Annotated in this window: 64 protein-coding genes and 2 tRNA genes (2 of these 66 cut by a window edge); 19 read left to right on the forward strand and 47 right to left on the reverse strand. The window is 61.1% G+C overall.

Translation table 11 applies throughout. The features are described from left to right. Window positions 1-237: the 5' portion of a hypothetical protein gene (locus M8997_RS06040; RefSeq protein ID WP_250018624.1), read on the reverse strand. The gene continues 120 nt to the left of window position 1, outside the view; only the first 237 of its 357 coding nucleotides appear in the window; it begins with the start codon at window positions 235-237; the stop codon falls past the left edge of the window. A gap of 117 nt (window positions 238-354) precedes the next feature. On the opposite strand from M8997_RS06040, the gene phaC reads away from it, so the two are divergent. The 8 genes from phaC to M8997_RS06080 all read left to right on the forward strand — a co-directional run bounded on the left by phaC (window position 355) and on the right by M8997_RS06080 (window position 8,837). Then, window positions 355-2,175 (forward strand): class I poly(R)-hydroxyalkanoic acid synthase, encoded by a 1,821-nt coding sequence (gene phaC / locus M8997_RS06045; RefSeq protein WP_250018623.1) that lies wholly within the window; start codon window positions 355-357, stop codon window positions 2,173-2,175. 302 nt (window positions 2,176-2,477) lie between these two features. Continuing rightward, complete coding sequence (locus tag M8997_RS06050) at window positions 2,478-3,791, forward strand: YcbK family protein (RefSeq protein ID WP_250018622.1); 1,314 nt, start codon at window positions 2,478-2,480, stop codon at window positions 3,789-3,791. A 122-nt stretch (window positions 3,792-3,913) separates the two neighbouring features. Then, window positions 3,914-3,989: transfer RNA gene (locus M8997_RS06055), tRNA-Glu, on the forward strand. A 606-nt stretch (window positions 3,990-4,595) separates the two neighbouring features. After that, on the forward strand, window positions 4,596-4,748 hold the full coding sequence (locus tag M8997_RS06060; protein WP_250018621.1) for a hypothetical protein: 153 nt from the start codon (window positions 4,596-4,598) through the stop codon (window positions 4,746-4,748). Window positions 4,749-5,656: 908 nt separating this feature from the next. Then, window positions 5,657-6,358, forward strand: a complete 702-nt coding sequence (sfsA, locus tag M8997_RS06065) for a DNA/RNA nuclease SfsA (protein WP_250018620.1) — start codon at window positions 5,657-5,659, stop codon at window positions 6,356-6,358. 15 nt (window positions 6,359-6,373) lie between these two features. After that, the gene (gene map / locus M8997_RS06070; RefSeq protein ID WP_250018619.1) at window positions 6,374-7,204 is read left to right on the forward strand and encodes a type I methionyl aminopeptidase; all 831 of its coding nucleotides are present in this window, start codon (window positions 6,374-6,376) and stop codon (window positions 7,202-7,204) included. A gap of 12 nt (window positions 7,205-7,216) precedes the next feature. Next, the gene (radC, locus tag M8997_RS06075) at window positions 7,217-8,023 is read left to right on the forward strand and encodes a DNA repair protein RadC (RefSeq protein WP_371929497.1); all 807 of its coding nucleotides are present in this window, start codon (window positions 7,217-7,219) and stop codon (window positions 8,021-8,023) included. A gap of 91 nt (window positions 8,024-8,114) precedes the next feature. Beyond that, window positions 8,115-8,837, forward strand: coding sequence for a 3-keto-5-aminohexanoate cleavage protein (locus M8997_RS06080; protein ID WP_250018617.1), 723 nt, complete (start codon window positions 8,115-8,117; stop codon window positions 8,835-8,837). 46 nt (window positions 8,838-8,883) lie between these two features. Here the strand turns inward: M8997_RS06080 and tig are convergent, their stop codons facing one another. Next, window positions 8,884-10,305, reverse strand: a complete 1,422-nt coding sequence (gene tig / locus M8997_RS06085) for a trigger factor (protein ID WP_250018616.1) — start codon at window positions 10,303-10,305, stop codon at window positions 8,884-8,886. 565 nt (window positions 10,306-10,870) lie between these two features. On the opposite strand from tig, the gene M8997_RS06090 reads away from it, so the two are divergent. The 4 genes from M8997_RS06090 to M8997_RS06105 all read left to right on the forward strand — a co-directional run bounded on the left by M8997_RS06090 (window position 10,871) and on the right by M8997_RS06105 (window position 15,733). After that, a complete protein-coding gene (locus M8997_RS06090; protein WP_371929498.1) occupies window positions 10,871-12,076 on the forward strand; it encodes an efflux RND transporter periplasmic adaptor subunit in 1,206 nt (401 codons plus the stop codon). Next, window positions 12,073-15,237, forward strand: coding sequence for an efflux RND transporter permease subunit (locus M8997_RS06095; protein WP_250018615.1), 3,165 nt, complete (start codon window positions 12,073-12,075; stop codon window positions 15,235-15,237). The genes M8997_RS06090 and M8997_RS06095 overlap by 4 nt, the downstream gene beginning before the upstream one ends. Before the next feature lie 178 nt (window positions 15,238-15,415). Beyond that, the gene (locus M8997_RS06100; protein ID WP_250018614.1) at window positions 15,416-15,553 is read left to right on the forward strand and encodes a hypothetical protein; all 138 of its coding nucleotides are present in this window, start codon (window positions 15,416-15,418) and stop codon (window positions 15,551-15,553) included. A gap of 36 nt (window positions 15,554-15,589) precedes the next feature. Next, on the forward strand, window positions 15,590-15,733 hold the full coding sequence (locus tag M8997_RS06105) for a hypothetical protein (RefSeq protein ID WP_250018613.1): 144 nt from the start codon (window positions 15,590-15,592) through the stop codon (window positions 15,731-15,733). Window positions 15,734-15,752: 19 nt separating this feature from the next. Here the strand turns inward: M8997_RS06105 and M8997_RS06110 are convergent, their stop codons facing one another. From M8997_RS06110 to M8997_RS06140, 7 genes are all read right to left on the reverse strand, one after another. Next, window positions 15,753-16,082, reverse strand: a complete 330-nt coding sequence (locus tag M8997_RS06110; RefSeq protein WP_250018612.1) for a GCG_CRPN prefix-to-repeats domain-containing protein — start codon at window positions 16,080-16,082, stop codon at window positions 15,753-15,755. Window positions 16,083-16,192: 110 nt separating this feature from the next. After that, a complete protein-coding gene (locus M8997_RS06115; RefSeq protein WP_250018611.1) occupies window positions 16,193-16,831 on the reverse strand; it encodes a glutamine cyclotransferase in 639 nt (212 codons plus the stop codon). Window positions 16,832-16,871: 40 nt separating this feature from the next. Continuing rightward, window positions 16,872-18,092 (reverse strand): helix-turn-helix domain-containing protein, encoded by a 1,221-nt coding sequence (locus M8997_RS06120; RefSeq protein ID WP_250018610.1) that lies wholly within the window; start codon window positions 18,090-18,092, stop codon window positions 16,872-16,874. A 123-nt stretch (window positions 18,093-18,215) separates the two neighbouring features. Further along, a complete protein-coding gene (locus M8997_RS22235) occupies window positions 18,216-18,665 on the reverse strand; it encodes a hypothetical protein (protein ID WP_371929499.1) in 450 nt (149 codons plus the stop codon). A gap of 29 nt (window positions 18,666-18,694) precedes the next feature. After that, a tRNA-Leu gene (locus tag M8997_RS06130) sits at window positions 18,695-18,777 on the reverse strand. A gap of 131 nt (window positions 18,778-18,908) precedes the next feature. Further along, window positions 18,909-19,478, reverse strand: coding sequence for a GDYXXLXY domain-containing protein (locus M8997_RS06135; protein WP_250018608.1), 570 nt, complete (start codon window positions 19,476-19,478; stop codon window positions 18,909-18,911). Then, the gene (locus M8997_RS06140) at window positions 19,475-20,581 is read right to left on the reverse strand and encodes a DUF2157 domain-containing protein (RefSeq protein WP_250018607.1); all 1,107 of its coding nucleotides are present in this window, start codon (window positions 20,579-20,581) and stop codon (window positions 19,475-19,477) included. The genes M8997_RS06135 and M8997_RS06140 overlap by 4 nt, the downstream gene beginning before the upstream one ends. A gap of 218 nt (window positions 20,582-20,799) precedes the next feature. Here M8997_RS06140 and M8997_RS06145 point away from each other — a divergent pair, with 218 nt between their 5' ends. Then, entirely contained in the window at window positions 20,800-20,946 is a 147-nt protein-coding gene (locus tag M8997_RS06145; protein ID WP_250018606.1) for a DUF1127 domain-containing protein, read from the forward strand. Between the two features lie 258 nt (window positions 20,947-21,204). Beyond that, on the forward strand, window positions 21,205-22,614 hold the full coding sequence (trmFO, locus tag M8997_RS06150) for a methylenetetrahydrofolate--tRNA-(uracil(54)-C(5))-methyltransferase (FADH(2)-oxidizing) TrmFO (RefSeq protein ID WP_250018605.1): 1,410 nt from the start codon (window positions 21,205-21,207) through the stop codon (window positions 22,612-22,614). 55 nt (window positions 22,615-22,669) lie between these two features. Here trmFO and lpdA read toward each other — a convergent pair whose 3' ends face one another. Genes lpdA through M8997_RS06170 form a run of 4 tightly spaced genes read right to left on the reverse strand, consistent with a single transcriptional unit; the run spans window position 22,670 to window position 27,647 of the window. After that, window positions 22,670-24,061 (reverse strand): dihydrolipoyl dehydrogenase, encoded by a 1,392-nt coding sequence (gene lpdA / locus M8997_RS06155; protein ID WP_250018604.1) that lies wholly within the window; start codon window positions 24,059-24,061, stop codon window positions 22,670-22,672. Between the two features lie 5 nt (window positions 24,062-24,066). Further along, the gene (locus tag M8997_RS06160) at window positions 24,067-25,371 is read right to left on the reverse strand and encodes a dihydrolipoamide acetyltransferase family protein (protein ID WP_250018603.1); all 1,305 of its coding nucleotides are present in this window, start codon (window positions 25,369-25,371) and stop codon (window positions 24,067-24,069) included. An 11-nt stretch (window positions 25,372-25,382) separates the two neighbouring features. Then, window positions 25,383-26,396, reverse strand: a complete 1,014-nt coding sequence (locus tag M8997_RS06165) for an alpha-ketoacid dehydrogenase subunit beta (protein ID WP_250018602.1) — start codon at window positions 26,394-26,396, stop codon at window positions 25,383-25,385. Window positions 26,397-26,399: 3 nt separating this feature from the next. Beyond that, a complete protein-coding gene (locus M8997_RS06170; RefSeq protein ID WP_250018601.1) occupies window positions 26,400-27,647 on the reverse strand; it encodes a 3-methyl-2-oxobutanoate dehydrogenase (2-methylpropanoyl-transferring) subunit alpha in 1,248 nt (415 codons plus the stop codon). A 381-nt stretch (window positions 27,648-28,028) separates the two neighbouring features. Between M8997_RS06170 and M8997_RS06175 the strand changes: the two genes are divergently transcribed. After that, a complete protein-coding gene (locus M8997_RS06175; protein WP_250018600.1) occupies window positions 28,029-28,484 on the forward strand; it encodes a MaoC family dehydratase in 456 nt (151 codons plus the stop codon). After that, a complete protein-coding gene (locus M8997_RS06180) occupies window positions 28,484-29,347 on the forward strand; it encodes a CoA ester lyase (RefSeq protein WP_250018599.1) in 864 nt (287 codons plus the stop codon). Before M8997_RS06175 ends, M8997_RS06180 begins: the two co-directional genes overlap by 1 nt. A 16-nt stretch (window positions 29,348-29,363) precedes the next feature. Here the strand turns inward: M8997_RS06180 and M8997_RS06185 are convergent, their stop codons facing one another. Beyond that, the gene (locus M8997_RS06185; RefSeq protein WP_250018765.1) at window positions 29,364-29,951 is read right to left on the reverse strand and encodes a nitroreductase; all 588 of its coding nucleotides are present in this window, start codon (window positions 29,949-29,951) and stop codon (window positions 29,364-29,366) included. Between the two features lie 147 nt (window positions 29,952-30,098). Between M8997_RS06185 and M8997_RS06190 the strand changes: the two genes are divergently transcribed. Then, window positions 30,099-31,115 (forward strand): hypothetical protein, encoded by a 1,017-nt coding sequence (locus M8997_RS06190; RefSeq protein WP_250018598.1) that lies wholly within the window; start codon window positions 30,099-30,101, stop codon window positions 31,113-31,115. A gap of 15 nt (window positions 31,116-31,130) precedes the next feature. On the opposite strand, the gene M8997_RS06195 is transcribed toward M8997_RS06190, so the two are convergent. From M8997_RS06195 to M8997_RS06210, 4 genes are all read right to left on the reverse strand, one after another. Beyond that, window positions 31,131-31,991: a lysophospholipid acyltransferase family protein gene (locus M8997_RS06195; RefSeq protein WP_252597183.1), complete on the reverse strand. Its 861-nt coding sequence runs from the start codon at window positions 31,989-31,991 to the stop codon at window positions 31,131-31,133. Between the two features lie 19 nt (window positions 31,992-32,010). Beyond that, the gene (gene thrS, locus M8997_RS06200) at window positions 32,011-34,005 is read right to left on the reverse strand and encodes a threonine--tRNA ligase (RefSeq protein WP_250018596.1); all 1,995 of its coding nucleotides are present in this window, start codon (window positions 34,003-34,005) and stop codon (window positions 32,011-32,013) included. Between the two features lie 136 nt (window positions 34,006-34,141). Then, entirely contained in the window at window positions 34,142-35,452 is a 1,311-nt protein-coding gene (locus M8997_RS06205; protein ID WP_250018595.1) for a replication-associated recombination protein A, read from the reverse strand. 1 nt (window position 35,453) lies between these two features. Beyond that, window positions 35,454-36,878 (reverse strand): DegQ family serine endoprotease, encoded by a 1,425-nt coding sequence (locus M8997_RS06210; protein WP_371929511.1) that lies wholly within the window; start codon window positions 36,876-36,878, stop codon window positions 35,454-35,456. Window positions 36,879-37,061: 183 nt separating this feature from the next. On the opposite strand from M8997_RS06210, the gene M8997_RS06215 reads away from it, so the two are divergent. Both M8997_RS06215 and M8997_RS06220 read left to right on the forward strand, forming a co-directional pair. After that, window positions 37,062-37,844, forward strand: coding sequence for an AraC family transcriptional regulator (locus M8997_RS06215; protein ID WP_250018764.1), 783 nt, complete (start codon window positions 37,062-37,064; stop codon window positions 37,842-37,844). A gap of 72 nt (window positions 37,845-37,916) precedes the next feature. Continuing rightward, window positions 37,917-38,531: a LysE family translocator gene (locus M8997_RS06220; RefSeq protein ID WP_250018593.1), complete on the forward strand. Its 615-nt coding sequence runs from the start codon at window positions 37,917-37,919 to the stop codon at window positions 38,529-38,531. Window positions 38,532-38,629: 98 nt separating this feature from the next. Here M8997_RS06220 and rplQ read toward each other — a convergent pair whose 3' ends face one another. The 29 genes from rplQ to fusA form a co-directional block, all read right to left on the reverse strand. Further along, window positions 38,630-39,058: a 50S ribosomal protein L17 gene (gene rplQ / locus M8997_RS06225; RefSeq protein ID WP_250018592.1), complete on the reverse strand. Its 429-nt coding sequence runs from the start codon at window positions 39,056-39,058 to the stop codon at window positions 38,630-38,632. Window positions 39,059-39,126: 68 nt separating this feature from the next. Beyond that, window positions 39,127-40,140, reverse strand: coding sequence for a DNA-directed RNA polymerase subunit alpha (locus M8997_RS06230; protein WP_250018591.1), 1,014 nt, complete (start codon window positions 40,138-40,140; stop codon window positions 39,127-39,129). A 109-nt stretch (window positions 40,141-40,249) separates the two neighbouring features. Continuing rightward, the gene (gene rpsK, locus M8997_RS06235; RefSeq protein WP_008124952.1) at window positions 40,250-40,639 is read right to left on the reverse strand and encodes a 30S ribosomal protein S11; all 390 of its coding nucleotides are present in this window, start codon (window positions 40,637-40,639) and stop codon (window positions 40,250-40,252) included. 129 nt (window positions 40,640-40,768) lie between these two features. Next, entirely contained in the window at window positions 40,769-41,137 is a 369-nt protein-coding gene (rpsM, locus tag M8997_RS06240; protein WP_250018590.1) for a 30S ribosomal protein S13, read from the reverse strand. A gap of 207 nt (window positions 41,138-41,344) precedes the next feature. Continuing rightward, window positions 41,345-41,995: an adenylate kinase gene (locus tag M8997_RS06245; protein WP_250018589.1), complete on the reverse strand. Its 651-nt coding sequence runs from the start codon at window positions 41,993-41,995 to the stop codon at window positions 41,345-41,347. Continuing rightward, a complete protein-coding gene (gene secY, locus M8997_RS06250; RefSeq protein ID WP_250018588.1) occupies window positions 41,992-43,332 on the reverse strand; it encodes a preprotein translocase subunit SecY in 1,341 nt (446 codons plus the stop codon). Before secY ends, M8997_RS06245 begins: the two co-directional genes overlap by 4 nt. Window positions 43,333-43,466: 134 nt before the next feature. Continuing rightward, window positions 43,467-43,943, reverse strand: a complete 477-nt coding sequence (rplO, locus tag M8997_RS06255; protein ID WP_250018587.1) for a 50S ribosomal protein L15 — start codon at window positions 43,941-43,943, stop codon at window positions 43,467-43,469. Between the two features lie 16 nt (window positions 43,944-43,959). Further along, complete coding sequence (gene rpmD / locus M8997_RS06260) at window positions 43,960-44,160, reverse strand: 50S ribosomal protein L30 (RefSeq protein WP_250018586.1); 201 nt, start codon at window positions 44,158-44,160, stop codon at window positions 43,960-43,962. 66 nt (window positions 44,161-44,226) lie between these two features. Then, a complete protein-coding gene (rpsE, locus tag M8997_RS06265; protein WP_091922984.1) occupies window positions 44,227-44,790 on the reverse strand; it encodes a 30S ribosomal protein S5 in 564 nt (187 codons plus the stop codon). Window positions 44,791-44,867: 77 nt separating this feature from the next. Then, window positions 44,868-45,230, reverse strand: a complete 363-nt coding sequence (gene rplR / locus M8997_RS06270) for a 50S ribosomal protein L18 (protein WP_250018585.1) — start codon at window positions 45,228-45,230, stop codon at window positions 44,868-44,870. Window positions 45,231-45,242: 12 nt separating this feature from the next. Then, window positions 45,243-45,776 (reverse strand): 50S ribosomal protein L6, encoded by a 534-nt coding sequence (rplF, locus tag M8997_RS06275; protein WP_250018584.1) that lies wholly within the window; start codon window positions 45,774-45,776, stop codon window positions 45,243-45,245. Window positions 45,777-45,814: 38 nt separating this feature from the next. Continuing rightward, window positions 45,815-46,213, reverse strand: a complete 399-nt coding sequence (gene rpsH, locus M8997_RS06280) for a 30S ribosomal protein S8 (RefSeq protein ID WP_250018583.1) — start codon at window positions 46,211-46,213, stop codon at window positions 45,815-45,817. A gap of 12 nt (window positions 46,214-46,225) precedes the next feature. Further along, the gene (rpsN, locus tag M8997_RS06285; RefSeq protein ID WP_099999155.1) at window positions 46,226-46,531 is read right to left on the reverse strand and encodes a 30S ribosomal protein S14; all 306 of its coding nucleotides are present in this window, start codon (window positions 46,529-46,531) and stop codon (window positions 46,226-46,228) included. A 25-nt stretch (window positions 46,532-46,556) separates the two neighbouring features. Next, entirely contained in the window at window positions 46,557-47,114 is a 558-nt protein-coding gene (gene rplE / locus M8997_RS06290) for a 50S ribosomal protein L5 (protein WP_250018582.1), read from the reverse strand. After that, the gene (rplX, locus tag M8997_RS06295) at window positions 47,107-47,418 is read right to left on the reverse strand and encodes a 50S ribosomal protein L24 (protein WP_250018581.1); all 312 of its coding nucleotides are present in this window, start codon (window positions 47,416-47,418) and stop codon (window positions 47,107-47,109) included. Before rplX ends, rplE begins: the two co-directional genes overlap by 8 nt. Before the next feature lie 10 nt (window positions 47,419-47,428). Beyond that, entirely contained in the window at window positions 47,429-47,797 is a 369-nt protein-coding gene (gene rplN, locus M8997_RS06300; RefSeq protein ID WP_008124924.1) for a 50S ribosomal protein L14, read from the reverse strand. A 79-nt stretch (window positions 47,798-47,876) separates the two neighbouring features. Next, window positions 47,877-48,119: a 30S ribosomal protein S17 gene (rpsQ, locus tag M8997_RS06305; RefSeq protein WP_250018580.1), complete on the reverse strand. Its 243-nt coding sequence runs from the start codon at window positions 48,117-48,119 to the stop codon at window positions 47,877-47,879. A gap of 11 nt (window positions 48,120-48,130) precedes the next feature. Further along, entirely contained in the window at window positions 48,131-48,331 is a 201-nt protein-coding gene (gene rpmC, locus M8997_RS06310) for a 50S ribosomal protein L29 (protein WP_250018763.1), read from the reverse strand. 11 nt (window positions 48,332-48,342) lie between these two features. After that, window positions 48,343-48,756, reverse strand: a complete 414-nt coding sequence (gene rplP, locus M8997_RS06315) for a 50S ribosomal protein L16 (protein WP_099999160.1) — start codon at window positions 48,754-48,756, stop codon at window positions 48,343-48,345. 41 nt (window positions 48,757-48,797) lie between these two features. Beyond that, entirely contained in the window at window positions 48,798-49,505 is a 708-nt protein-coding gene (gene rpsC / locus M8997_RS06320; protein ID WP_250018579.1) for a 30S ribosomal protein S3, read from the reverse strand. Beyond that, complete coding sequence (rplV, locus tag M8997_RS06325; RefSeq protein WP_250018578.1) at window positions 49,505-49,894, reverse strand: 50S ribosomal protein L22; 390 nt, start codon at window positions 49,892-49,894, stop codon at window positions 49,505-49,507. The genes rpsC and rplV overlap by 1 nt, the downstream gene beginning before the upstream one ends. A 2-nt stretch (window positions 49,895-49,896) precedes the next feature. After that, complete coding sequence (gene rpsS / locus M8997_RS06330) at window positions 49,897-50,175, reverse strand: 30S ribosomal protein S19 (protein WP_008124912.1); 279 nt, start codon at window positions 50,173-50,175, stop codon at window positions 49,897-49,899. A 15-nt stretch (window positions 50,176-50,190) separates the two neighbouring features. Beyond that, entirely contained in the window at window positions 50,191-51,024 is an 834-nt protein-coding gene (gene rplB / locus M8997_RS06335; RefSeq protein WP_250018577.1) for a 50S ribosomal protein L2, read from the reverse strand. Between the two features lie 20 nt (window positions 51,025-51,044). Further along, window positions 51,045-51,338: a 50S ribosomal protein L23 gene (locus M8997_RS06340; RefSeq protein WP_250018576.1), complete on the reverse strand. Its 294-nt coding sequence runs from the start codon at window positions 51,336-51,338 to the stop codon at window positions 51,045-51,047. Next, on the reverse strand, window positions 51,335-51,955 hold the full coding sequence (rplD, locus tag M8997_RS06345) for a 50S ribosomal protein L4 (RefSeq protein WP_250018575.1): 621 nt from the start codon (window positions 51,953-51,955) through the stop codon (window positions 51,335-51,337). The genes M8997_RS06340 and rplD overlap by 4 nt, the downstream gene beginning before the upstream one ends. Continuing rightward, on the reverse strand, window positions 51,955-52,701 hold the full coding sequence (gene rplC / locus M8997_RS06350) for a 50S ribosomal protein L3 (RefSeq protein ID WP_250018574.1): 747 nt from the start codon (window positions 52,699-52,701) through the stop codon (window positions 51,955-51,957). The genes rplD and rplC overlap by 1 nt, the downstream gene beginning before the upstream one ends. A 25-nt stretch (window positions 52,702-52,726) precedes the next feature. Next, complete coding sequence (gene rpsJ, locus M8997_RS06355; RefSeq protein ID WP_008124902.1) at window positions 52,727-53,035, reverse strand: 30S ribosomal protein S10; 309 nt, start codon at window positions 53,033-53,035, stop codon at window positions 52,727-52,729. Window positions 53,036-53,095: 60 nt separating this feature from the next. Beyond that, entirely contained in the window at window positions 53,096-54,271 is a 1,176-nt protein-coding gene (gene tuf, locus M8997_RS06360; protein ID WP_252597184.1) for an elongation factor Tu, read from the reverse strand. A gap of 62 nt (window positions 54,272-54,333) precedes the next feature. Continuing rightward, window positions 54,334-54,446 carry the final stretch of an elongation factor G gene (gene fusA, locus M8997_RS06365; protein ID WP_250020289.1) on the reverse strand. The gene runs 1,975 nt beyond the window's last position, so the window shows 113 of its 2,088 coding nt (coding positions 1,976-2,088); the start codon falls outside the window, past its right edge — the gene reads right to left on this strand; the stop codon is at window positions 54,334-54,336.

Genomic DNA, 54,446 nt, shown 5'->3' on the forward strand with positions numbered 1-54,446 from the left:
CTGCCTGCCCTTGGCGGCGGCGAGGCGCTGTTGCAGCGCAGTCTTCTCCTCGGGCGTGAATTGAGTCGTCTCGCCCTTCGGGTCCGGAGTGAAGTGCGGATAGGTGCCGGTATTGACCGGGCCGACCAGCGGCGAGCTGGCACCCGGCGCCGGAGGCGTATTGGCGCAGGCGCTCAAGGCCGCAATCAGGGATGCAACTGCCAAGCCACGGGCAAGCGGTTCAAGCGTCATAATCATCGTTTATCCTGACTGCTGTATCGATATTTCTCATGGCTACACCAATTGCGCCTTGGAGGGATAGCACCATCTTATGTTATCATGTCAAGAATGCTGTGACCGGGAGGAAGCGACTGCATGGATAATCAGGGCGGCAAGGGAGGCAAGTTCCCGAACCTCGACAGCTACGTCGTCAAGGATCCGGATGCTTTCGCGCGCAACGTCGCCCATATGATCGAGCAGGCCGGCAAGGCTGCCTCTGCCTGGGTCGAGCCCCGCGAAAAAGGCATGAAGCGCGACACGCTCGCCGATCCCGTCGCCGATGTGGTGAAAACCTTCTCCAAGGTCACCGAATACTGGCTGGCGGAGCCATCGCGCGCGGTCGAGGCGCAGACGAAGCTCTTCGCCAGCTATATGCAGATATGGGCCAATTCCATCAGGCGTCTCGGCGGCGAGGAGGTCGAGGCCGTCGCCGAACCGGACAGGAACGACAAGCGCTTCAACGATGAAGACTGGGGCCGCAATGCGTTCTTCGATTTCCTGAAACAGGCCTATCTCGTCACCTCGCGCTGGGCCATCGACCTGGTGGAAAACGCCGAGGGGCTCGACGAACATACGCGCCACAAGGCCTCGTTCTACGTCAAGCAGCTGACGGCGGCGGCGTCGCCGAGCAACTTCCTCCTGACCAATCCGGAACTCTACAAGGAGACGGTTGCCAGCAATGGCGAGAATCTCGTCAGGGGCATGAAGATGCTCGCCGAGGACATTGCGGCCGGCGGCGGCGATCTGCGCCTGCGCCAGTCCGACCTGACCAAGTTCGCGCTCGGCGAAAATATTGCGACGACGCCCGGCAAGGTCGTGGCGAGAAGCGAAGTCGCGGAAATCATCCAATACGAACCGACCACGAAAGAGGTGTTGAAGCGCCCTCTCCTGATCTGCCCGCCATGGATCAACAAATTCTACATACTCGATCTCAACCCGGAAAAGTCGTTCATCAAATGGGCGGTCGATCATGGCCACACGGTATTCGTGATTTCCTGGGTCAATCCCGACCAGCGCCATGCGCAGAAGGACTGGACGGCCTATGTCAATGAGGGATTGCGCTACGCCCTCGACACGGTGGAGAAGATCACCGGCGAAACGGACATCAACGCCATCGGCTATTGCGTCGGCGGGACGCTGCTGAGCGCCGCGCTCGCCCTCTTCGCCAAGGAAGGCGAGGACCGGATAAAAAGCGCCACTCTCTTCACCACCCAGGTCGATTTCACCCATGCGGGCGACCTGAAGGTCTTTGTCGACGAGGACCAGATCCGGGCATTGGAGAATGCCATGTCGGCGGAAGGCTTCCTCGAAGGCACGCGGATGGCGACGGCGTTCAACATGCTGCGCTCCGGCGACCTGATCTGGCCCTATGTGGTCAATAATTACATGCGCGGCCGCGAGCCCGTGCCGTTCGACCTGCTCTACTGGAATGCCGACGCCACGCGCATGAGCGCCGCCAACCACTCCTACTATCTGCGCAATTGCTATCTCGACAACAATCTGGTGCGCGGGATGATGCGGCTGGCGGGCGAGCAACTCTCGCTGAAGGACGTGAAGATACCGATCTACAATCTGGCGGCGAAGGAAGATCACATCGCGCCGGCGCTGTCGGTTTTCACCGGCTGCCATCATTTCGGCGGCGACGTCACCTATGTCCTCTCCGGTTCCGGCCACATTGCCGGGGTGGTCAATCCGCCAGGCAAGAACAAGTATCAGTACTGGACCGGCGGCGCGCCAGAGGGGTCGTTCGAGGACTGGCTGGCGCGCACCGAGGAACATCCCGGCTCGTGGTGGAATCACTGGCACGATTGGATCACGGCGCTGGACGATGCGCGCGTCGCCGCGCGCCAACCCGGCGCGAATCACGTCGAAGTGCTGGCCGATGCACCCGGCACCTATGTGCGCGTCCGGGTCTGATATCGTATCGGCCCAAGCAAGATCGCCTGTATATCAAGGTTAACAACAAAGGCAGGAAAGTGTCGTATCACGCTTTTGCCTCATTCTGGTTATAGTTCGTGTCTTGTGCAGCCGAGCAAAAACAACTAGTTCTTTTTGCTCTCTATGGGTGTATTACGCACCTCGACAGGACTTCGCGAGCTTACTGCTCTTATAGAAGCGTTCTGACCAGGCATCGGCCGGTATAGAATGCCAGGACGGGGGAATCGTTGAAAATACTGCGGCGCTCAATCTCTGCCCTTCGGGCAAGCACAATCGCATGTATGGTCGGGCTCGCTTCCCTCGCCGCCACATCCTGTACGTCGACTGTCTCCAATCCAAACCTCACCGCCGGCCTCGCCCCGACTGCGACGTCCACCGCGACACCGGCCGCATCCGCACCTGACGGCGAGCAGGAAAAGGCGGCGCAAACCGGCGCAATGGCCTCCGGCGGCACGCAGGAAGTCGGGCCGCGCGCCCTGGCATTGGCCGGCAGCACCGAGACCAACGCGCTCCAGGCGCTGAATGCCGCCGCCAAGCCTGCCGAGGCTGCCAAGGCTCAGGATGGCGCCAAGGCCGAGACGGCCACCGCCGCTGCGGAACCGGCTGCGGCCGCGCCCGCCCCGCAGGAGACGAAGACGTCGCTGTTCGGATCGAGCAAGGCCAAGGACACGCCGGTTCAGACCGCAAGCGCGGCGCAGGGCGCCGAACAGCCTGTCCGCACCTCGCTCTTCGGCAGCTCGACGGCAAGTGCTTCCACCGGCGCGTCCACTGGCGCCTCCACCGGGGCACCGGCTGCTGCTGGAGCCGACGCAGCGACCGACGCTGGTACCGAGGCCCGCGCCGAGGGTGATGTAAGCGCCGACGACGCCAGCACGAAGACGGAAGCGGCCTATGCCGCGCCGGCACAGGCGAAGGCGACGCCGCCGAAATCCAACGGCGCGTTGCTGAGGCTCTTCTCCAACAACAATTCCCGGCCGGCTTCAAAACGCCTCGTCGCGGTCATCGATCCGCAGTCGAAGCCGGAGCTGCGCGCCACGAAAGCCGCATCGGGCGATGATTCTGCATTGCCGTCGGCTGAATCCTACGAGGGCAAGAGCGAACGTCTGGCGTCCCTGCCCGGCGTCCGCCCGAATGCCGGCATCCAGATCATGCAGCGCGACAGCCTCTATGACGATGACGATGTCGAGGCAGCGGGCACTCCGGTGATTCTCGCATCCGCGGCCGGTCTGGCGCGCCTCGCGCCCAACGGGCTCAAGGTCCAGCGCGAATCGGTCGATGTCGCCTGCCTGAAGCCGCAGCTCGTCGGCATGCTGAAGGCGATCGAACGCAAATACGGCAAGAACGTCATCGTCACCTCCGGCTATCGCAGCCCGCCCTACAATCGCAAGGTGAACGGCGCGAAGGCATCGCTGCACATGTCCTGTGCCGCCGCCGACATCCAGGTGCCCGGCGTTTCGAAGTGGGAACTGGCGAATTTCGCCCGCAACATGTCCGGCCGTGGCGGCGTCGGAACCTATTGCCATACCGAATCAGTGCACGTCGATATCGGCCCGCGCCGCGACTGGAACTGGCGCTGCTCGCGCCGACGCGGCTGAGATCGGCGATGCCGGATCGCGCGCCCGACAAAATTCTGCACAAAATCGACTTTTTCAAAAAAAGAATGACTTATGGGGTTGCGGCGGAAAAACTGTTTCACTATAAGCCGCTTACCTGCGGGGCGCCCATCGTCTAGCGGTCTAGGACGCCGCCCTTTCACGGCGGAAACAGGGGTTCGATTCCCCTTGGGCGTACCAGGTTCTTTCCCTGGATATTCAAGCATTTAGATGACCGAGCTCACAAGCGGGCTGGCCAATGAAAAATGGCCGACTGTCCAGCCGGCCATCTTTGAAACCTTTTGCGCGAGCGCCTAGTTGGCGGGCGCCGGCTGTGATGGTGCGGGTTCCGCAGGGGCCGGCGTGGCAGGCGTAGAGGGTTCGGTTGTGGTCGCCGGCGGCGTTGCAGTCCCTTCCGATGGCTTGTTGTCACATGCGGTCAAGGTAAAGGCGGCAAGTGCCACGATTGGGAGTAGGATCTTGTAATTCATGAGCGTCCTCCTTCAGGGTGATGTCCCTATCAATAAGATGTGATAGTCCCGCCCTTTAGAACAGCCCCACTTTTTCAAGCTTTGTCACGCCATGTTAGACAAAGTTATGAGGCTGAAATGATGAGGTGGCATATCATAAAATCACTGCCACGATTCCCATCGGGCAGCAGGGCTCGGTTAAACCTCCAAGCGGGCCCGATTCTCCCACCCCAGAGCAAATTTACCTGCCTTTTTTCGAAAGGCAGGTCTTTTGCCTGCCCCCGAAGCGGCCAGATTGCATCATAATCCTGGCTGTATTGGCGGCGATAACCGCTGCATGAGATTCACGAAAGACACCAGGACCACCATCATATTCCTCGCAGCCGGTCTCATGGCTGCAACACTCGTCATGCTGTCGGACGGGCCGCTGGCTCGAACCAACCTCCTGCACGCACCCCATGCACCGCATTCCGCGAGCCTGCAGAAATAGCGTTCTGCCAGCCGCCAACGCCAACTGCCACCCTGGGAAGCTACTCTCCCTCATGCTGGGAGCCCGTGCTGGCAGAACCACCACCCTGCAAACCCCTACCTCCCTCATCCTGAGCCTGGTGAGCCCGCCGAACCACGAAGGGCGCTGCAACGGTGATGCAGTCCCTTGTTTGGTTGCATCAAAATAGTGCGTGCTTCGACAAGCTCAGCATGAGGGAGGTTGGCTCATCATGGGGGGAGCTAACCTTCAGGGGATTTTGTGGTGGCAGCCAGAACAGGTGCCTGAATAGCCAAAATCCGCACCACGCCCGCAAAATCGCGTCTGGTCATTGAAAATGGGGGGAGACGGGCGGTCTTCAGCGCGTCAGTAGGTATCAGGGTCGAGGTCCGAAGACCGCCCGCGACGTCTTTGCCTGCCATTGTTGCGCTTGTCAGACGCAACAACCCGGAAAACGAAGCGCTACCTCCGTTTCCATCTGCAGTTTGCCGGCCAATCGGGGTTGTCACTTCCGATCTTCCGGCAACGCCACCCTTTCCCAGCAATCGAAACAGCACCGGAAGCTGCTCCCCCACTGGAAAGGATTTGTGCAGAATAACCCTGTTCCAAAGTGGTGGGATAAGTTCGTGTTATTTATTTTGGCAGCCGAGGGGAAGAATGAGCGAAATCAGTGGCTTGCAGGGCAAAATATTTTCTGAGGCCGAAAATCCATCCCACCGGGAGGGTCGTGCGGTGCATGAACAGAGCGCGTGCTTCCACCCGCCCCGGGATGAGGATGATTGATTTGATTGCAGAAAAAGCATGGAGCCCGCGCTGAAGGCTCGCAAATCCATCCCCCTTGCCGACCGCCACCCCGCAAAAGTCCCCGGCGGCGCTTTATTCGCAGCGGCGATTCGGCTAATCCTCCGGTCATGAACTTCATGGATCCCCTCGTCACCGGCAGGCTTGTGCAAAGATACAAGCGCTTCCTCGCCGATATCGTGCTCGATGATGGCCGCGCCATTACCAGTTCCGTCCCCAATACCGGATCGATGCTCGGATTGACCGATCCGGGCATCAGGGTATGGCTGTCGCATAGCGGCGATGCGAAGCGCAAATATCCGCATACGCTGCAAATCGTCGAGGTCGGCGGCGAAATGGTCGGCGTCAATACCGGCCTGCCGAACAGGATCGCGGAAGAGGCCATCCTTTCGGGGCTCATCCCGGAACTTTCGGGCTATGGCGGGCTGCGCCGCGAGCAAAGATACGGCGCCGGTTCCCGCATCGATCTTCTCTTGAGCGATCCCGTGCGCGGCGACGCCTATGTCGAAGTCAAGAATGTCCACTTCTCGCGCACCCCGGGTCTCGCGGAATTTCCCGATTCGCCGACGGCGCGCGGTGCAAAGCATCTGGACGAACTCGGCAACATGGTGGAAAATGGCCATCGTGGCGTGATGTTCTACGTCGTTCAGCGTGGCGACTGCGATTGCCTCGGCATTTGCGGCGACCTCGACCCGCTCTACCGGGCGGCGTTCGACAGAGCGATGTCGCGCGGGGTTGAAGCTTACGCCGTAAAATGCCACATCACTCCGGCAGGAATTGCTGCAATCGCCGCGATCCCTATCATTATCTAGCAATCGGACGACGCCATGGTCACCTATCTCGATGCACAACATGCGCCGCTGAAGAATACCGGACAGATCCGGCTTCACGGTCCGGAGGCCTTCGAGGCCATGCGCAAGGCGTGCCAGCTTACGGCTCGCTGCCTCGACGAGCTTGCCTCCATCGTCGCGCCGGGCGTTACCACCAATACGATCGACCGCTTCGTCTTCGAGTTCGGCGCCGACCATGGCGCCCTGCCCGCCACGCTGAATTATCGCGGCTACACCAAATCCAGCTGCACCTCGATCAACCATGTCGTCTGCCACGGCATCCCGGACGACAAGCCGCTGCGCGAGGGCGACATCGTCAATATCGACGTCACCTATATCGTCGATGGCTGGCATGGCGATTCGAGCCGCATGTATCCGGTCGGAACGATCAAGCGCGCCGCCGAACGCCTGCTGGAAGTCACCCATGAGAGCCTGATGCGCGGCATAGCGGCCGTGCGCCCCGGCGCACGCACCGGCGCGATCGGCGCGGCCATACAATCCTATGCGGAATCGGAACGCTGTTCCGTGGTCAGGGATTTCTGCGGTCATGGCGTCGGCCAGATCTTCCATGATGCGCCGAATATCCTTCATTACGGCACGCCGCATGAAGGCATCGAATTGCGGCAAGGCATGATCTTCACCATCGAGCCCATGATCAATCTCGGCAAGCCGCATGTGAAGGTGCTGGCCGATGGCTGGACGGCCGTCACGCGCGACCGTTCGCTCACCGCGCAGTACGAACACACGGTGGGCGTCACGGCGGATGGCTGCGAAGTATTCACATTGTCGCCCGCGGGCCTGTTCGCCCCGCGATTGAAACTCGAATAGAACTGGGTGGCCATGAGCGAAGAAGACAAGCAAAAACCTTTCTTCCTCAACGAAACAGCCGCCCCACCCCCTTCCAAACAACCAGCCGTTGAAGTCGGTAGCGATGTTCACAACGCGCAGCCGCATATGCCCTATGCCGCCGAGCCGACGCCGCACTATCTCGGACACCGCGAGCGCATGAAGGAGCGTTTTCAGCGCTCGGGCCATGCGGGTCTTGCCGACTACGAACTGCTGGAGATGCTGCTCTATCGCTCCATCCGCCAGGGCGATACCAAGCCGCTGGCGAAAGCGCTGCTGGCGCGGTTCGGCTCCCTCGGCGAGGTGCTCGGGGCGCCGGAAAATCTCCTGCGCGAGGTAAAGGGCTGCGGTCCCGCCACGGCATTCGACCTGAAATTCGCCGCCGCCCTCGCCCAGCGCATCATCCGCAGCGAGATACATGAAAAGACGGTGCTGAGTTCATGGAACAAGGTCATGGATTACTGCGTCGCCGCAATGGCATTCGAACTGCGCGAGCAATTCCGGATATTGTTCCTCGACAAGAAGAACGCCCTCATCGCCGATGAAATCCAGCAGACGGGAACGGTGGATCATACCCCGGTCTACCCGCGCGAGGTGATTGCGCGAGCGCTGCAACTATCGGCGAGCGCGCTGGTTTTAGTGCATAATCATCCATCCGGTGACCCGACCCCGTCCAAGGCCGATATCGAGATGACGAAGACGATTGCCGGCATCGGCGCGCAGATGGGAATCGCGGTCCATGACCACATCATCATCGGCAAGAAGGGCCATGCCAGCATGAAGGGGCTGAAGCTCTTCTGACATCGCCGCCCGTTCCTGCCCCTGATGTCAGGAATAGCGGCGACGTCGGGGCCATCGGGTGTAGACTTCGGGCTTCTTGAGGAGGAGTACCATGTTACAAGCCTGCCTGAACGGCGATCGCAACCCGGATTTCCACGCCAGGGTGCCCTGCACCGCGGCCGAGCTCGCCGCCGATGCGCGAGATTGCATTGCCGCCGGCGCGGACGAGTTGCACATCCATCCGAGGGACAGCCAGCGCCGCGAAACGCTCGATCCGAATGTGGTGGCGGAGACGATCGGCGTAATCCGCCAGGCGGTTCCGGGCGTGCCGATCGGCCTTTCCACCCATTGGCGCATCCCGCCGGGCGGCCTCGCGCGCCAGCGCTCCATCTCCGCCTGGAGCGTGCTGCCGGATTATGTCTCGATCAACCTCATCGAGCCCGACGCGGCCGACATGATCGCTCTCGTGCTGTCGAAAGGCATCGCCGTCGAGGCGGGACTATGGTCGGTGGCAGATGCAAGGCGGTTCGTCGCCCTGCGGCAGGCGCGATCCTGCCTGCGCGTGCTCATCGAGATCAACGAGCAGGATGTGGCGGAAGGACTGCAGGTGGCGACGGGAATTCTGGCCGTGCTCGAAGCCGGCGGCATGTCGCTGCCGATATTGCTGCATGGCGACCAGGCCAGCGCCTGGCCGATGTTCAGGCAGGCCATCATCATGGGGCATGATACGCGCATCGGGCTCGAGGACGACAATCGCCTGCCGGACGGCGAACCGGCTGCGGGCAATGCCGAACTGATCAAGGCCGCAGTCGAGCTTGCACACAGCCTGAAATGAAACGGGCCGCACAAGGCGGCCCGTTCGAGACATGGTCGAGACGAGATCAAGCCTCGTCGTCGGTCTTCTTCTTTGCAGCCTTCTTCGGCGCGGCCTTCTTGGCCGGCTTCTTGGCTTCCGCCTTGGTGTCGGTCTCGTCATCCGCCATCAGCTCTTCCTTGGTCACGGTCTTGTCCGTCACCTTGATGCTTTCGAGCAGGTGGTCGACGACCTTCTCTTCGAAGATCGGGGCGCGCAGGCCGTTGATCGCGTCCGGCGTGTTGCGGAAGAAGTCGTAAATCTGCTTCTCCTGGCCCGGATACTGGCGAACCTGATCGTAGACGGCGCGCTGCAGCTCTTCTTCCGTCACTTCGACGCCGGCCTTGTTGCCGATCTCGGAAAGGACGAGGCCGAGACGAACGCGACGTTCAGCAAGCTTGCGATATTCCTCGCGTGCCTCTTCCTCGGTCGTCTCTTCGTCTTCGAAAGTCTTGCCGGCGGTCTGCAGATCCTGCGTGATCTGCGACCAGATATTGTTGAACTCCGCATCGATGAGGCGCTGCGGTGACTCGAACTTGTACTCGCCGTCGAGAGCGTCGAGAATCTGGCGCTTCACCTTCTGGCGGGAGAACGACTTGTACTGGTTCTCGATCTGCTCGCGGATCAGCTGGCGCAGGCGCTCGGCATTCTCGAGGCCAAGCGACTGGGCGGTCTCGTCATTGATCACGATCTCGCCCGGCTTGCCCACTTCCTTGACCTTGATGTCGAAGGTGGCATCCTTGCCGGCGAGATGCGCGGCCTGGTACTGCTCGGGGAACGTGACCTTGATTTCCTTCTCGTCACCGGCCTTGACGCCGATCAGCTGGTCTTCGAAGCCCGGAATGAACTGGCCGGAACCAAGCACCAGCGTCGCATCCGTGTCGGCGCCGCCGTCGAAGGGAACGCCGTCGACCTTGCCGAGATAATCCATGGTGACGCGATCGCCGCTTTCGGCCTTGCCCTTCTTGGGCTCGAACGTCTGGGCGGAACTCGCGATGCGCTTGGCCTGCTCCTCGACTTCCTCATCGGTGACTTCGACGACTTCGCGGGTAACGCTGATCTTCGACGCGTCCTTGAGTTCGATTTCCGGCAGCACTTCGTAGTTGAGCGAGAATTCGAAATCGGCCTCGCCGTTCAATACTTTCTCGGCTTCCTTCTCGTCTTCCGTCATGACGACTTCAGGCTGGGTCGCCGACTTCTCGTTGCGGTCGGAGAGAATGGTGCGTGAGGAATCGCTGAGGATCTCGTTGACGACTTCCGCCATGAACGACTTGCCATATACCTTGCGCAGATGGCTTACAGGCACCTTCCCGGGACGAAATCCGTTGATGCGCGCCTTGGCGCTGGCACCCTGGAGGCGTTCGGAAAGCTTTGCTTCCAGATCCTTGGCCGGAACGACGACCTTGATCTCGCGCTTCAGTCCTTCATTGAGCGTTTCAGTAACCTGCATATCCAAACCTTCACTTCTAACATTTGCCCCGCCGTTACCGGCACTCTTGCCAAATTGCGGGAAGAAAACTGTTGCCTTCGTGGTTCCGGGAAGCGGATGGACGAGCTTCGCTCGTCTTCACATTGATTATATAATCCTGTTCCAACTCGACTTCCGATTTGTGCCCTCGCCGTAATACATGCCGCAGCACAAAACTGGGTTGGAAATCGCACCGTCACCGACTGGTCGCTCCCTTTACTCGGCTCGGTCGCAAAAATCAATGGTGGAGCCAGGCTGGCGCGCAAAATTGACAGGAGCGCACAATACCACTCCAGATTGCGAGGTGACAATCGTCGGGAACTGTGCAAATCTGCCCGCATGGGGATTTGAGACTAGTGTCAATCTAACTCGTGCAACCTTTCATGGCGCTGCCCTGCTATGTCCTATCTCCCCGCATGCACCTTAGCTTAATCCGAATTTGTACTACTCGACCTGATCGTTCGCGAAGTTCGTTCTAGCATTTTTATCTGTATCAGAATGATGTCGCCCAATCGTCGGGACGTTTCACTGTATGGAGACCTGTCCTTTGTCGTCCAGTTTGAATTCTACCCTGAAGGCCGGCATCGCCGCCCTTCTGTTTTCCTGCACTTCGGCCTTTGCCCAGGAAGCGGCATCTCCTCCCCCGCCCCCTCCGGTCACGGTCGCAAAGCCGGTCGTACGCGACGTCGTCGATAGCGACGAGTTCATCGGCCGTTTCGAGGCCGTCGACCAGGTCTCCATCCGGTCGCGCGTCGCCGGATATCTCGACAAGATCGAGTTCAAGGACGGCGCCCTGGTAAAGCAGGGCGATCCATTGTTCACGATCGACCAGCGGCCCTACATCACTGCGCTGTCGCAGGCCGAGGCCTCGCTGGAAGTCGCCAAGACCACCCTCATCTATGCCGAGGCGCAGTTCAAGCGCACGGAGTCGCTCGCCAGCAGCGGCACATTGTCGGCATCGCAGCTCGACGACCGGCGCCGGGACTTCATTTCGGCGCAGGCAAATGTCCGCGGCGCCGAAGCGGCCCTCGCCCGCGCCAGGCTCGACCTCGAATATACGAGGATCACGGCGCCGCTCAGCGGCCGGATCGACCGGCGGCTGATATCCGTCGGCAATCTCGTCCAGCCGGACCAGACCATCCTCACCACCATCGTCTCGCTCGATCCGATCGATTTCTATTTCGACGTGGACGAGAGGAACCTGCTCTCCTATGCCAAGACCGCCCGCGAGCGCGGCAGCAACCTGCAGGAAGGCGGCGGCGGCATCGAGGTCACCGTGCGGGTGGCCGACGCCAATGAAAAGCCGTTCAAGGGGACTGTCGACTTTGCCGAAAACCGGATCGACAGCGAGACCGGCACGGTCCGGGTCCGGGCGCGCTTCGCCAATCCGGATTTCGTCCTGCAGCCCGGCCTCTTCGGCCGTGTCGACGTAGCGGCATCCAACAGCTACCGGGGCATTCTCGTTCCCGACGAGGCCATCGGATCGGACCAGAACGAGCGGATCGTATTCACCGTCACCGAGGATGGCACCGTCACGCCGAAGCCCGTCCGCATCGGGCCGAAGCTCTATGGCTATCGCGTCATCCGCTCCGGGATGACGGGCGACGAGACCATCGTCGTCAACGGCCTCATGCGCATCCGGCCCGGCGTCAAGGTAAAGCCTGAAATGACGGAATTGCCGCCGGAGGCCGTCACCGCGGACAGTTCGTCCGCGGCGGCCGCCGATGCCCCTGTTCCGGAGACCGCGCAATGAGATTTGCACATTTCTTCGTGGACCGTCCCATCTTTGCGACGGTCCTTTCAATCGTTTTGCTGATCGTCGGCGGCATCGCCTATACCCAGCTGCCCGTGGCGCAGTATCCGGAAATCGCACCCCCGACGATCGTCATCCGCACCTCCTATCCCGGTGCCGATGCCGAGACGATCGCCAATACGGTGGCGACGCCCATCGAACAGGAAGTCAACGGCGTGGAGGGAATGCTCTACATGTCGTCCTATTCGACCGCCGATGGCTCCATGGCGCTGACCGTCACCTTCCGGCTCGGCACCGATCTCGACAAGGCCCAGGTCCTGGTGCAGAACCGCGTTTCGATCGCCGAACCGCGGCTGCCCGAGGAAGTGCGCCGCCTCGGCATCACGACGACCAAAAGCTCTCCGGACCTGATGATGGTGGTTCACATTCTCTCGCCCAACGGGAGATATGACCAGCTCTACGCCTCCAACTACGCGCGCAGCCGGGTGCGGGACGTGCTCCTGCGCCTCGATGGCGTCGGCGACCTGATCATCTTCGGCGAACGCGAATATTCGCTGCGCATCTGGCTCGACCCGGAAAAGCTTGCCGCCTATGGCATGACCTCGGACGATGTCGTCCAGTCTCTGCGCGACCAGAACGTGCAGGTTTCCGGCGGCTCGATCGGCGGACCACCGACTTCCGGCAACAATGCGTTCCAATATACCGTGACGACCGAGGGCCGCTTCAGCGACGCAAGGCAGTTCCGCTATGTCATCGTCAAGGCGAGCCAGTCCGGCCGTCTCGTGCAATTGCAGGATGTCGCCAGGATCGAGCTCGGCGCCAAGGACTATGTCACCAACAGCTATCTCAACGGCAGTCCGGCTGTTGCGCTCGGCATATTCAGCCGCCCGGGCACCAATGCCCTCGCCGCTGCTGCCTCCATCCGCAGCACCATGGAGGAACTCTCCAAGGATTTCCCCGATGGCCTGACCTATGACATCGTCTACAATCCGACGGAGTTCATCGCGGAATCCATCAACGAGGTCTACAAGACCATCATCGAGGCCGTCATATTGGTGGCGCTCGTCGTTCTCGTATTCCTGCAATCCTGGCGAACGGCCATCATCCCCATCGTGGCGATCCCGGTATCGCTGATCGGCACGCTCGCCATCCTGCTCGCCTTCGGCTTCTCGCTCAACATGCTGACGCTGTTCGGCCTGGTGCTCGCCATCGGCATCGTGGTCGACGACGCCATCGTGGTCGTGGAGAATGTCGAGCGAAACCTGGCGCGGGGGATGACACCGAAGGAAGCCTCGCATGTGACGATGGACGAAGTCGGCACCGCGGTCATCGCGATTTCGCTCGTCCTCATCGCCGTCTTCGTGCCAACCGCCTTCATACCGGGCATTACTGGCCAGTTCTATCTCCAGTTTGCCATCACGATCGCGGTTGCGACGGCCATTTCGGCGCTCAATTCGCTGACGCTGTCGCCTGCCCTGGCGGCAATCGTGTTGCGGCCGCATGGGCACAAGGAGTCGAACAATCCGCTGGCGAGGGTCGGCCGGTCGCTGGCCAACGGCTTCAACCGGGGCTTCGACAAGATGGCGTCGGGCTATTCCTGGGTGATCCGCCATCTGGTCAGTTCGGCGACAGGCATCGTCGCGTCGCTGCTGGTGTTCGTCGCCCTGCTCGGCGCCACCTGGTTCATGGCGACCTCCATCCCGCGCGGCTTCATACCGCTCATGGATCAAGGCTATGCCATCGTCGTCGTGCAATTGCCCGACGGCGCGTCGCTGTCGCGAACGGATGCCGCGATCCAGAAGGCGACCGAACTGGTGCGCAAGACACCGGGCGTGAAGAACGCCGTCGCCTTCTCGGGCTTCAGCGGCGCAACCTTCACCAATGCTTCCAATTCGGGCGTGGTGTTCGCGACCTTCGACGATTTCGAGAAACGGCTTGAACACGGCCAGGATGCGAATTCGATCATCGGCCAGCTCTACGGCACGCTGCAGAGCATACAGGAGGCATTCATCATCGCCGTGCCGCCGCCGCCCATCAACGGCATCGGCACGTCGGGCGGCTTCAAGATGCAGCTGCTCGATCGCGACAGTTCCGACATGCGCCGCGTGCTGGCGCTGGCCTACCAGATGATGGGCGAAGCCAACCAGACACCGGGCCTGACCGGCGTGTTCACCACCTTCTCTGCCTCCAGCCCGCAATATTTCCTTGAGATAGACCGCGACAAGGCGCGGGCGCTGAACGTTCCCATACCGAACATCTTCGAAAGTCTTGCCACCAATCTTGGCACGTCTTATGTGAACGATTTCAATGCCTTCGGACGAGTTTATCAAGTCCGGGCACAGGCGGACCAGCAGTTCCGCGTCGAGCGGGACGATATTCTCGCACTCAAGGTCAGATCGGCCAGCGGTGCGCTCGTTCCCCTTGGCACGCTGGTGGAAATCAGGGACACGACCGGCCCGTCGCTGGTCCAGCGCTACAATATGTACGTATCGGTGCCCTTGCAGGGCAGCGCTGCGCCGGGCGTCTCGACGGGTGCGGCGCTCGACTCGATGGAGGCGCTTGCGGCCAAGACTTTGCCGCAGGGCACGACGTTCAACTGGACGGAACTTGCCTTCCAGGAGCGCAATACGGGCAATACGGCAGTGTTCATCTTCGCGCTGTCGGTGGTGTTCGTGTTCCTTGCCCTGTCCGCCCAGTATGAAAGCTGGGTGCTGCCTCTGGCCATCATCCTGATCGTTCCGCTGGCGGTGCTCGCTGCCCTGATCGGCGTCTGGCTGCGCGGCATGGACAACAACATCCTGACGCAGATCGGCCTCGTGGTGCTGATCGGGCTGGCGGCGAAGAACGCCATTCTGATCGTGGAGTTCGCCCGCCAGCACGAGGAACAGGGCTCCGATCCGATCGAGGCGGCCATCGAGGCAAGCCGCCTGCGCCTGCGTCCGATCCTGATGACGGCCTTCGCATTCATCTTCGGCGTCGTGCCGCTGATGATCGCCACGGGCCCCGGCGCCGAAATGCGCCAGTCGCTGGGAACGGCGGTGTTTTCGGGCATGCTGGGCGTCACATTCTTCGGGTTGTTCCTCACACCCGTCTTCTATGTGGCCCTGCGCTCTTTCGGGCGAAGGCGAAAGCCGGCGGCCGAAGAAGCGGCAGCGCACTAGCAACGAAAGGCGTGGATCACCTCCACGCCTTTTTCTTTTCCACAGTAGCCCGGATATTGGCCTGCCAAGGTTGACCCGCGCCGCCATGTTCTCCAGACTGTCGTCGAAGTCGTTCCGTTCCGGCGGGATTTAAAGTTTGCGAATGGCCTGCTCCGGTCGCAACGAACGGAGAGCAAATATGAAGCACCAATGCGCCGTTATCGGCGTCCTTATAGTCTTGTTCGGCTTGCTTGGGCTGGTGGCGATGCACTCCAGAGAAGATGCGGGACCCAATTCGAGCCGCCAGATCATCCCGTCCATCGACGCGCCATCGTGATCCGCCGATGGATGGCAAACCCTGAACGGAACGCCGATGCCGAGACTCTTTCTGGTTTTCCTGACTGTCGCGATCTCGATACCACTGGCCGGCTGCGTGAGCGATCCCAATTTCCGGCCACCGGACCCGAGGACCTACGAGCCGCCAGTCTATGACGGCTCGTCACATGGCGGACGATAATGGTTCGTCCACTGTCCGCCTACCAGTTGCGCACGCAATAGCCCCGGCGTGAAAGATGGAAGCCGCGCGGGCAGGCCCTGTGGGCCGGGCGGATACGCACGCATTCACCAAAGCGATTGAGCCGGCGACCCGGGCCGCAGCGCGCGATCCGGCGATTTGGCACGCACCGTCCCCAGCGATTGACGTGCCAGCCACGCCCGCACCGCCAGCCGACCTGCTCCAGCACCTGCGACAGTTCGATCGAATTGCTGCGAGCCGGCGCTGCGGGCGACGCTCCGGCCGGCGCAGCCATGGCAAACAGTCCGCCGATCAGGACGAGTACAGAAAGACCGATTTTCCATGATGACATAGAACTTCCTCCCATGAAGATATTCCATGGGAGGAAAAATAACTCCAATAGGCCGGGACTGCCACAATAAATTGTCGGCAATTGCCGGTGCGCCGGCGATACCGCAAGGGCTAATCGCGCCGAGGCCTCTTCACCGCGCGGATCGTGCCGCTTCCGCCGCCACCGCAGAAGAAGCGGTCCTTGCCGTCCGATTCAAGCCCGGACACGCCGCAACCGGAAGGCATTTCGATGATCTCGAGGACTTCGCCGGTCGCGACATTGATCCGCCTGACATCGCTCTCGTCGCCCTCCCACGTCCCGTGCCAGAGCTCGCCATCGACCCAGGTGACGCCGGTGACCACGCGCCTGGATTCGATGGTGCGCAGGACCTTGCCCGTTTCAGGATCGACCTGATGGATCCTGCGGCCCCGGTGCTGCCCGACCCAGAGCGAGCCCTCGGCCCAGGCGAGGCCGGAATCGCCGCCATTGCCGGGCGCGGGTATCGTCGCCACCACTGCGCCGTTCTTCGGGTCGATCTTCTGGATGACAGTCTCGGCGATCTGGAAGATATGGCGGCCGTCGAACGCCGTCCCGGCATGGGCGGCCGCGTCGATGGAACGGGTAATCACACCGTCCTCGGGGTCCATGGCATTGATCCTGTCGCCTGATGCGAACCAGACCTGGCTGCCATCATAGGTCAGGCCGTGGACCTGTTCGACATCGGGAAATGGTCCATATTCGCGGATGATCTCGGCGGTGCTCGTCTTCATGGTTCGACTCCTGCTGTTCGATGTTCGGTTCCCCGGCAATCTAGTCGCTCGGCAATGGACCCGGGAGTAACAACACCGTCGGGAAACCGGCAATCACAGGCACCGTCCAGCGCCGCGCCCTGCCCTTGCCCAGCGCCTGCACCTTGCCAGCCGCCGCAAGCTGTTCGAGCCCGCGCTGCACCGTGCGGGCACTGGCGCCGAGCGCAATCGAAAGCGCGGAACTCGCCCAGGTCTCGCCATCGGCAAGCAGCGCGAGCAAGGCCGCATGTTTCTCGTCGACAGGCGGCGCAAGCACGGCAACGCCGCCATTGTGCCTGGGCTTCAGCGCAAAGCCGCGCCCGGTAGCCCCAATGTCGGCAAGCGGCCGCAATTCGGCGCGCAGCCGGCCTATCTCCACCCGCAGCCGGGCTCGATGCGACTCGTCCGCATGTCTCGCGCCGAACGCCGATATCAGCAATTGCTCGCGCGAGACATCGCCGGGCCAGGCCTCCGCCAGCGCACGCACAAGCGCGAACAGCACCGGCCGCGTCGCCAGCGATACGACCTCATCCTGCCTGCGCACCGCATTGCGGCAGGCATCGACGACGAGCAGGTCCGACGAGAACAGCGTCTCGACCTCGTCGAGCAGAAGCGGACGCTGCCCATCGCCCTGGATCAGGCGGGCCGCCGGCCGACGCAGCACCAGGCCGACCTCTTCCACCTCGGCCGAAAGCGCCGGAATGTCGGCCTCGCGGGCTGCCTCGACGGCACGGGCCAGCGCCTCGCGCGCCTGTCTTGTCCTGAGACGACGAATGGCAATGCCGGCCAGAACGAGATCATAGGCTGCCCGCGAGGCCGGCGGCAGGTCTGCCGGGTCGAGTTCGCCCAGCCGGCGCTCTGCCTCGTCGAGCGCGCCGATCAGCAGCAGGCGGCGCACCTCGAGATGTCGCGCATGGGCCGCGTTGATCCGGTCGCCCCGGCGCTCCAGCGTCAGGCGGGCCTGTTCGAGCTTCTTCACCGGCCAGCCGAGATCGCGCGAAACCAGCGCTATTTCCGCTTCGGCGACGACGCAGCGGCTGCGCGCCACGGCTTCCCTCGGGCCGAACGCAGCAGCGGCGCGGCGCAGAAGCGACTTGGCACGGACGAGATCGCCGAGTTGCGCCATGGCAATGCCGCGCAAGGCCAGCGCCGGCGCATCCTCGCGCAAGGCGACCCGCTTCAACGCGCCCAGCGCATCGCCCGCCGCAAGGGCCCGGGCGGCGGCAGTAATCAAGGAATCCATGCAAATCCCGTCACACTTGTCACTCTCCCGGTTCCGGCATCCGGTTCTATCCTGCCTGATGACCGGCAAGCGCACGGCGCCGGGCGATCGAACAACGCCGAGGAGAACTTCATGGACAATAGTCTAAAGAGCGCGCAGCAAGTGTGCAATTGTCACCCGGAACGGGCGGAAGGCGTTCGAAGCGCGCCGCGCGGATCGGGTCTGATGAATGTCTCGGCGCGCAGCAGCGCGGCGATGGACACTCGTTCCAGCGATCAGCACGGAGTGGAAGACCATGGCCAAGCCATCGAACCCCGCAAGTAATGCCCCGTCTTCATCGGCCACGTCTTCATCGGCCCCGTCTTCATCGGCAATGACGGTACAGGCGGCAACGCGCTGGCTGACCCTTGCCGCGACGCCGACATTCGCGTCCATGGCGCTGCTGTCGTCGGCGGAGGGCGGTGCGGACATGATCTGCACCAGCGCCGCTTCGCCGATCAGCGGAATGACGCTGATGTACCTGCTGATGGCTGTCTTCCATTCCGGGCCATGGCTGCGGCTGGCCGCGAACTGGCGCTGAGCCCGCCAATTCAAGCACTTAGGCAGAAGTGTTCAGGAATGAATGGTGCGGATAGAGGGACTCGAACCCCCACGGTCTCCCGCCAGAACCTAAATCTGGTGCGTCTACCAATTTCGCCATATCCGCATGGCCCTGGCTCTCGCCTCGGGCGCGGCCTCTATAGCATCCCATCTCGCAGCGTCAAAGGAAAAAGCCGGGCGGCGCGGCCGCGCAGTTCGCGTCCACCCTGACAGCCAGTGTGTCGGTCACGATGGCAGTCAGTATGAAGGCTGCTCGTCCAGCACCTTGTCGCCATCCCTCAGCGCCCGGACTTGCGCCTCGCCGTCGGGCGAGACCGCAACGACCGCCTCGATCTGCTGCTTGCGCTGCAGGTCTTCGAGTACCCGTCCTTGCCCCTCCGCCACATAATAGCGCTCGATGCCATAGGTGACGGGCACCGTTGTGAACATCGTCAGGTCGCGCAATGCACCTATCCTGCCGCGCAACGTGATCTCGCCGTCGGGGCTTTCGCTCGGCCGCTGCCACGAAGCCCTGGCGAAGGCCCATTTGCCCGATGCGTCGGGGCGCAGCGTGACGAAAACATCGGCCGGCCCGTTCTTCGGCGCCGTTCCTTCGATAGAGCTGGTGGGGATGGCCGAAATATCATAGCCAAGCGCAACATATTCGCCGCGCAGCAGATCACGCGGATCGACCGGATGGGTCAGAAGGGTGATGTCGGTGGCGCTGCGCAGTGCCGAGGCGCGCTGTTCGACCATGGCGAACAGGACGCCGGATTGAAGCAGCGCCACGGCAGCGGCCAGCCACAGGATGCGGCGCTTGCCCTTCATGGCGCGGCCTCCGTCAGTTGCGCCCTTTGCTTGAGCCGCCGTTCCATCCGCATGACGAATACGGCGAGAAGCAGCACGAGAACGCCGGCACTGAGGAAGAAGCCGGCGGTTCCGATCATGGTGCCGATGGTCTTGAAGGCGAGATAGATGACTTCGAACGAGAAGACCGAATAGGCGATCCAGCGCACGGCCGGGTTCCTGTAGCCGGACAGCGACAGCCCGGCGACCGAGCAGGCGAGGATAAGGAAGCCGGCCATCACCTCGCCGGGCACCGTGCCCTCGAACTCGTCGAACTGCAGGAAGATCAGGACCAATAGCAGCGTGAAGAAGCCATAGGCTCCAACGGCTTTGGACCAGCCGGTCCAACGCTCCAGCAGGGGATGGCGCAAGGCATCGACGAGGAATAGTCCGCCGCCCACAAGGGCCGCCGGCCAGAATATGGCCGCCTCGTCGAGATCGATGCGCAGCACGAACACATAGACGATGGCGAGGATGGCGATCAGGTGCCGCGCAGCCCTCGCGCCCGTGTACCAGGCAAGGCCGGCGCAAAGGAGCAGGAGAATTGGCAGCAGCCAGGAATAGCCGAAGCGGCCGCCATCATCGAGGGCGAGAAACAGGAACAGGCCGGCCAGCACCACGCTTCCCGAAGCAAGGATCTCGGAGCGCAGGAGCGGCGCGGCGATCATGACGCCCGCGACCCACAGCAGCACCGCTTCGGCGGGTTCCCCGGCGAGGTGATACATCTGGCCGACCAGCGCGATGCCGGCACCGAAGGTGATGGCGGCGATAAGGTAGAAGGCTTCGCCCAGCATGCGCTCGCCGCGGCTGACGCGCCATGCGCCGCCGAGATAGCCCGCCCAAATGACCGCGACGATCAGGACGAGGCGCACCAGCCTCGGCATCACTTCCCAATTGGCGGCGATCAACGAGAGGATGGCGGCGCCGAGCAATACGGCTCCCAGCACCGCAAGGATGCCGCCGAGACCGAAGCCGGAACGGCTGGTCTCCACATCGCTGCGCAGGCGCGCTGCCGTATCGGAGTCGATTATGCCTTTCGATTCCCAACGGGAGATGTGCCTATTGATTCCGAAAGATACCGCCAATGACTGAGTCTCCAATGCAAGCAGCTAACTCGACTGCGGCTGAAAAGGCAATCTCGGGTATTTTTGTGCAGCGCAGCATTCTGCGCCCATTATGACGCAATGCAACAATTGCATAGCTGAAATGCAAACTTGTCTCTGCAAGTTCGAGGCCGCTTCGACTATCTTCAGCTCAACGATCAAGAGTGATCAACGAGACAACAACCGAAGTGGTGAATGACATGAACCTTATCCGTTCCTACAGCAACTGGCGCCGTTACCGCGAGACGGTAACCGAACTGAACCGCCTTTCGATCCGCGAACTGAGCGACCTGGGCATTGCCCGTTCGGACATCCCGTTCGTAGCGAAGAAGTCCGCAATCCGCTAATAGCGGCAAGGAATATCGCTGAGGCTTCTCCTCCTCCCAAAGCCTCCTGCGATCAAAGCCCGGCACTCCTCCTCCCAGCCGGTCTTTACTTAACGACACCCACCGCACCTCCTCCCGCGGTGGGTGTTGTTGTTTCTGGAGGTAGCTTCCCATCGCCACAGCGCGCCCCTCGCGCCCGAATCTTCCCCGCTCCATATATTTCCGCTTGCATGCCGGGCTTGCCGTTGAAGCGGCGCGGCAAAAGAGCTATGGGAAGGCATGTCCATCAAACCAGTTCATATCGTCGGCGGCGGCCTTGCCGGTTCCGAAGCATCATGGCAACTCGCTGAAGCGGGCGTGCCGGTCATCCTCCATGAAATGCGGCCCGTCCGCGGCACGGATGCGCACAAGACCGATCATCTGGCGGAACTCGTCTGTTCCAATTCGTTCCGTTCCGACGACGCCCAGACCAATGCCGTCGGCGTCTTGCATGCGGAAATGCGCCTGGCCAATTCGCTGATCATGGCCGCCGCCGATGCCAATCAGGTCCCGGCGGGCAGCGCGCTGGCGGTCGATCGCGATGGCTTTGCCCAGGCCGTCAGCGCCAGGCTCGAAGCGCACCCGCTCATCACGCTCATGCGCGAAGAAGTGACCGGCCTGCCGCCGGAAGACTGGGACAAGACGATCATAGCCACCGGGCCGCTGACCGCGCCGTCGCTTGCCGCGGCTATCGGCGAGCAGACCGGAACGGACGCCCTCGCCTTCTTCGATGCGATCGCGCCCATCGTCCATTTCGATTCCATCAATATGGACGTGTGCTGGTTCCAGTCGCGCTACGACAAGGTCGGGCCCGGCGGCAATGGCAAGGATTATATCAACTGCCCGCTCACGAGGGAGCAGTACGAAACCTTCATCCAGGGTCTGATCGACGGTGACAAGACCGAGTTCAAGCAATGGGAAGGAACGCCCTATTTCGACGGCTGCCTGCCCGTCGAGGTGATGGCCGAGCGCGGACCGGAGACGCTGCGTCACGGACCGATGAAGCCGATGGGCCTCACCAATGCGCACAATCCGACGGTCAAGCCCTATGCGGTCGTGCAGCTGCGCCAGGACAATGCCCTCGGCACGCTCTATAATATGGTCGGGTTCCAGACGAAGCTGAAATATGGAGCGCAAACGGAGATATTCCGTCTCATTCCGGGGCTCGAGAACGCCGAATTCGCCCGTCTCGGCGGATTGCATCGCAATACATACCTCAATTCGCCCATCCTGCTCGACCCGACCCTGCAGCTCAAATCCCGGCCCGGATTGCGCTTTGCCGGCCAGATCACCGGCTGCGAAGGCTATGTCGAATCCGCCGCCATCGGCCTGCTCGCGGGCCGGTTTGCCGCGGCCGAGCGTCTGGGCGGATCGGCGACGCCGCCCCCGGTGACGACCGCCTTCGGCGCGCTGCTCGGCCACATCACCGGCGGGCATATCGTAAACGACGAAGAGCCGGGCAAGCGCTCTTTCCAGCCGATGAATGTCAATTTCGGCCTGTTCCCGCCGATCGAGGCACCGAAGCAGGAAGGCAAACGACTGCGCGGCAAGGAAAAGTCGAACGCCAAGAAGCAGGCGATGAGCGCGCGGGCGCTCAGCGACTGCCGGGCCTGGCTCGGCCTGCCGGCGGTCTCGCAAGCCGCCGAGTAAGCGTCACTCCATCAGAGTTGCCTGAACAATCCCTGCGTGGCCCAACTACGCGGGGTCAGATATGGATTGCGTGGCCCAGCGCCTTCAATGCTGCCTCGGGGAAGCCTTCGCTCTGCGTCGGATGCGCATGAATGGTGCCGGCGATATCTTCCAGCCGCGCGCCCATTTCCAATGCCAGCGCGAAGCTGGCCGAAAGCTCCGATACGCCGCTTCCCACCGCCTGGATGCCGAGGATCAGATGGTTGCTGGCCAGCGCGACGACGCGGACGAAACCATCCTCGCCCTCCTGCGTCATTGCCCTGCCATTGGCCGCGAAGGGGAACAGCCCGACCTTGATCTCATGACCGGCCTTCTTCGCTTCGTCCGGCGAAAGGCCGACCGCGACGATTTCGGGATCGGTGAAGCATACGGCGGCGATGGCGCGCCTGTCCCATGCCCTGTTCTGCCCGGCGACGATCTCGGCAACCATTTCGCCCTGCGCCATGGCCCGATGCGCCAGCATCGGTTCGCCCGTGACGTCGCCGATGGCATGGACGCCGCGCATCGAGGTGCGGCATTTCTCGTCGATCCGCACGAAGCGGCCGTCCATGTCGAGATCGATCTCCTCCAACCCCCAGCCCGTCGTTACCGGCTTGCGGCCAACGGTTACGAGGATCTTGTCGGCAGCTATTCTCTCATCCTTGCCATCGGCAGTTTCGATCAGCAGGGCATCGCCCTTGACGCCCCTTGCCTTGGCCCCCGTGACAAGTTTCACGCCCAAGCCATTGAGATGCTTGACGATCGGGCGGGTCAGCTCCGCATCATATTGCGGCAATATCCTGTCCATCGCCTCGATCACCGTGACGTTCGAACCGAGCTTCGCATAGGCGGTGCCAAGCTCGAGCCCGATATAACCGCCGCCGACCACGGCCAGCCTTTCCGGCACGCTCTCCAGCGACAGCGCCTCGGTCGAAGATATGACATTGCCGCCAAAGGGCAGCGACGGCACCTCGACGGGCGCCGAACCCGTGGCAATGACGATATTCTCGGCGCGGATGATCTGCAGGCCGGTCAGCGTCTCGACCTCCACGGTCTTGCCGTCGCGAAACCGCGCCCGGCCGGTGACGATCTTGACATTCGCCTTCTTGAGGAGGCCCGCGACGCCATTGTTCAAGCGGCTGACGATCCCGTCCTTCCAGGCGATCGTCTGCGTAAAATCGAGCGAATGTTGCGCAACCCCAATGCCGAGCGGCGTCTTTCCCGCCGCAAATCGCGCTACTTTGGCAAATTCGTCGGCTGCATGGATGAGCGCCTTGGAGGGGATGCAGCCCACCATCAGGCATGTGCCGCCCACCCTTCCGGCTTCGACGATCACCGTATCGACATTGAGCTGCCCGGCGCGGATCGCGCAGACATAGCCGCCGGGGCCGGCGCCGATCACCAGGAGCTTGCACGAGATATCCTTCATCGTTTTCAACCCTCGACAAAAATCATGGCAGGCGTTTCGAGCAGCGTCTTGATGCGCTGGATGAAGACCGCGGCGTCCCAGCCATCGATGACGCGATGGTCGAAGCTCGACGACAGGTTCATCATCTTGCGCGGGATGAAATTGGTGCCATCCCAGACCGGACGCATCATGATCTTGTTCACGCCGATGATGGCGACCTCGGGATGATTGATCACCGGCGTCGTCACGACACCGCCCATGCTGCCGAGCGAGGTGATGGTGATGGTCGAGCCCGTCAGCTGTTCGCGCGTCGCCGTACCCGTCTTCGCCGCCTCGGCCAGGAGATTGACCTCCGCGGCACAATCCCACAGCGTCCGCGCTTCGGCATGCCTGACGACCGGAACGACAAGGCCGTTCCCGGTCTGGGCGGCGATGCCGATATGCACGCCGCCATGCTGGTGGATGATGTTGGCTTCGTCATCATAGACCGAGTTGAGCTGCGGCTGCTCCGCGATGGCCTTGACCATGGCGCGCATCAGGAATGGCAGCAGCGTCAGTTTCGGCTGATCGGCGCGCTTGCTGGCATTGAGCCTGCTGCGCAGCTCCTCGAGCGAGGTCACGTCCACCTCTTCGACATAGGTGATGTGCGGTATGCGCGACTTGGAGAGCGCCATCTTCTCGGCGATCTTGCGGCGCAGCCCGACGACCTTGATTTCCTGCACCTGATTGTTGGGCGAAAGGGCGGAAGCGCCTTGCTTCTGCGGCCCATGGGCGAAAAACGCCTCGAGATCCTCATGCGTGATACGGCCTGCCGGCCCGGTGCCCGGCACCTGGCGCAGATCGACCCCCGCCTCGCGCGCCCGCTGCCTGACCGCCGGCGATGCGAGCGGCTTGTCGCCCTCCTTGCGCGGGGTGCCGGCCGCGAAACCCGGCCTTGAGGCCACATCCTTCGGTGCTGCTGCCGGTCTTGTCGCCGGCTCCCGCTGCTGCTTCGGCGCGGCGGGTTTTTCCTCGGCAGCCACGGGCGGCTGTTCCGGCGCCGGTTTGGCGACAGTCTCCCTCTCCAAGGCGGGGGCGGCATGTCCCTCGCCTTCGACCTTCAGGCGGACCAGCGGCGATCCGATGGCGATCACGTCGCCGATCTCACCGCCCAGCCAGATGATCTCGCCATCGACCGGAGACGGTATCTCGACCGTCGCCTTGTCGGTCATGACGGCGGCAAGCACCATGTCTTCGCGTATGAGGTCGCCGATCTTGACGTTCCATTCCACCAGCTCGGCCTCGGCGACGCCTTCGCCGACATCGGGCAGTTTAATGACATACTCACCCATCGACCTGCCTCCTAGCTTTCCAGCGTTTCCAACAGCGCCCGCCCCAGCCGCGTCGGACCGGGGAAATAGTCCCACTCCTGCGCATGCGGATAGGGCGTATCCCAGCCGGCCACGCGGGCGACCGGAGCTTCGAGCTTGTAGAAACAATGTTCCTGAACCAGCGCGGCAAGCTCGGCGCCCAAACCCGATGTGAGCGTGGCTTCATGGACGACGACGCAGCGCCCGGTCTTGGCCACCGACTCGATGATCGTGTCGAGATCGAGCGGCAACAGTGTTCGCAGGTCGATGATCTCGGCATCGATGCCATGCTCCTCCGCTGCCGCCTCGGCGACATAGACCATGGTGCCATAGGCGAGGATCGTCAGCTGCGATCCCTCGCGGCGCCTGATGGCCTTGCCAAGCGGAACGGTGTAGTGGCCATCCGGCACCTCGCCGAGATCATGCTTCGACCAGGGCGTGACGGGCCTGTCATGATGGCCGTCGAAGGGCCCGTTATAGAGGCGTTTGGGCTCCAGGAAGATCACCGGGTCCGGATCTTCGATCGCCGCGATCAGCAGCCCCTTCGCATCATGGGGATTGGACGGAACGACGACCTTCAGCCCCGACACATGCGTGAACAGCGCCTCCGGGCTCTGGCTGTGGGTCTGGCCGCCGAATATCCCGCCGCCGGTCGGCATGCGCACGACGATCGGACAAGTGAAGCCGCCATTGGAGCGATAGCGCAGCCGCGCGGCCTCCGAAACGATCTGGTCATAGGCCGGATAGACGTAATCCGCGAATTGTATCTCGACGCAGGGCCGCAGGCCGTAGGCCGCCATGCCGATCGCGGCGCCGACGATGCCCGACTCGCTGATCGGTGCGTCAAAGCAGCGGGTGCGGCCATATTTCGCCTGCAGCCCGTGGGTGCAGCGGAAAACACCGCCGAAAAAGCCGACATCCTCACCGAAGACGACCACATTGTCGTCGCGTTCCATCATTGCATCCATCGCGTCGCGGATGGCTTCGATCATCGTCTTGCGTGCCATGTATCAGACCCCCGCCTGCTGGCGTTGACGACGGAGATGCGGTGGCATTTCCTCGTAGACCCCCTCGAACATGTCACGCGCCGAGGGCTTGCCACCGGCATGAAGCGTGCCGAAGCTTTCCGCTTCCTTCTGCGCCGCTATGACCGTATCCAGTATCTCCGCCTCCGCCTGCACATGGCGCTCCTCCGACCACGCGCCGCGGCCAATGAGGTGGTTCTTCAGGCGGATGACGGGATCGCCCAGGGGCCAGGCGTCGGATTCTGTCTTCGGGCGATAGGCGGACGGGTCGTCCGAGGTGGAATGCGCGCCGACGCGGTAGGTGACATATTCGATCAGGGTCGGGCCAAGATTGCGCCGGGCCCGCTCCACCGCCCACTGCGCTACGGCGAAGACCGCAAGATAATCATTGCCGTCGACGCGCAGTGCCGGAATGCCGAAACCGAGGCCTCGCGCTGCGAAAGTACCGGAACCGCCTCGTGCAATACCTTGAAATGTCGATATAGCCCATTGATTATTAACGATATTCAATACCACTGGCGCCTTGTAGGTGGAAGCAAAGACCAGCGCCGCGTGGAAGTCGGATTCAGCGGTGGAACCGTCACCGATCCATGCGGCGGCGATTTTCGTGTCGTTCTTGATCGCCGATGCCATGGCCCAGCCGACGGCCTGGATATATTGCGTCGCCAGATTGCCGGAGATCGAGAAGAAGCCATGCTCCTTGGACGAATACATGATGGGCAATTGCCGGCCCTTCAGCGGGTCGCGCTCGTTGGAGTAGATCTGGCACATCATCTCGACCATCGGATAATCGTTGGCGATGAGCAGCCCTGCCTGCCGGTAGGTAGGGAAATTCATGTCGCCCGGCTGCAGCGCCTTGCGGAAGGCGCAGCTCACCGCCTCTTCGCCAAGATGCTGCATGTAGAACGAGGTCTTGCCCTGGCGCTGGGCGATCTGCATGCGTGCGTCGAAGGTGCGCAAGGTCATCATATGGCGCAGGCCGGCGACAAGCTGTTCGTCGGTGAGCAGCCCGGACCATGGGCCGACAGCCTCGCCGTCGCGGTTCAGCACGCGGATGATGGAATAGGCCAGATCCCTGAAATCCTCGGGATTTGCATCGACGTCGGGTCGGCGCACGGAGCCGGCCTCGGCGATCTTCACATTGGAAAAGTCGGGTACCCCGCCCGGACGAACATCCGGCTCCGGCACATGCAGGCTAAGCCCGCCCGCTGTTGGCACAGCATCGTTCGACATATGGCACCTCCCGCTTCCATTTCCCGCCACATAGTAGCATGAATGGCATGCGGAACGGCAATGACCGTTTGGGGAGGCAAAGCGGGCCAACCGTGAACACGGGCTGCCGGCTTGTCTGGCTAAGACGTTATTAAGACAGGCGTTTTCACTCCACCATGCGGCGACGAGGCGTTTCGGAGCGGACAAAAAAGCAATGTCGCGCCGATGCGGGCGAAACGGCAGACGGAATTATTCAAAGCGCTGCCCGATTTTGTAATAAAATGCCGGCGCCGGGCGGTCTGTTCACGCTGCGGGCCGTTGCGTCATGCTCGGCGGAACACAAGAAGCTGCTTTAAAACGAAATTTGCTCTAGTCTTTCGCGGATTCGGCGGAGGAGAGAACATGGCAGGACTATATTTGGAAGATTTCGAGATTGGCCGGACCTTCCAGCACCCGTTGCGCAAGACGGTGACGGAGAGCGACAACGTGCTCTTTTCCGCCATGACGCTGAACCCGCAACCGCTGCACATAGACTTCGATTTTGCCGCCAAGAGCGAATGGGGACAGCCGCTGGTCAATTCGCTGTTCACGCTCGGCCTGATGATCGGAATTTCCGTCAACGACACCACCATCGGCACCACCATCGCCAATCTTGGCATGACCGATGTCACATTCCCCTCGCCGCTGTTCCATGGCGACACGGTGAGGGTCGAGACGCAGGTGATCTCGGCGCGCGCATCGAAGTCGAAGCCTGACCGCGGCATTGTCGAGTTCGAACACCGGGCATTCAACCAGCATGGCGTGCTCGTCGCCAGATGCACCCGGCAGGCGATGATGCGGTCGCGGAGCGCCGCCTGATGCGCTCGCTGCTGTTCGTGCCGGGCGATTCTGAAAGGAAACTCGAGAAATCGCTCGCGAGCGGGGCCGACGTCCTGATTGTCGATCTCGAGGATTCCGTCAGTCCGGAGCGAAAATCGGTGGCGCGCGAGATCGCCGGCAGCTTCCTGCGCGGGCTGGAGAGGCCGGCATCGCAGCGGCTCTTCGTGCGCATCAACGATCTAGAGAGCGGGCTGGCCGATGACGACCTCGCGGCGCTGGTCGCGGCGGGCCCCGACGGCATTCTCCTGCCCAAGGCCGAGAGCGGACGCGACGTGACCCGGCTGGCCGCCAAGCTCAATTTGCACGAGGCGCGGGCCGGGATCGACGAGGGCGTCACTGAAATCATCGCCATCATCACGGAAACGGCGCTCGGCACCTTGTCCACCGCCACCTATGCCGGCTCCTCGGCAAGGCTCGCAGGCCTGAGCTGGGGCGCGGAAGATCTTTCGGCGGCGATCGGCGCGCGCAACGCACGGGACGAAACAGGTACCTACACGGATGTCTTCAGGCTGGCCCGCGCCCTGACGATCCTTGGCGCAGCTGCCGCGCAGACGACCGCCATCGATACGGTCTTTGTCGACTACCGCGACGAACAGGGCCTGCGCCGGGAATGCGCAGATGCCGAGAGGGATGGATTTACCGCCAAACTCGCCATTCATCCGGCACAGGTGGCGATCATAAACGAGATGTTCACGCCCTCGCCGCAGGCGGTCGAGGAAGCCCGCAAGATCGTGGCGGCCTTTGCCTCCGATCCTTCCGCCGGCGTCATCGGCATAGACGGCAAGATGTTCGACCGGCCGCATCTGCGGCGCGCGGAACGCCTTCTGGCGCGCGCGGGCTGAGCTTACTGCTGGAACCCTAGCCCTTCCAGGGGCCGCCATATTCGGACAGGATCGCATCGATCTCCGGCCGCGGGCGCTCCGGCACCTTCTGGCCGCAGCTGCCGATATGGACGAAGCCCGTTACCCGCTCATGCGGGGCGAGGCCCAGCAATTGGCGGCCTTTCTCGTCCGAGGAATACCAGTTGGTGATCCAGTTGGTGGCATAGCCGAGCGCATTGGCGGCAAGGCAGAGCTTCATCGCCGCCGCACCGGAGGACAGAAACTGCTCCCATTCGGGGATGTGATGCTCGACGGGGGTGAAGATGACGCCAATGACCAGCGGCGCGCGCGCGAAGCGCTTCAGCTCCTGTTCGCGGCGCTGCTCCGTCAGCGGCCCCTCCCGCTCTTCCGCCAGATCCGCCAGATATTTCCCGACTTCCACCCGCGCGTCGCCCCGGTAGAGCATGAAGCGCCATGGCGTGAGCCGGCCATGATCGGGCACGCGCGATGCAATCCGGACGATCGTCCGGATTTCGTCGTCGGAGGGTCCCGGCTGGCCAATGGCCGAAATGGGCGTCGAACTGCGCGTGGAAAGAAAATCGATGAAAGGGTTGGGAGAAGACATGTTCATGATATCGGTTTGCAATCTGTTCTCTTTGGGTGGCGACAATGTGCCGGTTAAGCACGCCAGTAAACCCCATTGGCAATAAAAAGCCTTGAAATTGCCACCGGCTTCGGATCAAACGACAACATGGGGAAGTTCCAGAACAGGATGCGGAAATTCAGCGCGGTTTTTCGTGCTGCCATGGCGGCGGGTTTCGTCTGCGTGTTGGCCGGCCCGGTGGCGGCGCAACAGCTGGCGCCCGACTTTCCGGCAACCGAACCGCTCGGCGACCTGCCGAGTATTCCGCAGCTCAACGAATATGCCGATCCGGCAGCGCCGGCCAACAGTCCGCTGGCGAGCCAGAACACGTCCAATCTCACGCTATCGGCGAAACTGACCGAGGATGGCGATTCGATCAGCCGCGGACTGGTCTGGCGCGTCTTTTCGCCCGAGCCCGGCGCCGACGGCAAGCTGGCGCTGCTGGCGACCGCCAAGGGCGGCTCGACCTCGTTCGAGCTTGCGCCGGGAAGCTACCTCATCCACGTTGCCTTCGGCCGCGCCGGAGCGACAAAACGGATCTCCATGACGCGCGCCAAGCGCAGCGAAACGATGATTCTCGACGCCGGCGGCATCAAGCTGAACGCCGTATTGTCGGGTGGCGGCCGCATACCGCCGGAGCGCCTGCGATTCTCCATCTATGAGGATCATGAAGATGCGAGTGGCGAGCGCGCGCTGATCATCCCGGCGGTGAAGCCCGACACCGTCGTGCGGCTGAACACCGGCACCTACCAGATCGTCTCGAATTACGGCACCGCCAATGCCGTCATCCGGTCCGACATCCGCGTCGAGGCGGGCAAGATCACCGAGGCGACCGTCGAACACCGGGCCGCCCTGCTGACGCTGAAGCTCGTCCGGGAAGCCGGCGGCGAGGCCCTGGCCGACACCGCATGGTCGGTGCTGACGACATCCGGCGACATCGTGCGCGAAAGCGTCGGCGCCTTCGCCTCGATGGTGCTCGCGGAGGGCGATTATGTGATCGTCGCCAAGAACAAGGACCGCATCTACCAGCGCGACTACAAGGTCGCTGCGGGCCGCAATCAGGATGTCGAGGTCATCGCGGCCGAAGGCGGCGGCACGACGGCCAGCGCCAATCGCCCGGCCGAAGGCGAAGAACCGCTGGATTGATCCAGCTACAGGCCGTCAGCGCCTGGAGCCGAGCGCGAATACCGCATCGTGAAGATGCTGGAGCAAGGCCTGCCGGTCGCGGATTTTCTCAAGCTGGTCCCAGGGCAATATTTCGCCGATCTGCACCCTGATCGCCTTGCCCGAGAGCCGGCGGAATTCACGGATGAGCAGCGACAGGCGCAATGTCATGGAAAACTTGCTCACGAGATGGAACAGCCAGCCATTCTGCCCGTGGAAATAGACCGGGATGACCGAGGCCTGCGCCTGGCGGATGAGCTTTGCCGGAAACATCTTCCACGGCAGGTCCTGCGCCTTGCCGAAACCCTTCCTTGCCGTCGCCACGCCGCCCGCGGGGAAGATGACGATGGTTACGCCCTCCTTCAGCAGGCGGGCCGCCTCGTGGCGGGTGGCCATATTCATTGCCAGCGCTTCCTTCGTCTCGTCGAAACAGATCGGCAAGGCGTAGGGGCGGATTTCCGGAACGCGCAAGAGGTCATTGTGGATCAGCACGCGGAACGGGCGGCCGAGCTGTTCCGCAAGAGCCAGCGCCGCAATGCCGTCGCCAATGCCGAAAGGATGGTTTGCGATCATCACGATGGGATCGCGCGGCAGATCTGCAGGCGGCCACTGGTCCGGGCCTTCGAGCCGGATATCGATCAGCTCGAGCATGTCGCGGAACACGTTGCGGCCGGCGGGCACGATCTCCCTGCGCCAGATCTCGTATAGTTCGACGAAATGATTGCGCCCGGAGATGGTTTCGATCGAGCGGATGAACCACTGCGTCAACCGATGCTGCGTCTCGTTGGCATAGGAGAGTTCTGAGAATTGCACGATGATCCCCGGCAGATTGGATGCGCGATTTTCGCGCATCCGCATGACAGTTTGATGAAACCGCCTATTCGTCCATACCTGCCGCGATGCGGGCAAGATCCGGGGGGGTCGCTTCGGCAACCAGTTGCCGGATGGCTTCGTCGAGCGACAGCGACGTCTGGGCCTGCGAGCCCAGCCGGCGAATGTTCACCGACTGCTCCTCGGCCTCGCGCATGCCGCAGACGAGAATGACCGGGACCTTCTGCAATGAATGCTCGCGCACCTTGTAGTTGATCTTCTCGTTGCGGAAATCGGTGATCACCTGCAGGCCGGCAGCCTTCAACCGCTTCGCGACCTGACGGCCATAATCGTCCGCCTCGGTCGTTATGGTGGCGACGACGACCTGCACCGGCGCGAACCAGAGCGGCATGTGGCCCGAGAAGTTCTCGATGAGGATGCCGAGGAACCGCTCCATCGAGCCGCAGATGGCGCGATGGATCATCACCGGCTGCTTCTTCTCCGAGGTGGAATCGATGTAGAACGCGCCGAAACGCTCCGGCAGGTTGAAATCCACCTGCGTCGTTCCGCATTGCCACTCGCGGCCGATGGCGTCCTTCAGCGTATATTCGAACTTCGGGCCGTAGAACGCGCCCTCGCCCGGCAATATGCCGGTCTTGATGTCGTTCGACTGGCGCTGGATCTGGTCCAGCACGCCCATCATGACGCTTTCGGCGCGGTCCCAGAGCTCGTCCGACCCGACGCGCTTTTCCGGCCGCGTGGAAAGCTTGATCGTGACTTCTTCGAAGCCGAAATCGCGATAGACCGAGAGGATCAGATCGTTGATCCGCAGGCACTCCGCCGTCATCTGCTCGTCGGTGCAGAATACGTGGGCATCGTCCTGCGTGAAGCCGCGAACGCGCATCAGCCCATGCAGCGCGCCCGAAGGCTCGTAGCGATGGACATTGCCGAACTCGGCGAGCCGTACCGGCAGGTCGCGGTAGGATTTGAGGCCGTGCTTGAAAATCTGCACATGGCCCGGGCAATTCATCGGCTTCAGCGCGAATACGCGGTCGTCATCCGTATCGTCGCCCGCCACCGTGACCTTGAACATGTTGTCCCGGTACCAGCTCCAATGGCCCGACGTCTCCCAGAGCGACTTGTCCAGCACCTGAGGCGCATTGACTTCGCTATAGCCGTGGCCATCCAGGCGGCGGCGCATATAGCTCACCAGGTTCTGGAACATCCGCCAGCCCTTGGCATGCCAGAACACGACCCCGGGGCCCTCTTCCTGGAAATGGAACAGGTCCATCTCGCGGCCGAGCCGCCGGTGATCGCGCTTCTCGGCCTCCTCCAGCATATGGAGATAGGCCTTCAGGTCGTTATCATTGGCAAAGGCGGTGCCATAGATGCGGCTCAGCATCGGATTGTTGCTGTCACCGCGCCAATAGGCGCCGGCAACCTTCATCAGCTTGAAGGAATTGCCGATCTGGCCCGTCGAAGCCATATGCGGGCCGCGGCACAGGTCGTACCAGTCGCCCTGCGCGTAGATCTTCAGGTCCTGCCCTTCGGGGATCGCATCGACCAGCTCGACCTTGTAGACCTCGCCCTTCTCGGCGAAAACCTTGCGTGCCTTCTCGCGCGACCAGATTTCCTTGGTGAAGGGTTTGTTGCGGGCGATGATTTCGCGCATCTTCTTTTCGATCAGCGCCAGATCGTCGAGCGTGAACGGCTCGTTGCGGGCGAAATCATAATAGAAACCGTTCTCGATGACCGGCCCGATCGTCACCTGCGTGCCGGGAAACAGCTCCTGCACGGCCTCCGCCAGGACGTGGGCGCAATCATGCCGGATCAGTTCCAGCGCGCGCGGGTCCTCGCGGGTCAAGATCTCGACCGCGCCGGACGCGCCGAGCGGGTCCGAAAGGTCGCGCACGGTGCCATCGACCACATAGGCGACAGCTTTCTTGGCCAGCGATTTCGAGATCGATTCGGCAAGTTCCGCGCCGGTCATGGCAGCGTCGTATTCGCGCTTCGAGCCATCGGGGAATTGCAATGAGACAGTTTTTGCAACTGCTTGAGACATGATCTGCTCCTATCCAGTCCCGCCAACGATTGCGGGTGGTGTTACCTGCGCTGGACCGTTCCAGCGCGCGGACTCATAAAACGTGTTCGCGCCAAGGTAAAGTATTGAAATGCCGCATGACGCCGCGCCTGAAGCTCTATCGGTTGCGTTCCTGCCGGAGCTTGTTCCAATAATCGAGGCGCTTGCGTATCTCCCGCTCGAAGCCGCGGTCCGGCGGCTCATAGAAGGTCTGCCGGCCCAGCGCTTCGGGGAAATAGTCCTGCCCCGAAAAGGCGTCGGGCTCGTCATGATCATAGGCGTAGCCCTGACCATAGCCCTCGCCTTTCATCAATTTGGTCGGCGCATTGAGAATGTGCTTCGGCGGCACGAGCGAACCATGCTGCTTCGCAGCCTGCATCGCGGCCTTGTAGGCGGTATAGACCGCATTGGATTTCGGTGCGGTCGCGAGATAGACGCATGCCTCCGCCAGCGCCAGCTCGCCTTCGGGCGAGCCGAGATAATCATAGGCATCCTTGGCAGCGTTGCAGATCACCAGCGCCTGCGGATCGGCAAGGCCAATGTCCTCGCTGGCCATGCGCACCAGCCGCCGTCCGAGATAAAGCGGGTCTTCGCCCGCGTCGAACATGCGGCAGAGATAATAGAGCGCAGCATCGGGATCGGAGCCGCGAACGGCCTTGTGCAGCGCCGATATGAGATTGTAGTGGCCGTCCTGGCTCTTGTCATAGACTGGCGCGCGCCGCTGCACGACTTCCTGCAACTGCCGCGCATCGAATATCTCGTCGCGGCGTGCCGCCCGCCAAACCTCCTCGGCCAGCGTCAGGATGGCGCGGCCATCGCCATCGGCCATGCGAACGAGACTGGCGCGCGCTTCCTCGTCGAGCGGCAATGCCTTGCCTTCATGCTGCTCGGCCCGCTCGAGCAAGGCGACGAGGCTCTGCGCATCATGCGGATGAAACACAAGCACGCGCGCCCGCGACAGGAGGGCGGCGTTGAGTTCGAATGAGGGGTTTTCTGTGGTCGCGCCGACGAGGATGATCGTTCCATCCTCCATCACGGGAAGAAAGGAATCCTGCTGGGCCCGATTGAAACGGTGGATCTCGTCGACGAAAAGCAGGGTCTGCCGCCCGGACATGCGACGCGAGCGCGCCATCTCGAAGACCTTTTTCAGGTCGGCGACACCGGAAAAGATCGCGGAAATCTGTTCGAAGGCCAGATTGGTCTCGTTCGCCAGCAGGCGCGCGACCGTGGTCTTGCCCGTACCCGGGGGGCCCCAGAAGATCATGGAGCCGAGCGAGCCGGAGTCGATCATGCGGGTCAGCACACCTTCCGGCCCGGTCAGATGATCCTGCCCGGTGACCTCCTTCAACGATCGCGGACGCAGCCGGTCCGCCAAAGGGCGGTTCCCGTCGGCGGTCGGATCGTCACTGGCGGAAAACAGATCGGCCATCTTAGCGGATTATCTGCCGAATGACGGTGCCGCCGCGTTCGAACTCGAACCGCCACAATATCGGGCTGTCCGACATGGCCGTGCTGAGATCGCTGATACTGGCGATCTTGGCGCCGTTGACGCCGCGCACGATATCGCCCGGACGAAGGCCGATCCGCGCGGCGGGCGATTCCGGATAGATCTTCTCCACTGCCACACCCTCGGTATCGTCCGGCAGGCCGAGGCGGCGGGCGCTTGCGGCCGAAAGTTTCACCACGAGAGCACCGGAAAGCGGGTTCTTGCCCTGTATCATCAACTGGTTGTCCGGCGAATCCGGATCCGGCTTCTGCAGCGTCACCGGCAGCGATTTCTGCTTGGACCGCGACAGAACGTCGAAAGTGACAGTCTTGCCGATACCGGCCGTCGTCATCCTGTAGCCCAGCGTATCGGGATTATCGACACGCACGCCGTCGATGTTCAACACGACATCGCCGACCTGCAAACCGCTCTTCGCCGCCGGGCCATCCTTCGTCACCGACGTTACCAGTGCGCCATAGGGCTGCTTCATGCCGAGGCTTTCCGCCACATCCGGCGTCACGCTCTGGAACGACGCGCCGATATAGGGCCGCTGGAACGTGTCGGCGCCGCCCTTTGCCGTCTCGACCACGGCGCGGACCATATTGGCGGGGATCGCAAAGCCGATGCCGATAGAACCGCCGGACCGGGAATAGATGGCGGTGTTGATGCCGATGAGTTCGCCATTCATGTCGACGAGCGCGCCGCCGGAATTGCCCGGATTGATGGCAGCATCCGTCTGGATGAAGAAATCGAAATCCGACACGCCGACGCGCGTGCGCGCCTGCGCCGAGACAATGCCGCTCGTCACGGTTTGCCCGACGCCGAACGGGTTGCCGATGGCAAGCACCAGGTCGCCGACTTCGACCTTGTCCGAATCGGCGAGCTTGACGAACGGCAAAGGCTCGCCCGCCTCGATCTTCAGGATGGCGAGATCGGTCGATTCATCCTTCAAAACCACCTTGGACTCGAATTCGCGCCCATCCGAGAGCGCGACCTTCACCGTATCCGCATCGCGGATAACATGATTATTGGTGACGATGATGCCGGAACTGTCGGCGATGACGCCGGAACCGAGCGAAGACTGCACGCGCGGCGGCCCGTTGAACCGCCGGCCGAAGAACTGCTCGAAAAACGGATCGCCTGCAAAGGGCGACGTGCTCTGAACGGCCTGGGCCGCATAGACATTGACCACGGCGCCGGCGGTCTGCTTGACAAGAGGCGCAAAGGACAGCTGCAATTCGGTGCGCGTCTGCGGCAGTTCCTTCTCGGCGGGCGCCGTCTGGCCGAAGGCCGGCACCGCCGCGCCAGCCAGGACGCCGGCGAGGATAGATGTGCAAACCAGTAGCGCACGCGCCGATGCAGCCATCATCAATCTCATATCCAACTCCATCCGGTGAATCACTTATCTGCTTGATCCAATGTGGTGATTATCGCCAGCAATACCAGCCGTCAAACGCAGCAAATTTGCGGCATGGCGGCCATTTCCGCGGCCGACGACAATGTTATACTAGGTCGGAGGGGAAAGACGTTGAAGCGAAAATCCGAATTCAAGATGCACCCGGCTGCCGACCGCCGAATTCATCTGGTCGAAGCCCGGAGCAACCATGTCTTTCCACGCCATTCCCATGAGCAATATGGCGTCGGCCTCATTTATCAGGGCGCGCAACGCTCGTTCAGCGGCCGCGGCATGGTCGAAGCCGGCGCCGGCCAGATCATCACCGTCAATCCCGGCGAGGTCCATGATGGCGCGCCGATCGACGACCGGGGCCGCTGCTGGCGCATGATCTATCTCGATCCGTCATTCGTCATGGAAATCCTCGCCGGGCAGATCGACGACGAGGTTCGCTCGGCGGAATTCATCCGTCCGGTGTTCGACGGCGATCGCTACCCGGCGCTGTTCCACCGGCTGTTCCTCGCCATGGCAACGCCAACGACATCGGCGATGCCGCTGCTGCGCGATGAACTGCTGGCGGAATTGCTGCCGGCAGCCATGGAACGGCGAACCGCCGCCCGCGCGGTCCCACCGCCGGTCAGCATGGCGCAAGCCATGATCGACGACGATCCCGCCGCCTCGTTCACCCTGGCGGAGCTCGCATCTGTCGCCGGTCTCAGCCGGTTTCAGTTGCTGAGGGGATTTGCGGCGGCGCTCGGCCTGACGCCCCATGCCTATCTCATGCAGCGCCGCGCGGATCTCGCACGACGCCTCATCCTTGGCGGCAACAGCCTAGCGGATGCCGCCGCGGCGAGCGGATTTGCCGACCAGAGCCATATGACGCGGGTCTTCATCCGCAAATACGGCATCTCGCCGGGCGATTATGCGAGAATTCGGGGCTGAGCTGCAATCCGGTTCAAGACGGGCGGCGGGGTTTCCGGTTCATTTCATGCACGATCCAAACTGGAGCAGAGCATGGAACCGGAATATCTCATCACCTCGTTCATCATCGTCGTCTCGCCGGGCACTGGCGTCGTCTATACTTTGGCCACGGGCCTCGCGCGCGGGGCACGCGCCGGCATTGCCGCCGCATTCGGCTGCACAATCGGCATTGTTCCGCACCTCGCCGCCGCCATTGGCGGCCTCGCGGCGGTGATGCACGCAAGCGCCACCGCCTTCAATGCGCTCAAGATCCTCGGCGTCGCCTATCTGATCTATATGGCCTGGAACACATTGCGCGAAGACGGGGTGCTGAACATTGACGGGCAATCGTCGGGAGGCACCTCGCACCTCAGGACTGCGACGACCGCCTTCCTCATCAATATTCTCAATCCGAAGCTGTCGATCTTCTTCCTCGCCTTCCTGCCGCAATTCATCATGCCAACCGAAGAGGACCCGTTGCGCCGCATGCTGGAGCTCGGGTCGATCTTCATGATCATGACCTTCGTCGTATTCGCGATCTATGGATTGTTTGCCGCAGCGGTGCGCGAGCGGGTGGTGTCGCGCCCTCGTATTCTCGCCTGGATGCGCCGCTCATTCGCGGCGGCTTTCGTGGCGCTCGGCATCAAGCTGGCCTTTGCCGGGCGCTGACGTCGGACCTGGAACCCGGCCGTGCGAGGTGCGCCTTGCATGGGCGCAAAGAAAAAGGGGGCTGAAAAGCCCCCTCTTCCAAACATATCAACTGCCGATCAAGCGGCTTCGGCTTCGCTTGCGCGTTCTGCCTCGACGCGAGCCAGATCACCGGCTCCCTTGGCATTCACATCGCGATCGACGAATTCGACAACTGCCAGCGGTGCATTGTCACCGGTGCGGAAGCCTGCCTTCATGATGCGGATGTAGCCGCCATTGCGCTGGCCATAGCGGGGCGCCAGCGTGTCGAACAGCTTGGCAACCAGCTTGACGTCGCGGATGGCCGAAATGGCCTGGCGACGAGCATGCAGGTCGCCGCGCTTGCCGAGCGTGACCAGCTTTTCAACGATTGGACGAATTTCCTTGGCCTTGGGCAGCGTTGTCACGATCTGCTCATGCTCGATCAGCGATGCAGCCATATTGGCAAACATCGCCTTGCGATGGCTGGCAGTCCGGTTAAGCTTGCGGCCTGAATTACCGTGGCGCATGAGCCTTCTCCTTCAATTCTTTCGGGCTCATTGCCCGGATTGTTATCGGGTTTCTAACCCGGTTGTTCTTAATATTGGTCTTCGTAACGCTTGGCGAGATCTTCGATGTTCTCCGGCGGCCATGCGGGCACTTCCATACCAAGATGGAGCCCCATGGAAGCCAGAACTTCCTTGATTTCGTTCAGCGACTTACGACCAAAATTCGGCGTGCGGAGCATTTCCGCTTCAGTCTTTTGAATGAGATCGCCGATGTAGACGATGTTGTCATTCTTCAGGCAGTTCGCAGAACGAACCGAAAGCTCGAGTTCGTCGACCTTCTTGAGCAAGGCAGGATTGAACGCAAGTTCGGTAACCTGTTCCTGCTGAACTTCCTTCTGCGGCTCGTCGAAATTGACGAAGATCGCCAGCTGGTCCTGAAGGATGCGTGCCGCATAGGCAACGGCGTCTTCGCCCGTGATCGACCCGTCGGTCTCGATCGAGAGGATCAGCTTGTCATAATCGAGAACCTGGCCCTCGCGGGTATTCTCGATCTTGTAAGACACCTTGCGGACCGGCGAATAGAGGCTGTCGACCGGGATCAGACCGATCGGCGCATCTTCGGCGCGGTTGCGATCAGCCGGGACGTAGCCCTTGCCGGTGTTGACGGTGAATTCCATGCGGATTTCAGCGCCCTCGTCCAGCGTGCAGATCACGTGGTCCGGATTGAGTATCTCGACATCGCCAACAGTCTGGATATCGCCGGCCGTTACGACGCCCGGGCCTTCCTTGCGGACGACCATGCGCTTCGGACCGTCGCTCTCCATGCGGATCGCGATTTCCTTGATGTTCAGTACGATGTCGGTGACATCTTCGCGAACACCCGGAATCGACGAGAATTCATGCAGAACGCCATCGATCTGAACAGCCGTCACGGCAGCGCCGCGCAGCGAAGACAACAGCACGCGGCGAAGGGCATTGCCCAGCGTCAAGCCATAGCCGCGTTCCAGCGGTTCGGCGACGACCGTTGCCTTGGTCTTCGAGCCGGAGGTCTGAAACTCGACCTTGTTCGGCTTGATCAATTCCTGCCAGTTCTTCTGGATCATCTAATTTTCCCTTATCCTTGCCTGTACCACCATCCAATCGTGGCATTGAGGCGTGGAAACCGCAGAGGAGCCCATAAAGGCTCATGCGATTATTCTGCAGCAAAAAAGACTATACGCGGCGACGCTTGCGCGGGCGGCAGCCATTGTGCGGAATTGGCGTCACGTCACGGATCGAAGTGATGGTGAAGCCGGCCGCCTGAAGGGCGCGCAGTGCCGACTCACGGCCGGAGCCGGGTCCGCAAACTTCAACTTCCAGCGAACGCATGCCATGTTCCTGCGCCTTCTTGGCGCAATCTTCTGCAGCCATCTGGGCGGCGAACGGGGTCGACTTGCGCGAGCCCTTGAAACCCTGGGCACCTGCGGACGACCAGGCAATCGCATTGCCCTGCGCATCCGTGATGGTGATCATCGTATTGTTGAATGTCGAATTGACGTGGGCAACGCCCGACGAAATGTTTTTCCGTTCGCGGCGGCGAACGCGCGTGGCTTCCTTGGCCATGGTAGTCCTTTCAATTGATCTCGACGCCTCCGTATTTCCAGAGGCTCCACCTGGTTTCATTTAAGGTGCGAAACCGGCACCGGTCTCTGCGAAAGCAGAACCGGCGCAGCGAACTGCGCCGGAATATGATTACTTCTTCTTGCCGGCGATTGCCTTGGCAGGTCCCTTGCGGGTGCGCGCATTGGTATGCGTGCGCTGGCCGCGGACCGGAAGCGAACGGCGATGGCGCAGGCCGCGATAGCAACCCAGATCCATCAGGCGCTTGATGTTCATCGATACTTCGCGACGCAGATCACCCTCGACCTGGTAGTCGCGGTCGATTGCTTCGCGGATCTGCAGCACTTCAGCGTCGGTCAACTGATTAACACGACGCTCTGCAGGAATGCCGACCTTGTCGACGATTTCCTGCGCAAACTTTTGACCAATCCCGTGAATGTACTGAAGCGCGATGACAACGCGCTTGTTCGTCGGGATGTTGACGCCAGCGATACGAGCCACGTCTGTTCTCCTTGTTGACCGGCAGAGCTGGACGACCAATGGCGGCCAGATGACGGGATGAAAAATACTATTCGGGACAAACACAAACGATCAGCCCCGAACCTGCTTTACCGGATCGGCGCCGACCGCTTCATATTCAAGCGAATTTGCGCCGTACTTGAAGGAATCGGCTTGAAAAGTCAACTCCTCCGATAGATTTTTGTCAGACTATAGATCCGACAGAACTTTTTCGATTGCGGCGGTGACCTCTTCGAAGTCCGCCATGCCATCGACTTTGCGCAGCTTGCCCTTGGCGTAGTAGTAGCCGATCAATGGCGAAGTCTGCTTGTAATAGGCTTCCAGCCTGGTCCGCACGGTCTCGGCATTGTCGTCGGGACGCCGCTTGAATTCGGTCGAGCCGCATTTGTCGCAGACACCTGCCACCTTGGGCTTCTTGTTGGTGTCGTGATAGCCCGTGCCGCATTTGGCGCAGGTGTAGCGGCCGGAAATCCGCTCGACGAGGACATTGTCATCCACTTCGAGTTCGACGACGCAATCGAGCTTGAGGCCCTTGTCCGCCAGCATGCGCTCGACGGCATCGGCCTGCACCAGCGTGCGCGGATAGCCGTCGAGAATGAAGCCATTGGCCGCATCCGGCTGGTCGATGCGCTCCGAGACGATCGCATTGACGATGTCGTCCGAGACGAGGTTGCCCGCATCCATGACGGCCTTGGCCTTGCGGCCGACTTCCGAGCCTGCACTCACCGCTTCTCGCAACATGTCCCCAGTCGAGAGTTGCGGTATGCCTAACTTTTCTACCAAGCGCTGAGACTGAGTTCCCTTACCTGCCCCCGGTGGTCCGAGAAGTATTAATCTCATCTGTTGCGTTTCCCCCCACGGAGCTTCGACTTCTTGATCAGTCCTTCATATTGATGCGCAATCAGGTGGCCCTGGATCTGCGCGACGGTATCGAGCGTGACGCTCACCACGATCAGCAACGAAGTGCCGCCGAGATAGAAGGGAACGCCGGCCCAGGAAATCAGGAACTCGGGCAGCATGCAGATGACCACGAGATAGATCGCGCCGAGAACCGTGATGCGGGTAAGAACGTAGTCGATATACTCCGCGGTACGCTCGCCGGGACGGATGCCGGGGATGAAGCCTGAATGTTTCTTCAGCTGGTCGGCCGTATCCTTCGGATTGAAGACGAGGGCCGTGTAGAAGAAGGCAAAGAACACGATCATCGCGGCGTAGAACAGCATGTAGGCAGGCTGGCCATGGCCGAGCGAAGACAGGATCGTCGTCGCCCATGCCGGCATTTCTGTCGTCTGCGCGAACCCGGCAATGGTTGCCGGCAGCAGCAGCAGCGACGACGCGAAGATCGGCGGAATGACGCCGGCCGTATTGAGCTTCAGCGGCAGGTGCGAAGTATCGCCCTGGAACATGCGGTTGCCGACCTGGCGCTTCGGATACTGGATCAGCAGCCGGCGCTGGGCACGCTCGACGAATACGATGATGCCGATGACGAGAACGGTCAGGACGATGATGGCGAGGATGATCGCCGTCGACAGCGCGCCGGTGCGGCCGAGTTCGAGCGTGCCCGAAATCGCCTGCGGCAGGTTGGCGACGATGCCCGAAAAGATGATCAGCGAGATACCGTTGCCGATGCCGCGCGCGGTGATCTGCTCACCGAGCCACATCAGGAACATGGTGCCGCCGACGAGCGTGATGACCGTCGAGAAGAGGAAGAATGGGCCCGGATCGGTGACGATGCCCTGGCTGCCCTGCAGACCGACCGCGATGGCATAGGCCTGCACCGTCGCCAGAAGCACGGTTCCGTAGCGCGTATATTGATTGATGACCTTGCGGCCCTGCTCGCCATCCTTCTTCAACTGCTCGAGCGCCGGAATGACCGAAGTCATCAGCTGCACGATGATCGAAGCGGAAATATACGGCATGATGCCGAGAGCGAAAATCGCCATGCGCTCGACCGCGCCACCGGCGAACATGTTGAACATGCCGAGAATGCCCTGGGCCTGGTTGTTGAAGGCTTGGGCGAAGGCGTTCAGATTGATGCCTGGCAGGGGGATATAGGTGCCGAGCCGGTAAACCAGCAATGCGCCGAGCGTAAACCAGATACGCTTCTTGAGCTCACTGGCTTTGGAAAAGGCAGAGAAATTGAGATTTGACGCGAGCTGTTCAGCGGCTGAGGCCATTATTGTCTCCGGTCTGGGCTCCAAGGAGCTCCGTCCTTGGCCCGATAGCGGGAATCGACGGTCCTATCCAGATATGTGCCTTTGCAAAAAGGTACAAGCGGCGATCATGAAGATCGCCGCCTGAACTGGCGTAATTATTCTGCAGCAGCTGGTGCTTCAGGCAGTTTGACGCTGCCGCCGGCCTTTTCGATCTTCTCGATCGCGGCCTTGGATGCGCCCGAAACCTCGAACGTCACGGCAGTCTTGATCTCGCCGTCCGACAGGAGGCGAACGCCGTCCTTGGCGCGGCGGATGACGCCGGCAGCCTTGAGCGTCTCGATGGTCACCGCAGCCTTCGGGTCGAGCTTCTTGGCATCGATGGCAGCCTGAATGCGGCCAACCGAAACCGTGTTGAAGTTCTTGGCGAAGATGTTGGTGAAACCGCGCTTCGGCAGGCGGCGGTAAAGCGGCATCTGGCCGCCTTCGAAACCGTTGATGGCAACGCCCGAACGCGACTTCTGACCCTTCACGCCACGGCCGGCAGTCTTGCCCGAACCGGAACCGATACCGCGACCGACGCGCTTGCGCGCCTTGGTTGCGCCTGGATTTTCACTCAGATCATTGAGTTTCATTTTTCTGTCTCCGGTCTCAAGCCTCGTCCACAACGCGGACGAGATGTTGAACCTTGGCAATCATACCGCGGACCGAAGGCGTATCTTCAAGCGTGCTGCGGCGATGCATTTTATTGAGGCCCAGGCCAACCAGCGTTGCACGCTGTTCTGCCGGACGGCGGATAGGGCTGCCGATCTGTTCGACGGTCAGCGTCTTACCCTTCTTCTTCTCAACCATGACTTTTGTCCTTTAGTCTACAGTTGGCGGGACCATGGTCCCTGCCCTACTGCGCCACAATCTGGCCTATTCTTCCGAACCGACCACGTCGCGGCGGCGAGCCTGCAGTGTCGAATACTTGATACCGCGCTGGGCAGCGATGTCCTTGGGGTGCATCTGGTGCTTGAGCGCATCGAACGTGGCGCGAACCATGTTGTACGGGTTCGACGAGCCGAGCGACTTTGCAACGACGTCCTGGACGCCGAGCGTCTCGAAAACGGCGCGCATCGGGCCACCGGCGATGATACCCGTACCGGCAGTTGCCGCGCGAAGCAGAACCTTGCCGGCGCCATGACGGCCTTCGACATCGTGATGAAGCGTACGGCCCGAACGCAGCGGAACGAAAATCATCTCGCGCTTGGCAGATTCAGTTGCCTTGCGGATGGCTTCCGGCACTTCGCGCGCCTTGCCATGCCCGAAACCGACGCGGCCCTTCTGATCGCCAACGACGACGAGAGCAGCAAAACCGAAACGCCGACCGCCCTTGACGACCTTGGCGACGCGGTTGATGTGTACGAGCTTGTCAACGAATTCGCTGTCGCGCTCTTCGTTGCGGCCGCGATCTTCGCGGCTTCTCTTTTCCTGTGCCATGCTCCTAATTCCTTTTTCTTTTCCGGTAGCACGAATGATAGCGAAGCCCGGCTATTGTCCGGGCTTCCGTTACAACGCTAGAAGCTGAGGCCAGCTTCGCGGGCGGCCTCGGCAAGCGCCTTCACACGGCCGTGGTAAATATAGGCACCACGATCGAAGATGACTTCCTTGACTCCGGCCTTCACGGCGCGCTCGGCTACGAGCTTGCCAATGAGCGCTGCTGCATCGGAATCCGCACCGGTCTTCAGCTTGCCCTTGAGGTCGGCTTCGAGCGTGGATGCAGATGCAATTGTGTGTCCACGCGCATCATCGATGATCTGCGCGTAGATATTCTTCGAAGAACGGTGGACGCTGAGCCGCGGACGGTCACCGGCAACCGCCTTGATCTGGCGGCGAACACGCGATGCGCGACGCTGAATGATTTCTTTCGGCGATGCCATGACACGAATTCCTTACTTCTTCTTACCTTCTTTGCGAACGATCTTCTCGCCCGCATATTTCACGCCCTTGCCCTTGTAGGGTTCCGGACCACGATATTCGCGGATCTCGGCAGCGACCTGGCCGACCTGCTGCTTGTCGATCCCGGTCACGACGATTTCCGTCGGCTTTGGAACCGCAACAGTGATGCCGGCTGGCACTTCGTAGATCACTTCATGGCTGAAGCCGAGCGACAGCTGCAGGTTCTTGCCCTGCATGGCCGCACGATAACCAACGCCATTGATCTCGAGACGCTTTTCGAAGCCGTCCTTCACACCGGTGAAGATGTTGACGACCATGGTGCGGCTCATGCCCCACTTGGAACGGGCGACCTTGGTGTTGTCACGCGGATTGACGCTGATGGCGCCATCCTCGAACTTGACCACCACATCGTCATTGGCGACGAAGGTGAGTTCACCCTTCGGGCCCTTGGCCTTGATGGTCTGACCTTCCACGCTGGCGGTGACGCCTTGCGGGACGGCCACGGGTTTTTTACCGATACGAGACATTTTTCAACCTGTCCGTTTCTTCCTGTTAAGCCCGCGCATTAGAATATGCGGCAGAGCAGCTCTCCACCAACATTCTGCTCACGCGCCTCGTGATCCGCCATGACGCCCTTCGGCGTGGAGAGGATCGAAATACCAAGGCCATTGGCAACCTGCGGGATCGACTTGACCGACACGTAAACGCGGCGACCGGGCTTCGAAATACGGGTAATCTCGCGAATTACCGGTACGTTCTCAAAATACTTCAGCTCGATTTCAAGCTCGGACTTGCCGTTCTCGAAATCCACCTGGCTGTATCCGCGGATATAACCTTCAGCCTGAAGAACATCCAGAACGCGGGCGCGCAGCTTGGAGGCAGGGGTCGAAACCTTGCCCTTCTTGCGCATGATTGCGTTACGGATGCGTGTCAGCATATCGCCGAGAGGATCTGTCATAGACATCGCTCTTCTCCCTTACCAGCTCGACTTCACGACGCCGGGCACCTGGCCGAGCGAACCCAGCTGGCGCAATGCGATACGCGACATTTTGATCTTGCGGTAGTAACCGCGCGGACGGCCCGACACTTCGCAACGATTGCGAATGCGAACCTTCGTGGAATTGCGTGGCAGCTCTGCCAGCTGGATGGTGGCGCGGAAGCGCTCATCCAGAGGAAGCGACTGGTTCATCACGATAGCCTTCAGGCGTGCGCGCTTTGCAGCGAAACGCTTTACCAGAAGCCCGCGGCGCTTGTTCTTTTCGACTGCGCTCGTCTTTGCCATTTCAAATACCTCGCTACGCTTGCCGTTACTGGCGGAACGGGAAGTTGAAGGCGCGCAGGAGAGCGCGTGCTTCATCATCCGTCTTTGCAGTCGTACAAACGATGATGTCCATGCCCCAGATCTGATCAACCTTGTCGTAGTTGATTTCCGGAAACACAATGTGTTCCTTGATGCCCATCGCATAATTGCCGCGACCATCAAAGCTCTTCGGGTTCAGACCGCGGAAGTCGCGAACGCGCGGCAGCGCGATCGTGATGAGGCGATCCAGGAATTCATACATGCGTTCCTTGCGAAGGGTGACCTTCGTGCCGATCGGCATGTGCTCGCGAACCTTGAAAGTCGCGATAGACTTACGGGCACGCGTAATAACCGGCTTCTGGCCGGCAATCAATGCCAGATCTTCAGCAGCCACTGTCGGCTTCTTCGAATCTGCCGTCGCCTCGCCGACGCCCATGTTCAGGACGACCTTGGTGATGCGCGGGATCTGCATCTCGTTTTCATATTTGAACTGCTCGAGAAGAGCCTTACGCACCACTTCCTGGTACTGCTTCTTCAAGCGTGGTTCGATCTTTGCATCAGCCATCGATCAGATCTCCAGAACGCTTTGCTACACGTACCTTCTTGCCATCTTCGAGGACCTTGAAGCCAACACGGGTCGGCTTGCCATCCTTGTCGGCAATAGCGATGTTCGACAGATGGAGCGGCGCCTCTTTCGAGATGATGCCTGCTTCCTGGTTCTGTGTCTGCTTCTGGTGACGCTTGACAACATTGACGCCGCGAACGAGCGCCTGCCCGTCCTTCGGCAAAACCTTGATTACTTCGCCGGTGCGGCCCTTGTCCTTACCAGCCAGAACGACAACGCGGTCGCCTTTACGGATCTTCTGCATCGTCTGCTCCTTACAAAACTTCTGGAGCCAGCGAGATGATCTTCATGTGGCTCTTGGCGCGCAATTCGCGCGGAACCGGTCCGAAGATACGTGTGCCGATAGGCTCTTTCTTGTTGTCGATCAAAACAGCAGCGTTCTTATCGAAACGGATAACGCTACCATCGGCGCGACGGATGTCCTTGGCCGTGCGAACAACCACAGCCTTCATCACATCACCCTTCTTAACGCGGCCGCGCGGAATTGCTTCCTTGATCGAAACGACAATAATGTCGCCGACCGAAGCATATTTCCGCTTCGAGCCGCCCAGCACCTTGATGCACATGACACGACGGGCGCCGGAATTATCCGCGACGTCGAGGTTTGTTTGCATCTGAATCATGACTAGCCGCCTTCTTCTTGTTCAACCGGACTGGGCTTTCCTTGCCCCTCGCGATTGTTGCGTACTTACATACAGATATTTAACTGGCCGGGGCGTCCGTTACGACTACCCAACGCTTGTCTTTCGAAATCGGCTTGGATTCCTGAATGGAAACCGTATCGCCAACCTTGAACTGGTTGCTTTCATCATGCGCCTTGTACTTCTTGGACTGGCGCACAGTCTTCTGGAGGAGCGGATGCGAATAGCGCCGCTCGACCTTGACCACAATGGTCTTGTCGTTCTTGTCGCTGACGACAACGCCCTGCAGAATGCGTTTAGGCATGGTTTTCTTCCTTAAGCCTTGCTCTCGACCGCTTTCTGGCGGGCGATCGTCTTGATGCGCGCGATATCGCGGCGGATCTGCCGAACGCGAGCGGTTTTTTCCAATTGGCCGGTCGCCTTCTGGAAGCGCAGGTTGAACTGCTCTTTCTTCAACGAACCCAATTCTTCATTCAACTGATCGAGGCTCATGGCCCGGACTTCTGCGGATTTCATAGCATCCACCCTTATTCTGCGATGCGCTGAATAAAGCGCGTCTTTACCGAAAGCTTTGCCGCTCCGAGGCGAAGAGCCTCACGAGCGATTTCTTCCGACACGCCGTCGAGCTCGAACATGACGCGGCCCGGTGCGACCCGCGATGCCCAATAATCCACCGAACCCTTACCCTTACCCATGCGGACTTCGGTAGGCTTCGATGTTACCGGCACATCCGGGAAAATCCGGATCCACACACGACCGGCACGCTTCATGTGACGGGTAATTGCACGGCGAGCGGCCTCGATCTCACGCGCGGTTACGCGGTTCGGTTCAAGGGCCTTCAGGCCGAAAGCACCAAAATTAAGATCCGTGCCGCCTTTCGACGCGCCGTGGATACGGCCCTTGAACTGCTTGCGGAACTTTGTGCGCTTAGGCTGCAGCATTGTTCTCTACTCCAAAATTCTCGATCCGGAAAGACGCTATTTTAAGCGTTTTCGCGGCGACGGTTCGAACCCTGATTGCTGTCGCCTTCAACCGCGCGGCGTTCGGAGGCCATCGGGTCGTGTTCAAGGATCTCGCCCTTGAATACCCAGACCTTGACGCCGCAGATGCCATAGGCGGTATGTGCTTCAGCAGTTCCGTAATCAATATCCGCACGAAGCGTATGCAGCGGCACGCGGCCTTCGCGATACCATTCCATACGAGCGATTTCCGCGCCGCCGAGACGGCCCGAGCAGTTGATGCGGATGCCTTCGGCTCCAAGACGCATCGCCGACTGAACGGCGCGCTTCATGGCGCGACGGAAAGCGACGCGGCGCTCGAGCTGCTGGGCGATCGACTGAGCGACCAGCGTTGCATCGGTCTCCGGCTTGCGGACTTCGACGATATTGAGCGTTGTGTCCGCATTGGTCATTTCCGACAGCTTGCGACGCAGCTTCTCGATATCGGCGCCCTTCTTGCCGATGATCAGGCCCGGACGGGCCGCATGGATCGTAACGCGGCACTTCTTGTGCGGACGCTCGATCACGACCTTCGAAATGGCAGCCTGCTTCAGTTCCTCGACCAGATACTTGCGGATCTTGAGGTCTTCATGCAGCAGCTTGCCGTATTCGCCCGTATTCGCATACCAACGCGAATCCCAGGTGCGGTTGATGCCGAGGCGGAAACCAACCGGATTAATCTTCTGGCCCATTATGCGGCCTCCCCTTTTTCCACTGCCTCGCGAACGACGATCGTCAGATGCGAGAATGGCTTCTCGATCCGGCTCGCCCGGCCGCGGCCACGTACGTGGAAGCGCTTCATCACGATTGACTTGCCTACATAGGCTTCAGCAACAACCAGAGCATCAACATCCAGGTCATGGTTGTTTTCTGCGTTGGCGATAGCTGATTCGAGCGTCTTTTTCACCGTGCCTGCGATCCGCTTGCGCGAAAATTCCAGATCGGCAAGAGCGGCGTTCACCTTCTTGCCACGGATGAGAGCAGCCACCAGATTGAGCTTCTGAGGGCTGATGCGGAGCGTGCGGGCAACGGCTTTCGCCTCGTTGTCCTTAAGCTGGCGCGGAGCCTTAGCCTTGCCCATCTTTATTTCCTCTTCGCTTTCTTGTCCGCGCCGTGACCGTAATAGGTCCGCGTCGGAGCGAATTCACCAAACTTGTGACCGATCATTTCTTCATTGACCGACACCGGGACATGCTTGTTGCCGTTATAAACGCCGAAGGTCAGGCCGACGAACTGCGGCAGGATCGTGGAGCGGCGGCTCCAGATCTTGATGACCTCACTGCGTCCGCCCTCGCGTACCTTCTCAGCCTTCTTGAGAAGATAGCCATCGATGAACGGGCCTTTCCAAACTGAACGAGCCATTTCAGACTACCTCTCTTACTTCTTGCGCTGATGGCGCGAACGAGCGATGAACTTGTCCGTAGCCTTGTTGGAGCGCGTCTTCTTGCCCTTGGTGGGCTTGCCCCACGGCGTGACAGGATGACGACCACCAGATGTCCGGCCTTCACCACCACCATGGGGGTGATCGACAGGGTTCATGGTAACACCGCGGTTGTGCGGACGCTTGCCGAGCCAACGGCTGCGACCGGCCTTACCGAGATTGATATTGCCGTGATCCGGGTTCGATACTGCACCTACGGTCGCAAAGCAAGAACCATGAACAAGACGCTGCTCGCCCGAGTTCAGGCGAAGGATCGCCATTCCCTGGTCGCGGCCGACGAGCTGGGCATAGGTACCGGCGGAACGGGCGATCTGACCGCCCTTGCCCGGCTTCATCTCCACATTGTGGATGATGGTGCCGACCGGCATTGCCGAAAGCGGCATCGCATTGCCCGGCTTGACGTCCGTCTGTGCGCCGGCGATGACGCTGTCGCCCACGGCGAGGCGCTGCGGAGCCAGGATGTAGCTCAGCTCGCCGTCTTCGTAACGGATGAGCGCAATGAATGCGGTCCGGTTCGGATCGTATTCAAGGCGTTCCACCTTTGCAGCAACATCATGCTTGCGGCGCTTGAAATCGACGAAGCGATAGGTGCGCTTGTGACCGCCACCCTGGAAGCGTACGGTGACGCGACCCGTGTTGTTGCGGCCGCCCTTGGACGACAGACCTTCGGTCAGCGACTTTACGGGCTTGCCCTTGTAGAGCTCCGAACGGTCCACGATCACCAGCTGGCGCTGGCTTGGCGTGGTTGGGTTATAATGTTTGAGTGCCATTGTCTTTACTCCACGGCCCCTCAGAGACCAGTCGAAACATCGATCGACTGCCCTTCGGCAAGCGTCACGATTGCTTTCTTGACATCACTCTGGCGCCCGACGATGCCGCGGAACCGCTTCACCTTGCCTTTGCGCACAGCAGTATTGACTGCAGTCACCTTCACGCGGAACAGCGCTTCAACTGCGGCTTTGATTTCCGGCTTCGTTGCCTTGCGGGCCACGTTGAAAACGACCTGGTTGTTTTCGGAAACCAGGGTCGACTTCTCGGTGATGACCGGGCTGACGATCACGTCATAGTGGCGAAGATCAGTCATTTGAAACGCTCCTCGAGAGCTTCGACTGCAGCCTTGGAAAGCACGAGCTTGCCACGGCGCAGGATGTCATAAACATTGATGCCCTGGATCGGCAGAACATCGATGTTCGGGATGTTCGAAGCCGCACGGCGGAAATTCGCATCGATCTCGGCACCGCCGATCAGGAGCGCATTTTCCAGTCCGAGCTTGGCGAACTGCGAAACAAGGATCTTCGTCTTGCCTTCGGCCGCTGCCAGATCGTCGACGATGATCAGGTCGGAGGCCTTTACCTTTGCCGAAAGGGCATGGCGAAGTGCGAGGGCGCGGACCTTCTTCGGCAGCGAATGCTCATGGCTGTGAACCACAGGACCATGGGCCTTGCCGCCGCCGCGGAACTGCGGTGCGCGTGCCGAATGATGGCGGGCGCGACCGGTGCCCTTCTGCTTGTACATCTTGGCGCCGGTACGTGCGATTTCCGAACGTCCCTTCGCCTTGTGCGTACCCTGCTGCTTGCGAGCGAGCTGGTAGCGCACCATGCGCTGAAGGATGTCGTCGCGCGGCTCGAGCCCGAAAATCTCCTCGGAGAGTTTCAGCTTGCCGGCGTCAACGCCTTCAAGGGTTGTAATCTTGAGATCCATTATTCGGCTCCCTCTGTTGTCTGCGCTGCTTCTGCATCAGACACAGCTGGTGCGGCTTTTGCGTCATTGTTCGATACGCGAAGGCCTGCGGGCTTCGGAGCGTTCTCGGGCAGCGCTACCTTGACGGCATCGCGTACGAGGATCCAAGCACCCTTCGAGCCGGGAACGGCGCCGCGAACAAGGATGAGGCCGCGGTCCAGATCAGTCGAAACAACTTCGATGTTCTGCGTCGTCACGCGGGTCTGACCCATGTGACCAGCCATCTTCTTGCCCTTGAACACCTTGCCCGGATCCTGGCGCTGACCAGTCGAACCGTGTGCGCGGTGGGTAACCGAGTTACCATGCGTTGCGCGGTGACCGCCGAAATTGTGGCGCTTCATCGAACCGGCAAAACCCTTACCGATCGAAGTACCCGTCACATCGACCTTCTGGCCGGCAACATAATGATCGGCGGTGATCTCGGTGCCGACATCGAGAAGATTGTCAGCCGAGACGCGGAACTCCGCGACCTTCGCCTTTGGCTCGACAGAAGCCGCCGCGAAATGACCGCGCAAGCCCTTCGTCGTATTCTTTACCTTGGCCAGCCCAACGCCGAGCTGAACGGCTGTATAGCCATTCTTCTCAACAGTACGCTGAGCCACGACCTGGCAATTCTCCATCCGGAGAACTGTGACCGGCACATGCTCGCCAGCGTCGTTATAGACGCGAGTCATGCCCAGTTTCTGTGCAATTACACCTGAACGCATCGGTTCGTCCTTCCGTCCTCAAGCCTTACAGCTTGATCTCGACATCAACACCAGCGGAAAGATCGAGCTTCATCAGCGCGTCTACAGTCTGCGGGGTTGGGTCTACGATATCGAGAAGACGCTTGTGAGTGCGCATCTCGAACTGCTCGCGGCTCTTCTTGTCGATGTGCGGCGAGCGGTTAACCGTGAACTTCTCGATCCGCGTGGGAAGCGGGATCGGTCCGCGCACATTGGCACCGGTACGCTTGGCAGTCGACACGATTTCCCGCGTCGAATCGTCAAGGATCCGATGATCAAACGCCTTGAGGCGAATGCGGATGTTTTGACCGTTCATTTCATCTTTTCCTTGTTTAGCGGAGACGCTTTATCAGCGTCTCCCGCATAAAACCTTAACTTATTCAATGATCGAGGAGACGATGCCGGCACCGACGGTGCGGCCGCCTTCACGGATAGCGAAGCGCAGCTTCTCTTCCATGGCGATCGGCACGATCAGCGTCACGTCGACGGCGATGTTGTCGCCCGGCATGACCATTTCCGTGCCTTCCGGCAGCGTCACCACACCCGTCACGTCCGTCGTGCGGAAGTAGAACTGCGGACGGTAGTTGGTGAAGAACGGCGTATGACGGCCACCCTCGTCCTTGGTCAGGATGTAGGCTTCCGCCTTGAACTTCGTGTGCGGCTTGACCGAACCCGGCTTGCACAGGATCTGCCCGCGCTCGACGCCCTCACGGTCGACACCGCGCAGCAGCGCACCGATGTTGTCGCCAGCCTGACCCTGGTCGAGCAGCTTGCGGAACATTTCAACGCCGGTAACCGTCGTCTTCGAGGTCGGGCGGATGCCGACGATCTCGACTTCCTCGCCAACCTTGACGATGCCACGCTCGACGCGGCCCGTCACAACCGTACCACGGCCGGAGATCGAGAAAACGTCTTCGATCGGCATCAGGAACGGCTGGTCGACCGGACGCTCCGGCGTCGGGATGTACTTGTCGACTTCAGCCATCAGCGCGCGAACCGCATCTTCGCCGATCGTCTTGTCGGAATCTTCCAGCGCGGCAAGCGCCGAACCCTTGATGATCGGAATGTCGTCGCCCGGGAAATCATACTTCGACAGCAGCTCGCGAACCTCGAGCTCGACCAGTTCCAGAAGCTCGGCATCGTCAACCTGGTCGACCTTGTTCAGGAAAACCACGATCGCAGGAACGCCAACCTGACGGGCGAGAAGAATGTGCTCGCGCGTCTGCGGCATCGGGCCGTCGGCAGCCGAAACGACCAGGATCGCGCCGTCCATCTGCGCAGCGCCGGTGATCATGTTCTTCACATAATCGGCGTGGCCGGGGCAGTCGACGTGGGCGTAGTGGCGGTTCTCCGTCTCGTATTCGACGTGCGCCGTCGAGATCGTGATGCCGCGAGCCTTTTCCTCAGGCGCAGCGTCAATCTGGTCATACGCCTTGAACTCACCAAAATACTTCGTAATCGCTGCCGTCAACGACGTCTTGCCATGGTCCACGTGACCAATCGTGCCAATGTTAACGTGCGGCTTGTTACGTTCAAACTTGCTCTTAGCCATCTGAGCTCTCCGTTACATGTTCGCCTGCTCAGGCGTCTTAAATTTCCCGCGTAACCCCTTGGCTACGCAAACTTCTTCTGAATTTCCTGCGCGACAGCTGTCGGCACCGGCTCATAGTGATCGAACTGCATCGTGTACTGTGCACGACCCTGGCTCATCGAACGCAGCGTGTTCA

This window comes from Phyllobacterium sp. 21LDTY02-6 (assembly GCF_023554255.2).
In the GTDB taxonomy this organism is placed as follows: domain Bacteria; phylum Pseudomonadota; class Alphaproteobacteria; order Rhizobiales; family Rhizobiaceae; genus Phyllobacterium.

Excerpts from the sequence above, each read along its gene's own strand:
- M8997_RS06170 (WP_250018601.1), bottom strand. The coding sequence starts at position 27,647 with ATGTCGAACGATGCTGTGCCAACAGCGGGCGGGCTTAGCCTGCATGTG.
- rpsJ (WP_008124902.1), bottom strand. The coding sequence starts at position 53,035 with ATGAACGGTCAAAACATCCGCATTCGCCTCAAGGCGTTTGATCATCGG.
- M8997_RS06195 (WP_252597183.1), bottom strand. The coding sequence starts at position 31,991 with ATGCGGATGCGCGAAAATCGCGCATCCAATCTGCCGGGGATCATCGTG.
- M8997_RS06110 (WP_250018612.1), bottom strand. The coding sequence starts at position 16,082 with ATGTCATCATGGAAAATCGGTCTTTCTGTACTCGTCCTGATCGGCGGA.
- M8997_RS06080 (WP_250018617.1), top strand. The coding sequence starts at position 8,115 with ATGTTACAAGCCTGCCTGAACGGCGATCGCAACCCGGATTTCCACGCC.
- rplC (WP_250018574.1), bottom strand. The coding sequence starts at position 52,701 with ATGCGTTCAGGTGTAATTGCACAGAAACTGGGCATGACTCGCGTCTAT.
- rpsN (WP_099999155.1), bottom strand. The coding sequence starts at position 46,531 with ATGGCAAAGACGAGCGCAGTCGAAAAGAACAAGCGCCGCGGGCTTCTG.
- rplF (WP_250018584.1), bottom strand. The coding sequence starts at position 45,776 with ATGTCTCGTATCGGTAAAAAACCCGTGGCCGTCCCGCAAGGCGTCACC.
- M8997_RS06050 (WP_250018622.1), top strand. The coding sequence starts at position 2,478 with ATGGTCGGGCTCGCTTCCCTCGCCGCCACATCCTGTACGTCGACTGTC.
- rplX (WP_250018581.1), bottom strand. The coding sequence starts at position 47,418 with ATGCAGAAGATCCGTAAAGGCGACCGCGTTGTCGTTCTGGCTGGTAAG.
- M8997_RS06220 (WP_250018593.1), top strand. The coding sequence starts at position 37,917 with ATGGAACCGGAATATCTCATCACCTCGTTCATCATCGTCGTCTCGCCG.
- trmFO (WP_250018605.1), top strand. The coding sequence starts at position 21,205 with ATGTCCATCAAACCAGTTCATATCGTCGGCGGCGGCCTTGCCGGTTCC.
- M8997_RS06105 (WP_250018613.1), top strand. The coding sequence starts at position 15,590 with ATGCCGAGACTCTTTCTGGTTTTCCTGACTGTCGCGATCTCGATACCA.
- M8997_RS06185 (WP_250018765.1), bottom strand. The coding sequence starts at position 29,951 with ATGTCTTCTCCCAACCCTTTCATCGATTTTCTTTCCACGCGCAGTTCG.
- M8997_RS06100 (WP_250018614.1), top strand. The coding sequence starts at position 15,416 with ATGAAGCACCAATGCGCCGTTATCGGCGTCCTTATAGTCTTGTTCGGC.
- rpsH (WP_250018583.1), bottom strand. The coding sequence starts at position 46,213 with ATGTCTATGACAGATCCTCTCGGCGATATGCTGACACGCATCCGTAAC.
- tig (WP_250018616.1), bottom strand. The coding sequence starts at position 10,305 with ATGCAGGTTACTGAAACGCTCAATGAAGGACTGAAGCGCGAGATCAAG.
- map (WP_250018619.1), top strand. The coding sequence starts at position 6,374 with ATGGTCACCTATCTCGATGCACAACATGCGCCGCTGAAGAATACCGGA.
- radC (WP_371929497.1), top strand. The coding sequence starts at position 7,217 with ATGAGCGAAGAAGACAAGCAAAAACCTTTCTTCCTCAACGAAACAGCC.
- M8997_RS06245 (WP_250018589.1), bottom strand. The coding sequence starts at position 41,995 with ATGAGATTAATACTTCTCGGACCACCGGGGGCAGGTAAGGGAACTCAG.
- M8997_RS06165 (WP_250018602.1), bottom strand. The coding sequence starts at position 26,396 with ATGGCACGCAAGACGATGATCGAAGCCATCCGCGACGCGATGGATGCA.
- phaC (WP_250018623.1), top strand. The coding sequence starts at position 355 with ATGGATAATCAGGGCGGCAAGGGAGGCAAGTTCCCGAACCTCGACAGC.
- rpsQ (WP_250018580.1), bottom strand. The coding sequence starts at position 48,119 with ATGCCTAAACGCATTCTGCAGGGCGTTGTCGTCAGCGACAAGAACGAC.
- rplE (WP_250018582.1), bottom strand. The coding sequence starts at position 47,114 with ATGGCTGATGCAAAGATCGAACCACGCTTGAAGAAGCAGTACCAGGAA.
- M8997_RS06095 (WP_250018615.1), top strand. The coding sequence starts at position 12,073 with ATGAGATTTGCACATTTCTTCGTGGACCGTCCCATCTTTGCGACGGTC.
- M8997_RS06160 (WP_250018603.1), bottom strand. The coding sequence starts at position 25,371 with ATGGGTGAGTATGTCATTAAACTGCCCGATGTCGGCGAAGGCGTCGCC.
- rpmC (WP_250018763.1), bottom strand. The coding sequence starts at position 48,331 with ATGAAATCCGCAGAAGTCCGGGCCATGAGCCTCGATCAGTTGAATGAA.
- rpsS (WP_008124912.1), bottom strand. The coding sequence starts at position 50,175 with ATGGCTCGTTCAGTTTGGAAAGGCCCGTTCATCGATGGCTATCTTCTC.
- rplP (WP_099999160.1), bottom strand. The coding sequence starts at position 48,756 with ATGCTGCAGCCTAAGCGCACAAAGTTCCGCAAGCAGTTCAAGGGCCGT.
- rplB (WP_250018577.1), bottom strand. The coding sequence starts at position 51,024 with ATGGCACTCAAACATTATAACCCAACCACGCCAAGCCAGCGCCAGCTG.
- M8997_RS06210 (WP_371929511.1), bottom strand. The coding sequence starts at position 36,878 with ATGATGGCTGCATCGGCGCGTGCGCTACTGGTTTGCACATCTATCCTC.
- M8997_RS06205 (WP_250018595.1), bottom strand. The coding sequence starts at position 35,452 with ATGGCCGATCTGTTTTCCGCCAGTGACGATCCGACCGCCGACGGGAAC.
- thrS (WP_250018596.1), bottom strand. The coding sequence starts at position 34,005 with ATGTCTCAAGCAGTTGCAAAAACTGTCTCATTGCAATTCCCCGATGGC.
- M8997_RS06060 (WP_250018621.1), top strand. The coding sequence starts at position 4,596 with ATGAGATTCACGAAAGACACCAGGACCACCATCATATTCCTCGCAGCC.
- M8997_RS06230 (WP_250018591.1), bottom strand. The coding sequence starts at position 40,140 with ATGATCCAGAAGAACTGGCAGGAATTGATCAAGCCGAACAAGGTCGAG.
- M8997_RS06145 (WP_250018606.1), top strand. The coding sequence starts at position 20,800 with ATGAACCTTATCCGTTCCTACAGCAACTGGCGCCGTTACCGCGAGACG.
- M8997_RS06215 (WP_250018764.1), top strand. The coding sequence starts at position 37,062 with ATGCACCCGGCTGCCGACCGCCGAATTCATCTGGTCGAAGCCCGGAGC.
- M8997_RS06190 (WP_250018598.1), top strand. The coding sequence starts at position 30,099 with ATGCGGAAATTCAGCGCGGTTTTTCGTGCTGCCATGGCGGCGGGTTTC.
- lpdA (WP_250018604.1), bottom strand. The coding sequence starts at position 24,061 with ATGAAGGATATCTCGTGCAAGCTCCTGGTGATCGGCGCCGGCCCCGGC.
- rplQ (WP_250018592.1), bottom strand. The coding sequence starts at position 39,058 with ATGCGCCACGGTAATTCAGGCCGCAAGCTTAACCGGACTGCCAGCCAT.
- M8997_RS06120 (WP_250018610.1), bottom strand. The coding sequence starts at position 18,092 with ATGGATTCCTTGATTACTGCCGCCGCCCGGGCCCTTGCGGCGGGCGAT.
- sfsA (WP_250018620.1), top strand. The coding sequence starts at position 5,657 with ATGAACTTCATGGATCCCCTCGTCACCGGCAGGCTTGTGCAAAGATAC.
- rpsE (WP_091922984.1), bottom strand. The coding sequence starts at position 44,790 with ATGGCACAGGAAAAGAGAAGCCGCGAAGATCGCGGCCGCAACGAAGAG.
- M8997_RS06175 (WP_250018600.1), top strand. The coding sequence starts at position 28,029 with ATGGCAGGACTATATTTGGAAGATTTCGAGATTGGCCGGACCTTCCAG.
- secY (WP_250018588.1), bottom strand. The coding sequence starts at position 43,332 with ATGGCCTCAGCCGCTGAACAGCTCGCGTCAAATCTCAATTTCTCTGCC.
- M8997_RS06135 (WP_250018608.1), bottom strand. The coding sequence starts at position 19,478 with ATGAAGGGCAAGCGCCGCATCCTGTGGCTGGCCGCTGCCGTGGCGCTG.
- M8997_RS06115 (WP_250018611.1), bottom strand. The coding sequence starts at position 16,831 with ATGAAGACGAGCACCGCCGAGATCATCCGCGAATATGGACCATTTCCC.
- rplV (WP_250018578.1), bottom strand. The coding sequence starts at position 49,894 with ATGGGCAAGGCTAAGGCTCCGCGCCAGCTTAAGGACAACGAGGCGAAA.
- rplO (WP_250018587.1), bottom strand. The coding sequence starts at position 43,943 with ATGAAACTCAATGATCTGAGTGAAAATCCAGGCGCAACCAAGGCGCGC.
- rpsK (WP_008124952.1), bottom strand. The coding sequence starts at position 40,639 with ATGGCCAAGGAAGCCACGCGCGTTCGCCGCCGCGAACGGAAAAACATT.
- rplN (WP_008124924.1), bottom strand. The coding sequence starts at position 47,797 with ATGATTCAGATGCAAACAAACCTCGACGTCGCGGATAATTCCGGCGCC.
- tuf (WP_252597184.1), bottom strand. The coding sequence starts at position 54,271 with ATGGCTAAGAGCAAGTTTGAACGTAACAAGCCGCACGTTAACATTGGC.
- rplD (WP_250018575.1), bottom strand. The coding sequence starts at position 51,955 with ATGGATCTCAAGATTACAACCCTTGAAGGCGTTGACGCCGGCAAGCTG.
- rpsC (WP_250018579.1), bottom strand. The coding sequence starts at position 49,505 with ATGGGCCAGAAGATTAATCCGGTTGGTTTCCGCCTCGGCATCAACCGC.
- M8997_RS06180 (WP_250018599.1), top strand. The coding sequence starts at position 28,484 with ATGCGCTCGCTGCTGTTCGTGCCGGGCGATTCTGAAAGGAAACTCGAG.
- rpmD (WP_250018586.1), bottom strand. The coding sequence starts at position 44,160 with ATGGTTGAGAAGAAGAAGGGTAAGACGCTGACCGTCGAACAGATCGGC.
- M8997_RS06340 (WP_250018576.1), bottom strand. The coding sequence starts at position 51,338 with ATGACTGATCTTCGCCACTATGACGTGATCGTCAGCCCGGTCATCACC.
- rplR (WP_250018585.1), bottom strand. The coding sequence starts at position 45,230 with ATGGCATCGCCGAAAGAAATCATTCAGCGTCGCGCATCGCGTGTTCGC.